The sequence below is a fragment of the Streptomyces sp. CB02400 genome, assembly GCF_001905725.1.
Lineage (GTDB): Bacteria > Actinomycetota > Actinomycetes > Streptomycetales > Streptomycetaceae > Streptomyces > Streptomyces atrovirens.
On record NZ_LIWB01000015.1, the window covers coordinates 78,548 to 136,218 of the forward strand.

The window sequence follows — 57,671 nt, forward strand, 5'->3', positions numbered from 1 at the left end:
GTCTCCGCCCACCGCGATCCACACGCCCCGCCGTACGCGCCTGCCCTCCACGATCGGCCACATGGCACCACCTTCCGCGGGCAGCCGCATGCCGCGCGATCCGCGGGCAGTCGTGCCGCTGGGGCGGCACGGGTGGGCGCGACGGCACCCCGTAAGCGCCGGGCTGCGCGAACACCCCCGGGCCACACCGACGCGGGGCACCCCGTAAGCGCCGGGCCGCGCAACCCCACCGCCGGTCCACAGCAACGCGGGGCACCCCACACGACACCGGACCACACAGCCCCGTACGGCGCCCCCTACTCCTCCCGTTCCCCCGGAACGACATCCGGCGGCGGCGGAGCCGTCGGCCTCAGCTTCAGCCAGAGGAGGAACAGCAGCCCCAGGACCAGCATCCCCAACCCCGTCCAGAGGTTGATGTTGACCCCCTCGGCCTTGTCGATGTCCGCGTCGGACGCGGTGAACCCCGCGATCGTGACGATCACGCCGTACACGACGAACAACCCACCGATGATCCGCCGGATGTCGAACAACCGCGCGGCCGTCGCGGACTTGGTCTCCAGCTCGGAGACCTCCTGCTGAAGATCACGCTCGGAAAAGTGCTCGGACATGTTCTCTCCATCCTCCCGCGATCAGAACGAGAACGGGATGTAGCAGGCGGCAGCCAGAATCACCGCACCCCAGCCCAGCAACGCCGGCTTCCGGTACCACGCGTCGTCGCCCTCCGCGGGCGGCTCCGCCATGCCCGGGGAGCGCGTCCCGTAGACCAGGCCCTGGAGTTCCTCCGTCGGCTTGGGCGCGGTGAAGAGCGACACGGCGACCATGACCACCGCGCCCGCGACGAAGCCGGCGATCGCGGAGACGAAGTTGGCGCCCTGGTCGGAGGGGATGTCGATGATGCCCTGCTTGTAGATGACGAAGTAGTTGACCATCGCGGCGGTGGTGCCGGCGATCAGGCCCCAGAAGCCGGACTTCATGGACGCCCGCTTCCAGAACATGCCGATGATGAAGACCACGAACATCGGCACGTTGAAGAAGGAGAACAGCGTCTGGAGGTAGCTCATGATGTTGGAGAAGGAGCTGGCCAGGAACGCTGTGCCGATGGAGGCGAGGACGCCGATCGCGGTGATCAGGCGGCCGAAGCGGACGTAGTACCCGTCCTCGCGGTGCTTCACCACGTACTTCGCCCAGATGTCGGTGGTGAAGACGGTGTTGAAGGAGGAGACGTTGGCCGCCATGCCGGCCATGAACGCGGCCAGCAGGCCGGTGACGGCGATGCCCAGGACGCCGTTGGGCAGGAGCTGCTGCATCAGGTACGGGATCGCGTCGTTGTACTGCAGGTCCGAGTCGCCCGTGCCGATCTGCGGGACCATCACGGCGGCGACCAGGCCCGGGATCATCACCAGGAACACGATGAAGATCTTCGGGAACGCGGCGATGAGCGGGGTGCGCTGGGCCGCCGAGAGGTTCTTGGCGGACAGGGCGCGCTGCACCTCGGCGAAGTTCGTCGTCCAGTAGCCGAAGGAGAGGACGAAGCCGAGGCCGAGGACGATGGTCAGCCAGTTGGCGCCGAGCGGGTTGTCGCTGCCGATGCCGGTGCCGCCCCACGCGGTCATGAAGTCGCCGCCGCGTGACTCGGTCAGGGAGTCGGACAGGCCGTCCCAGCCGCCGACGCTCTTCAGGCCGAGCACGGTGATGGGGATGAGCGCGGCGAGGATGACGAAGAACTGCAGGACCTCGTTGTAGATCGCCGAGGACAGGCCGCCGAGGGTGATGTAGGCCAGGACGAAGAAGCCGGCGACGACGATGGCCACCCACTGCGGCCAGCCGAGGAGGGCCTCGACGACGATCGCGAGGGCGTAGAGGTTGACGCCGGCGATCAGGATGGCCGCCGCCGCGAAGAGGATCGCGCTGAGCAGGTGGGCCGCCTTGTCGAAGCGCAGCAGCAGGAACTCGGGGACCGAGCGGACCTTGCTGCCGTAGTAGAACGGCATCATCACCAGGCCCAGGAAGACCATCGCGGGGATGGCGCCGATCCAGTACCAGTGGGTCGTGTAGACGCCGTACTGGGCGCTGTTGGCCGCCATGCCGAGGATCTCGGTGGCGCCGAGGTTGGCCGCGATGAAGGCCAGGCCGGTGACCCAGGCGGGCAGGGAGCGGCCGGAGAGGAAGAAGTCGAGGCTGGTCTTGACCGAACGGCGGGCGGCGAGGCCGATGCCCAGCACGACGACGAAGTAGATCCCGAGGATCGTGTAGTCCAGCCAGTTGGTGGGGAGTCGAAGCTCTGCGGCTAGGTATGTGGGGGTTTGCATACACACTCGCTTCGGTCGCGAACTGATCCGGTGCGGAACCCATGCCTCCGTGTTCAGTGAATGAACACTTCCTGTGGCGTTCTTTGTTTGATTGTGATGAGTGGGGTTCGCTGGTGGGTTGTGATGTGTTATGTTTGATTGTGTTGAGTGATTGACGGGTGCAGAGGAGTGCGGCAGTGAAGAAGACCTCGACCCGGCTGGCCGACGGCCGCGAGCTCGTCTACTACGACCTGGCCGACGACACCGTCCGCGATGCTGTCGACCGCCGTCCGCTGGACGCCACCGTCACCACGTCCGAGATCCGCCGCGACCCGCTGCTGGGCGACTCCGTCGCCGTCGCCTCCCACCGCCAGGGGCGTACGTACCACCCGCCGGCCGACGAGTGCCCGCTGTGCCCCTCCGAGGGCGACCGGCTGAGCGAGATCCCGGACTCGTCGTACGACGTGGTCGTCTTCGAGAACCGTTTCCCCTCGCTGGCCGGGGACTCGGGCCGGTGCGAGGTCGTCTGCTTCACCTCCGACCACCACTCGTCCTTCGCCGGTCTGAGCGAGCGGCAGGCGCGCCTGGTGCTCGACGCCTGGACCGACCGGACCTCCGAGCTGTCGCATCTGCCCTCCGTCGAACAGGTCTTCTGCTTCGAGAACCGGGGGGCCGAGATCGGTGTCACCCTCCAGCACCCGCACGGGCAGATCTACGCCTACCCCTTCACCACCCCCCGCACCGCCCTGATGCTGCGCCAAGTGGCCGCACACAAGGAGGCGACGGGCGGCGAGAACCTGTTCGACGCCGTGCTGGAGCGGGAACGGGCCGACGAACGGATCGTCCTTGAGGGTGAACACTGGGTGGCCTTCGTGCCGTACGCGGCGCACTGGCCCTACGAGGTCCACCTCTACCCCAAGCGCCGGGTGCCCGACCTGCTCGCACTGGACGAGGCGGCGCGCACAGAGTTCCCCCAGGTGTATCTGGAACTCTTGAAGCGCTTCGACCGGATCTTCGGGGAGGGTGAGCCTCCGACGCCGTACATCGCGGCCTGGCACCAGGCCCCGTTCGGGCAGTTGGAGGACTTCGAAGGCGTCACGCGTGACGACTTCGCGCTCCACCTCGAGCTTTTCACCATCCGCCGTACGTCCGGCAAGCTGAAGTTCCTCGCGGGTTCCGAGTCCGGCATGAACGTGTTCATCAACGACGTGCCGCCGGAGCGCGCGGCCGAGCGACTGCGAGAGGTAGCGAGTTCATGAGCGGGAAGTACCTGGTGACGGGCGGGGCCGGTTACGTCGGCGGTGTCGTCGCCCAGCATCTGCTGGAGGCCGGCCACGAGGTCGTCGTCCTCGACAACCTCTCCACCGGCTTCCGGGAAGGCGTTCCCGCGGGCGCTTCGTTCATCGAGGGAGACATCCGCGACGCCGCGAAGTGGCTGGACGCGTCGTTCGACGGCGTACTGCACTTCGCCGCGTCCTCCCAGGTCGGCGAGTCGGTGGTGAAGCCGGAGAAGTACTGGGACAACAACGTCGGCGGCACCATGGCGCTGCTCGCCGCGATGCGCGAGGCGGGAGTGCGCCGGCTGGTGTTCTCCTCCACGGCCGCGACGTACGGCGAACCCGAGCAGGTCCCGATCGTCGAGACCGCGCCGACCAGCCCCACCAACCCGTACGGCGCCTCCAAGCTCGCCGTCGACCACATGATCACCGGCGAGGCGGCCGCCCACGGGCTGGGCGCGGTCTCCCTGCGCTACTTCAACGTGGCCGGCGCCTACGGGCAGTACGGCGAGCGGCACGACCCCGAGTCGCACCTCATCCCGCTCGTGCTCCAGGTGGCCCAGGGGCGGCGCGACGCGATCTCCGTCTACGGCGACGACTACCCGACGCCCGACGGCACCTGCGTGCGCGACTACATCCACGTCGCCGACCTGGCCGAGGCCCACCTGCTCGCGCTGAAGGCCGCCGCGCCCGGCGAGCACCTGATCTGCAACCTCGGCAACGGCAACGGCTTCTCCGTCCGCGAGGTCGTCGAGACGGTCCGTCAGGTCACCGGCCACCCGATCCCCGAGGTCGTGGCACCCCGCCGGGGCGGCGACCCGGCGGTCCTGGTGGCGTCGGCCGCCACCGCCCGCGAGAAGCTGGGCTGGAACCCGTCGCGCGCCGACCTCGCGGGGATCGTCGCGGACGCGTGGGAGTTCGCGCAGCAGCGCGCCGAGCAGGCCAAGTAGGCCGAGTAGGCCGAGTAGGCCGAGAAGAACGTCACGAAGGGTCAGGGGTCAGGGCATGAGCGAGTCCAGCGAGGCCGTCGCGGGGTCCGTCGCCGAGCGGTTCGAGGAGCTGTACGGGGCCGCGCCGGACGGGGTGTGGGCGGCACCGGGCCGGGTCAACCTCATCGGCGAGCACACCGACTACAACGACGGCTTCGTCATGCCGTTCGCCCTGCCGCACACCGCGGTCGCGGCGGTGTCCCGGCGCGACGACGGCGTACTGCGGCTGCACTCCGCCGACGTGGACGGGCCGGTGGCGGAGCTGACGGTGGACGGTCTCGTCCCCGAGTCCGACAAGCGGTGGACCGCCTACCCGGCGGGCGTGGTGTGGGCGCTGCGCGAGGCCGGACACACCGTCACCGGCGCCGACGTCCACCTCGCCTCCAGCGTCCCGGCGGGCGCGGGGCTGTCGTCCTCGGCGGCCCTGGAGGTCGTGGTCGCGCTCGCGCTGAACGACCTGTTCGGCCTCGGTCTGCGCGGCTGGCAGCTGGCCCGGCTGTGCCAGCGCGCCGAGAACGTCTACGTCGGCGCCCCCGTCGGCATCATGGACCAGACGGCCTCCGCCTGCTGCGAGATCGGCCACGCCCTGTTCCTCGACACCCGTGACCTCTCCCAGCGCCAGATCCCCTTCGACCTGGCCGCCGAGGGCATGCGCCTGCTCGTCGTCGACACCCAGGTCAAGCACAGCCACAGCGAGGGCGAGTACGGCAAGCGCCGCGCGGGCTGCGAGAAGGGCGCGGCCCTGCTGGGCGTCGACGCGCTGCGGGACGTGCCGTACGAGGAACTGGACGCGGCGCTCGAGCGGCTCGGCGACGAGGAGGAGGTCCGCCGGCTGGTCCGTCACGTGGTGACGGAGGACGAGCGGGTCGAACGGGTCGTCTCCCTGCTGGAGTCGGGCGACACCCGGGCCATCGGCCCCGTCCTGGTCGAGGGCCACGCCTCCCTGCGCGACGACTTCCGCGTCTCCTGCCCCGAACTCGACCTGGTGGTGGAGACCGCCGTCACCTCCGGCGCCCTCGGCGCCCGCATGACCGGCGGCGGCTTCGGCGGCTCGGCCATCGTCCTGGCGGAGGAGACCGACGTCCCGACGATCACCAAGGCGGTGGAGGAGGCCTTCGCGGCGGCAGGCTTCACGGCCCCCCGCGTCTTCGAGGCGGTCCCGGCGGCGGGGGCGCGGCGGGTGCGCTGAGTCTCAGCCCGGCAGTCTCAGCCCAGCCGCTTCGTCAGGGTGTACTCCGTGATCCCCGGCGGGTAGTCGGGGATCACGCACACCACCTCGTAGCCGTGCTTCCGGTAGAAGGCCGGGGCCTGGAAGTCCCAGGTCTCCACGCGGGAGGCCGTGCAGGCGCGTTCGGTGGCGAGGCGTTCCGCCTCCGTCAGCAGGCGGGAGCCCAGGCCCGCTTTCCGGTGGCGGGCGTCGACCCACAGGTAGGTCACGTGCAGCCAGGTGGTCCAGGTGTGGCCGACCAGACCGCCCGCGAGATCACCGTTCGCGTCCAATGCCCACACGTGCAAAGGCGCTTCACGTTCGTCCGGGGTTCCGCGCAGGGCGCGCAGGACCGGGGAGGCCGCGGTGTTCGTGTCCCGTAGCCGCCTGCGGAGCAGATCACGTCGGGCTCTGTCGACTTCTGTCTCAAGACGAAACATGCGGCTCACCATAAACGCGTAAGGCCGCCAGTTCTGCAAATAACCTTCCGCTCCCGGCCCCCGCCCGTACCCTGATGAACAGCGCCGGTGGGGGCCGGCGCCGTTCAGGGGGCGAGACAGTCGGGTACGGCGTCCGAGGTGGGGTGGCGGTTGTCGCACGGCGGCGGCCGTGCGGCTGCGGCGGCCCGTCCCACGTCCAGTGAGTGAAGTGACAGGGCCTCGGCGTCGTACCCGCGCCGGTGTCGTCCTCCGACGATGGGGTAATCCCCTGCTCTGAGGAGAGCTTGGGGAAGGGGGTTTCGTGGTTCGCATTCGAGTCCTGGTCGTCGACGACCATCGCATCTTCGCCGAGTCACTGGCCGCGGCCCTGGCCGCGGAGCCGGACGTCGACGTGTCCGCGGCGGGCAGCGGCCCGGCCGCGCTGCGCTGTCTGGAGCGGGCGGCCGCCGAGGGACGGCGGTTCGACGTGCTGCTCGTCGACGCCGACCTGGGCGGCAAGGTGCCGGGCGGCCGGCCGGCCGTGCCCGTGCAGGCCGGTGACGAGGACGGGCTCGTCGACGGGATATCACTGGTCACCGGGGTGCGTTCGGCGCAGCCGCAGGTACGGATCGTCGTCCTCGCCGAGAAGGACGACCCGGCCCGGGCCGCGCTCGCCCTCCAGGCGGGAGCCTCCGGGTGGGTGGCCAAGGACTGCTCGCTGAACCGGCTGCTCACCGTCATACGGGGGGTGCTGCGCGACGAGACGCATCTGCCGCCCGCGCTGCTGACCGGCGTACTGCGGGAGTTGACCGCCGCCCGGCGGCACCGCACGGAGAGCGAACGGCTCGTGGAGTCCCTGACCCCGCGCGAGCGGGAGGTGCTGCGGTGCATGGTCGCGGGGCTGGGGCGCAAGGCGGTCGCCGAGCGCCTGTATCTGTCCCCGCACACCGTACGGACCCATATGCAGAACGTCCTCGGGAAGTTGGGGGTGCACTCCACCCTCGCCGCGGTGGCCCTCGCCCGGCGGGCGGGTGTCGGCCCCGTCGACCTAACCGGGGATGTTGTCGAACGGGGCGGTCAACTGGCGTAGCAGCCCGGCCAGTTCGCTGCGCTGGGCGCGGGTGAGCTCCCCGAGGATCGCCCGCTCCTGCGTCAGCAGCCCGGCCAGTGCCTGGTCGGCGCGGTCGCGGCCCTCGTCCGTGAGCCGGACCAGGACACCGCGCCGGTCACTGGGGTCGGGCAGCCGCTCCACCAGGCCCTTCTTGGTGAGGCGGTCGATGCGGTTGGTCATCGTGCCCGACGTGACCAGCGTCTGCGTGAGGAGCTGGCCCGGCGAGAGCTGGTACGGGGTGCCCGCGCGGCGCAGCGCGGTCAGGACGTCGAACTCCCAGGACTCCAGGCCGTGCTCGGCGAAGGCGAGCCGGCGTGCCCGGTCCAGGTGCCGGGCCAGTCTGCTCACCCGGCTGAGCACCTCGAGCGGTTCCACGTCGAGGTCCGGGCGCTCCCGGCGCCACGCTGCGACCAGCCGATCGACCTCGTCCTCCATGACGATCAGTGTAGTGGTTGTGTCGATGTGAAGTCTCTTGACATCGAGTCTCTTGACGTCGAGATGAGTGGCGGGTGACGCTGGGTACCCGTCCGTCAGCCATCGGGAGGCCCCATGTCCGCAGCGACCCCTGTCTGGGACCCGGCCCAGTACCTGCGTCACGCCGGTCACCGCACCCGGCCCTTCACCGACCTGCTCGCCCGCGTCCCGGAGCTTCCGGGGGACCCGCCCCGCATCGCCGACCTCGGCTGCGGCGCCGGAAACGTCACCGCGCTCCTTGCCGGACGCTGGCCCGCCGCCCGCATCACCGGCTACGACAACTCGCCCGAGATGCTCGACAAGGCCCGCGCCGACCACGAGGGCGGCAGGCTCGGCTTCGCCCACGCCGACGTCCGTACCTGGGTGCCGGACGGGTCGTACGACCTGATCGTCAGCAACGCCACGCTGCAATGGGTTCCGGGGCATGCGGAGCGGTTCCGTGACTGGGTCGAAGGGCTCGCCCCCGGCGGCACCTTCGCCTTCCAGGTGCCCGGCAACTTCGACGCCCCCAGCCACACCCTGCTGCGCGAACTCGCCGCCTCCCCGCGCTGGCGGAGCCGTCTGGCCGGCGTCCTGCGCCACGACGACGCCGTACTCCGGCCGGAGGCCTACCTGGAGCACCTGACCGCCCTCGGCTGCACGACCGACGCCTGGGAGACGACGTACGTCCACCTGCTGACCGGGGAGGACCCGGTCCTCGACTGGGTCAAGGGAACGGGCCTGCGTCCCGTCCTGACGGCTCTGGCGGACGATCCCGAGGCCCGCGACGCGTTCGTCGACGCGTACCGGTCCGCCCTGCGGGCGGCCTATCCGACCGGCCCCCACGGCACCCCGTTCCCGTTCCGCCGCGTCTTCGCGGTCGCCGTCAGGGAGGCGTGATGCTCGCCGCCGTCGACCATGTGCAGCTCGCCGCCCCGCCCGGCTCCGAGGAGCGGCTGCGCGCGTACTACGCCGATGTCCTCGGCATGACCGAGGTGCCCAAGCCGCCGGCCCTGGCGGCGCGCGGCGGCTGCTGGTTCGAGGCCGGAGACGTACGCCTCCACCTGGGCATCGAGCACGACTTCCGGCCCGCGAGGAAAGCCCACCCCGGCCTGAGAGTGACCGGCATCGAGGCGTACGCCGCCCGCCTGGCAGCCCACGGCGCCCCGGTCACCTGGGACGAGAACCTCCCGGGCCACAGGCGCTTCTACTCAGAGGACCCGGTGGGCAACCGCCTGGAGTTCCTGGAGCCTTCGGCCGGAGCGCCCGCGCGACGTCAATGACCACCGGCGGCGGCCAAGGCGTTCTCCGGCTCCTCGATCACCCGGGGAGCGATGAGGAGGGCCACCACCCGGCCTTCATCCGTGAGGGCGATGGGCTCGCGGCTGCCGACCACCCGGCGGACCAGCTCCTCCGGCCGGGGGCGGCCTCGTCGATCGTCATCTCGATCGTGCGCGACCGTCCCACGCGGTCGGACGGTCGCGCAGCCTGTTCAGCCCGAATTCAGCTCTTCCGGTGACCTATCAGCCGAGGCTTCGGCTCCAGGCCGTCCAACCCGTGCCAGGCCAGGTTGACCAGGTGGGCCGCCACTTCCGCCTTCTTCGGCTTGCGGACGTCCAGCCACCACTGGCCCGTCAGCGCGACCATCCCGACCAGGGCCTGCGCGTACAGCGGGGCCAGCTTGGGGTCGAAGCCGCGGCTCTTGAACTCGCGGCCCAGGATGTCCTCCACCTGGGTGGCGATGTCCGAGATCAGCGAGGCGAAGGAGCCCGTCGACTGGGGGATGGGGGAGTCGCGGACCAGGATGCGGAAGCCGTCCGTGTACTCCTCGATGTAGTCGAGGAGCGCGAACGCCGCCTGCTCGCACAGTTCGCGGGGATGGCCGGCCGTCAGCGAGCCGGTCACCATGTCCAGCAGGCGCCGCATCTCGCGGTCCACCACCACCGCGTACAGGCCCTCCTTGCCGCCGAAGTGCTCGTACACCACCGGCTTGGAGACCCCGGCCTTCGCCGCGATCTCCTCCACCGACGTGGCCTCGAAGCCCTTCGCCGCGAACAGGGTGCGGCCGATCTCCAGCAGCTGCTGGCGGCGCTCCGCACCGGTCATCCGGGTGCGACGGGTGCGCCGCGGTTTCTCGTTGCTCGGGGTGCTGCTGGAGTCGGTCGCCACGGCGACCATCATGCCGCCTCGACGGGTTCCTTCCCGCGCCGGGCGCCGCCTTCCGAGGTGTTGCGGCGCGAATCGATACGCGAGCGTGACGGCCACCGCACGTCAGAGGCCCAGCCCAGCTGCTCGAACCAGCGGATCAGACGGGCGGAGGAATCGAGCTGCCCGCGCTCCACACCGTGCCGCGCGGACGTCGGGTCGGCGTGGTGCAGGTTGTGCCAGGACTCACCGCAGGACAGGACCGCCAGCCACCACACGTTGCCCGAACGGTCCCGCGACTTGAACGGACGCTTGCCGACCGCGTGGCAGATCGAGTTGATCGACCACGTCACATGGTGCAGCAGCGCCACCCGGACGAGCGACCCCCAGAAGAAGCCGGTGAACGCGCCCCACCAGGACATGGTGACCAGCCCGCCGATCAGCGCGGGCAGCGCCAGCGACAGCGCCGTCCAGAAAATGAACTGCCGGGAGATCGCCCGCAGGGTCTTGTCCTTGATCAGATCCGGCGCGTACTTGTCCTGCGGGGTTTGCTCCTCGTCGAACATCCAGCCGATGTGCGCCCACCACAGGCCCTTCATCAGTGCAGGGACCGTCTCCCCGTACCGCCACGGCGAATGCGGGTCGCCCTCGGCGTCGGAGAACTTGTGGTGCTTGCGGTGGTCGGCCACCCACCGCACCAGCGGGCCCTCCACCGCCATCGACCCGGCGATCGCCAGCGCGATCTTCAACGGCCGCTTCGCCTTGAACGAACCGTGCGTGAAGTGGCGGTGGAAGCCGATGGTGATGCCGTGGCAGCCGAGGTAGTAGAAGAAGACCAGCAGACCGAGGTCCAGCCAGCTCACCCCCCACCCCCACGCCAGCGGCACCGCCGCCACCAGCGCCAGGAAGGGGACGGTGATGAAGAGCAGCAGTGTGATCTGCTCGATGGAGCGCTTGCGCTCACCGCCCAGCGTGGCGGAGGGCGCGACGTCGTCGGACCCGGGTTGTTTCGGAGCTTCGTGCAGCACGTCGGAGCCTGAGGTCATGCGTGTCCCCTGTGGGGTATGTGGACTGAGGGTGGGTGCCGGGCCGCCGGAAACGCACTGCATTCCTACGCTTCCGTAACCTACGGCAACGTAAGTATGGCAGTGCGTAGCCCGTCGGCAAGAGCCCGTCGGCCTGCGCGTCCGGGTCGGCACCTATCCTTGAAGTCGGTCGGACAGCGCGGTCCGCTCTGATTTCTTCCCGGACGTCCGGCCCGAAGCGGCGCACGCCGCGCGAGACGCTGTCCGGGTTCCCTCCCAGACGAGCTTCAACACTGCAAGGAGCCGCACCTGTGAGCAGTGCCGACGACCAGACCACCACGACGAGCAGCGAGCTGCGCGCCGACATCCGCCGACTGGGTGATCTCCTGGGCGAGACCCTGGTACGGCAGGAGGGCCCGGAGCTGCTCGACCTCGTCGAGAAGGTGCGCCGACTCACCCGTGAGGACGGCGAGGCCGCCGCCGAGCTGCTTCGGGGCACCGAACTGCAGACCGCGGCCAAGCTGGTCCGCGCGTTCTCCACCTACTTCCACCTCGCCAACGTCACCGAGCAGGTGCACCGCGGCCGCGAACTGCGCGCCCGCCGCGCCGCCGAGGGCGGACTGCTCTCCCGCACCGCCGACCGCCTCAAGGACGCCGACCCCGAGCACCTGCGCGAAACGGTCCGCAACCTCAACATCCGGCCCGTCTTCACCGCCCACCCCACCGAGGCCGCCCGCCGCTCCGTCCTCAACAAGCTCCGCCGGATCGCCGCCCTCCTCGACACCCCGGTCATCGCCTCCGACCGGCGCCGCCTGGACACCCGGCTCGCCGAGAACATCGACCTCGTCTGGCAGACCGACGAACTGCGCGTGGTCCGCCCCGAACCCGCCGACGAGGCCCGCAACGCCATCTACTACCTCGACGAACTGCACGCCGGCGCCGTCGGCGACGTCCTGGAGGACCTCACGGCGGAGCTGGAGCGCGTCGGCGTCCATCTCCCCGACGACACCCGCCCTCTCACCTTCGGCACCTGGATCGGCGGCGACCGCGACGGCAACCCCAACGTCACCCCCCAGGTCACCTGGGACGTCCTCATCCTCCAGCACGAACACGGCATCAACGACGCCCTGGAGATGATCGACGAACTGCGCGGCTTCCTCTCCAACTCCATCCGCTACGCGGGCGCCACGGAGGAACTGCTCGCCTCCCTCCAGGCCGACCTCGACGCTCTCCCCGAGATCAGCCCCCGCTACAAGCGGCTCAACGCCGAGGAGCCCTACCGGCTCAAGGCCACCTGCATCCGGCAGAAGCTGGAGAACACCAAGCTCCGCCTCGCCAAGGGCACCCCCCACGAGACCGGCCGCGACTACCTCGGCACCGGCGAACTCCTCGCCGACCTGCGCATCATCCAGGCCTCCCTGCGCGAACACCGCGGCGGCCTCTTCGCCGACGGCCGCCTCGCCCGTACGATCCGCACGCTGGCCGCCTTCGGCCTCCAGCTCGCCACCATGGACGTACGCGAACACGCCGACGCCCACCACCACGCCCTCGGCCAGCTCTTCGACCGGCTCGGCGAGGAGTCGTGGCGCTACGCCGACATGCCCCGCGAGTACCGGACCAAGCTCCTCGCCAAGGAGCTCAGGTCACGCCGTCCGCTCGCCCCGACCCCGGCGCCCGTCGACGCCGCCGGTGAGAAGACCCTCGGCGTGTTCCAGACCGTCAAGCGGGCCCTGGAGGTCTTCGGACCCGAGGTCGTCGAGTCCTACATCATCTCCATGTGCCAGGGCGCCGACGACGTCTTCGCCGCCGCCGTCCTCGCCCGCGAGGCCGGACTCGTCGACCTGCACGCCGGCTGGGCGAAGATCGGCATCGTCCCGCTCCTTGAGACCACCGACGAGCTCAAGGCCGCCGACACCATCCTCGAGGACATGCTCGCCGACCCCTCCTACCGGCGCCTCGTCGCGCTCAGGGGCGACGTCCAGGAGGTCATGCTCGGCTACTCCGACTCCTCCAAGTTCGGCGGCATCACCACCAGCCAGTGGGAGATCCACCGCGCCCAGCGGCGCCTGCGCGACGTCGCCCACCGCTACGGCGTACGGCTCCGGCTCTTCCACGGCCGCGGCGGCACCGTCGGCCGCGGCGGCGGCCCCACCCACGACGCCATCCTCGCCCAGCCCTGGGGCACCCTCGAAGGCGAGATCAAGGTCACCGAACAGGGCGAGGTCATCTCCGACAAGTACCTCATCCCGGCCCTCGCCCGCGAGAACCTGGAACTGTCCGTCGCCGCCACCCTCCAGGCGTCCGCCCTGCACACCGCGCCCCGCCAGTCCGTCGAGGCCCTCGCCCGCTGGGACGCCGCCATGGACGTCGTCTCCGACGCCGCCCACACGGCCTACCGCAAGCTCGTCGAGGACCCCGACCTGCCGACGTACTTCCTGGCCTCCACGCCGGTCGACCAGCTCGCCGACCTGCACCTGGGCTCGCGGCCCTCCCGCCGCCCCGGCTCGGGCGTCTCGCTCGACGGACTGCGCGCCATCCCGTGGGTGTTCGGCTGGACCCAGTCCCGGCAGATCGTCCCCGGCTGGTACGGCGTCGGCTCCGGCCTCAAGGCCCTGCGCGAGGCCGGACTCGACACCGTGCTCGACGAGATGCACCAGCAGTGGCACTTCTTCCGCAACTTCATCTCCAACGTCGAGATGACCCTCGCCAAGACCGACCTGCGCATCGCCCAGCACTACGTCGACACCCTCGTCCCCGACGAGCTCAAGCACGTCTTCGACGCCATCAAGGCCGAACACGAGCTCACCGTCGCCGAGGTCCTGCGCGTCACCGGCGAACAGGAACTCCTGGACGCCGACCCCGTCCTCAAGCAGACCTTCACCATCCGCGACGCCTACCTGGACCCGATCTCCTACCTCCAGGTGGCCCTCCTCAAGCGCCAGCGCGACGCCGCCGGCGCCGGCGAACAACCCGACCCGCTGCTCTCCCGCGCCCTGCTGCTCACCGTCAACGGTGTCGCGGCCGGCCTGCGCAACACCGGCTGACCCGCCGGAAAGAAGGGGTGCCCCCGGCCTCGTACGGCCGGGGGCACCCCTTCGTCCTGTACGGTTTCGTCCCGCGGGCTTCGTCCCGTACGGCTCCGTCCTACACGGCGAGGAAAGCCGCCGTCAGCAGCGCCGTCCCCGACAGCACCAGCAGCCACGCCGCCCGCGTCCGCAGCAGACCGCCCGCCACGACGACCGACGCCAGCAGCAGCGCGCCGCCCAGCGGGACCCACGCGTAGAGAATCCCGGCGGGACCCGCACGGACGGCGTCCGTACCGCCCGGCTTCAGCACCACCGTGTACGTCCGCCCCTTCTCCACGGCCACCGAGTTCTCCAGCACGACCTCCGCACGCGGCTGCGACCCCTGCGACAACGGCGTGTACGGCCCCGTACACGTCTTCGCGCCGCACCGCGTCACTTCCACCGTGCCGCGCTCACGCCCCTTCGTCAGCATCGCGTGCTGCGCCGTACCCCACGACGCCCACACACCCGCGATCAGGATCAGCGCGGCGACCGTGCTCATCGCCGCGAACCGGCCGAACCGCAGGGCGGAGGAGCCACGGAAGGAGCGGGCAGCGGGAGACATGGCCGAGATCCTTGGCCATGACCTTGCGGTCGGTCAACTCCGGGCGGGCTCCGGCGGACTCCAGCAGGCCCCGAAGGGGGGAGACAAGTCCACCGACATACCCATCAGCACATCACGAGTTGTACGTGCTCTGCGCCCGCTCCAGCCCCTCGATCACCAGACACTCCACCGCGTCCGCCGCCCGGTCCACGAAGTAGTCCAGCTCCTTGCGCTCCGCCGACGAGAAGTCCTTCAGCACGAAATCCGCCACCTGCATCCGCCCCGGCGGCCGCCCGATCCCGAACCGCGCCCGGTGGTACTCCCGCCCGAACGCCTTCGTCAGCGACTTCAGCCCGTTGTGGCCGTTGTCCCCGCCACCCAGCTTCAGCCGCAGCGTCCCGTAATCGATGTCCAGCTCGTCATGGACCGCCACCACCCGCTCCGCCGGCACCTTGTAGAACTCCCGCAGCGCGTTCACCGGCCCGCCGGACAGATTCATGTACGACATCGGCTTCGCCAGGATCACCCGGCGGTTCGCCGGCCCCGGCGGACCGATCCGGCCCTCCACGACCTGCGCCTGAGCCTTGCCGGCCCGCTTGAACCGGCCCCCCATCCGCTCCGCCAGCAGATCCGCCACCATGAACCCCACGTTGTGGCGGTTCATCGCGTACTCCGGCCCCGGATTGCCCAGCCCCACGACCAGCCAGGGACCTGCCGCACCCGCCGCATCCGTCGTCACGCCCGTGTCTCCCTCATACGCGTCGGCCGCTGCCCCGCACGGGAACAGCGGCCGACTAAACGACTCCGAAAGAGGATCAGGCCTCGGCGGCCTCTTCACCCTCGCCCTCGGCACCCTCGGCGGACGCCTCCTCGGCCTGCGCGGCCAGCACCTGGAGGACCACCGCGTCCTCCTCGACGGCCAGCGTCACGCCGTTCGGGAGCTTGACGTCCTTGGCCAGGACGGAGGCACCGGCCTCCAGACCCTCGACGGAGACGCTCACGCTCTCCGGGATGTGCGTGGCCTCGGCCTCGACCGGCAGCGCGGACAGCACGTGCTCCAGCAGGTAGCCACCCGGGGCCAGCTCACCCTCGGTCTGCACCGGGATCTCGACCTGGACCTTCTCGCCGCGCTTCACCAGCAGCAGGTCCACGTGCTCCAGGAAGCCCTTCAGCGGGTCACGCTGCACGGCCTTCGGGATCGCCAGCTCGTTCGACGTGCCGTCGATGTCCAGCGCGATCAGCACGTTCGGCGTACGCAGCGCGAGCAGCAGCTCGTGGCCCGGAAGGGTCAGGTGCAGCGGGTCCGAACCGTGCCCGTACAGCACACCCGGAACCTTGTTGTCACGGCGGATACGGCGCGCGGCACCCTTGCCGAACTCGGTGCGCGTCGCGGCGGAGATCTTCACCTCGGACATGGTCACTCCTCGAAAGTCAGAAACGGACGTGGTCACCCGGCCACGAACGGCCTGCTACGAAGAGCGCGTCGATAACGGACCACCGAACCCGCCTCGTGAAAAGCGGAACGGCCTCCCTCGCCGAGCAACTTGGACAGTCTACTCGGACCAGGAGGCCGCACCCAAAACGATCACCGGGAGAGCCGGTGCAGAACCCTTACTGCACCGGCTCTCACAGCTTTACTGCTCGTCGAACAGGCTCGTCACCGAGCCGTCCCGGAACACCTCACGCGCCGCACGCGCGATCGTCGGCGCGATCGACAACACCTTGATCTTGTCGAGGGACTCGCTCAGCTCACTCGGCGTCGGCAGCGTGTTCGTGAACACGAACTCACTCACCCGCGAGTTCTTCAGCCGGTCCGCCGCCGGACCCGACAGCACACCGTGCGTCGCCGTCACGATCACGTCCTCCGCACCGTGCGCGAACAGCGCGTCCGCCGCGGCGCAGATCGTGCCACCCGTGTCGATCATGTCGTCGACGAGGACGCAGATACGGCCCTTCACGTCACCCACGACCTCGTGCACCGTGACCTGGTTCGCCACGTCCTTGTCCCGGCGCTTGTGCACGATCGCCAGCGGCGCACCCAGCCGGTCGCACCAGCGGTCCGCCACCCGCACACGGCCCGCGTCCGGAGACACCACCGTCAGCTTCTCCCGGTCCACCTTCGCGCCCACGTAGTCCGCGAGGAGCGGCAGCGCGAACAGGTGGTCCACCGGGCCGTCGAAGAAACCCTGGATCTGATCCGTGTGCAGATCCACGGCCAGCAGCCGGTCCGCACCCGCCGTCTTCATCAGGTCCGCGATCAGACGCGCCGAAATCGGTTCACGACCCCGGTGCTTCTTGTCCTGCCGCGCGTAACCGTAGAACGGCACGATCACCGTGATGGACCTGGCCGACGCACGCTTCAACGCGTCGATCATGATCAACTGCTCCATGATCCACTTGTTGATCGGAGCGGTGTGGCTCTGGATCAGGAAACAGTCGGCACCACGAGCCGACTCCTGATACCGCACATAGATCTCACCATTGGCGAAATCGAAGGCCTTCGTCGGGACGACCCCCACATCCAGCTGTTGGGCGACCTCCTCGGCAAGCTCGGGGTGGGCGCGGCCGGAGAAGAACATCATCTTCTTCTCGCCGGTCGTCTTGATCCCGGTCACAGCACAATCTCCTCAGAGGTGTCGCAGCTGATGGCGGTGCGGAAGTGCACTTATCACGGTACGCCCTGTTCGAGAGGGCCGAATCCGGTCAGTCCTCAGCGGCCGGCTCCCGCGAAGCCGCCTCCGCCGCCTTCGCGGCAGCACTCCCCGGACGCTTACGAGCCACCCAACCCTCGATATTCCGCTGCTGGCCGCGGGCCACAGCCAGCGAACCCGGCGGCACGTCCTTCGTGATCACCGACCCGGCAGCCGTGTAAGCACCGTCCCCGATCGTGACAGGCGCCACAAACATGTTGTCCGAACCCGTCTTGCAGTGCGACCCGACCGTCGTGTGATGTTTGTCCTGCCCGTCGTAATTGACGAACACGCTCGCCGCACCGATGTTCGAAAACTCGCCGATCGTCGCATCCCCCACGTACGACAGATGCGGAACCTTCGTCCCCTCACCGATCGACGCGTTCTTCGTCTCCACGTACGTACCGATCTTCGCCCTGCGCGCCAGCCGCGACCCCGGACGCAGATACGCGTACGGCCCCACACTCGCCTCGGGACCCACCTCGGAACCCACCGCCACCGTGTTGTCCACCCGCGCCCCCGCACCCACACGGGTGTCGGTCAGCCGCGAGTTCGGCCCGACCTCACACCCCTCGGCGAGATGCGTGCCCCCGTGCAACTGCGTCCCCGGGTGGACCACCACGTCCTGCTCGAACGTCACGGTGACATCGACCCACGTCGTCGCAGGGTCGACCACGGTGACCCCGGACAGCATGGCGGCGGTCAGCAACCGGTCGTTGAGGATCCGCCGCGCCTCCGAAAGCTGCACCCGGTTGTTGATCCCCGCGATCTCACGGTGATCCCCCGCCACCGACGCACCCACCCGATGCCCCGCCCCACGCAGGATCCCGAGCACGTCCGTCAGATACTCCTCACCCTGACTGTTGTCCGTCCGCACCTTCTTCAACGCATCCGCCAACAACGCCCCGTCGAACGCGAACACACCCGAGTTGATCTCCCGGATCGCCCGCTGCGCGGCGGACGCGTCCTTGTGCTCCACGATCGCCGTGACCGCACCACTGTCGTCCCGCACGATCCGCCCGTAACCGGTCGCGTCCGGCACCTCGGCCGTCAACACCGTCACCGCGTTGCCGTCGGCGGTGTGCGTGGCCGACAACCGCCGCAGCGTCTCACCCGTCAACAACGGGGTGTCACCACACACGACGACCACGGTCCCGTCCACGGAGCCCCCCAGCTCCTCCAACCCCATCCGCACGGCATGCCCCGTACCGTTCTGCTCCGCCTGCACGGCGGTACGCACCTCGGGGGCGACCTCGGCGAGATGCGCGGTCACCTGCTCACGGGCGTGACCCACGACGACGACCAGATTCTCCGGCTGGAGCTCACCGGCCGCGGCGAGCACATGGCCCACCAGGGAACGGCCACAGATGTCGTGCAGGACCTTCGGTGTGGCCGACTTCATACGGGTGCCCTCACCCGCTGCGAGAACGACGACGGCTGCCGGGCGACTGGTGCTCACGGGATGCCCTTCGGCTGTGATGGGGGTGGGGGTGACATCCGCAGGATACCGGGGTGGTTTTGGGAGGACATGAGAGCGGGCCCTGACGGAAATGTCAGGGCCCGGGCACGGCAGCTCCCCCATCAGGATTTGAACCTGAACTTAAGGGACCAAAACCCTCAGTGCTGCCTGATTACACCATGGGGGATGAAACTCGACTAAACCGGACATTCGGTTAGGTCGCCGAGTCGGCACCCAACACTATGCCGTACCAAGAGCCTTCGATGCGACGGTACAGGTCGGCACCCTTCAAGACTTTGATCACCAAGCAGCCTCGGTACGAGTCACCCACGTTCTTCCTCGCTGTCTTGGGGTTGTGTCGCTTGAGTGTGGTCTTGTTGAACGCACTGCGGTCGGCGTGGACGAGTTCGGCCCAGTACTGCTCCGCGCCTGCCACGTCGGCGTTCTCGTGGATCATGACCGTGAATCGGAGACGCTTGCGTTCGACTCCAAGCAGATCGAGCCAAGCCAGAAAGACCTTGATCATGCCGGGATCACTGTTGACGAAGGTGACGTTCTCGCGACGGTCGTACGGCTTGTCCTTGCTGCCTTCCGCCCAGTACAGACCGACGCCCACCAGGAACAGTTCACGTGCCGACAGGCCGCCGATCGCCTGCCTGGCCGCTTCCTTGGTGCGTTGCCGTTCCTCGTCCCGGATGCGCAGCTTCGCCTCCCAGCCTCGACGTGCGATGGCAGCGGCTTCCTCGGGAGTGCGCTTGCGTTCTGGCTTCGGCAGGTCCCGTACCCGCAGCGACACCGAACTCCTGGAGCAGCCCAGCTCGGCCTCGATCTGGTCGTACGTCCAGCCCTGGAGGCGCGGCTCCCGTGCCTTCTCCCGGAGGTCGTCCTTGGCGTTGGGGCGTTTCGTCCAGGCCGGCGGAGGTTCTCCCTTCACCAGCTGGTTGAGGATGTCGTTGTTGTAGATCTTCAGTTCGTCGCGGATCTGGCGGAGGCTGTGGCCTGCCCGTCGCAGCGCCACCGCCTGTTCCCGCAAGCTCTCGAAGTCGGCGTATTTGCCGGGTGCATGTGTCACACGCATACCGTCCGGGCGGAATGGCCGATTCCTGTCTCGAACGATGTCCGATTCAGCAGTTCGAGGGATTTCGGTCCGTATCGCGGCTGATCAGTCACCCTGTGTGGTCTGGCCCGGTCGTGGAAACTCGCCGGAAAAGCGGTCTCGGCCGCCCGTAGGCTGGACGCATGACCACGACGGGGGAAGAGCTGGTGACGGCCCGGGGAGGGCCGTGGTGGTGGGACAGGCGGCGCAGTGCCGTGTTCGATGCGGGCCTCGCGGTGGTGTCCGCGCTGGAGTGCGGGCTGGAGGGGATCTCGTTCGCGCGGGAGGCGGGGGTTCCGGCGGCCGTGGGGGTCGTGTTCGGCGTGCTGGCCGGTTCCGTGCTGCTGGTGCGGAGGCGGTGGCCGATCGCGGTGGTGCTGGTGGCGATCGCGGTGACGCCGGCCGCGATGGGTTTCCTGATGGGCGTCGTCGGTCTGTATTCGCTGGCCGCGTCCGAGGTGCCGCGGCGGATCATCGCGTCGCTGGCCGGGATGCAGTCGGTGGGTGTGCTCATCGTGATGTTCGTGCGGATGCGGCAGAACCTGGCGCGGGGGGACCTGGACGTCGGGGACTGGATCGTGCCGTTCGCGTCGATCACGACGGCGATCGGGGTGACGGCGCCGCCGTTGTTGCTGGGGCTGTACGTGGGGGCGCGGCGGCGGTTGATGGAGAGTCTGCGGGAGCGGGCGGACAGTCTGGAGCGGGAGCTTCAGTTGCTCGCTGAGCGGGCCGAGGAGCGGGCGGAGTGGGCGCGGGGCGAGGAGCGGACGCGGATCGCGCGTGAGATGCACGACGTGGTGGCGCACCGGGTGAGTCTGATGGTGGTGCATGCGGCGGCGTTGCAGGCGGTGGCGCGGAAGGATCCGGAGAAGGCCGTGAAGAACGCCGCTCTGGTGGGGGACATGGGGCGGCAGGCGTTGACGGAGTTGCGGGAGATGCTCGGGGTGCTGCGTTCGGGTGGGGACGGGGGGCAGCGGCGGGAGCGGGCGTCGGTGCCGTTGGCGGCGGTGGGGGTGGCTGCGGCGGCTGCCGCGTCTCGGGCGGTGGACGAGGGGGAGGGGCCGTGTCTGTCGGAGATCGAGGAGTTGGTGGGGCAGTCGGCTGCTGCGGGGATGGTGGTCGATCTGTCGGTGGTGGGGGAGTCGCGGTCGTGTGCGCGGGAGGTGGAGTCGACGGCGTACCGGGTGGTGCAGGAGGCGTTGACGAACGTGCACAAGCATGCGGCGGGTGCGAAGACGTATGTGCGTCTGGCGTACCGGGTGTCGGAGATCGCGATGCAGGTGGAGAACGAGCCGCCGCCGGAGGCGGGGGCGTCGGCGGGGTTGCCGTCGGGCGGTAATGGTCTGGTGGGGATGAAGGAGCGGGTGTCGGCGTTGGGCGGGGTGTTCGTGTCGGGGCCGACGGATGCGGGGGGTTTTCGGGTGTCGGCGGTGATTCCGGCGTCGTAGGCCGGTGGTTTTCCGTGGTCAGCCGGCGGTGAGGCGTGTGGGGCGGATGCCGGAGACGAGGGTGGCGAGGGCGTGGTCGATGTCGGGGCCGAGGTACCAGTCGCCGGTGTGGTCGAGGGCGTAGGTGCGGCCTTGGGTGTCGATGGCGAGGAGTGCCTGGGTGTCGGTTTCGGTGCCGAGGGGGCAGACCTCGGTGTCGAGGGCGCGGCCGAGGTCGCCGAGGGTGCGGGCGAGGTGGAGGCCGTGGAGGGGGTCGAGGTGGAGGGTCGCGGGGGCGACCTGGCGGCCGGGCCCCGTGGGGTTGATGTGGAGTCCGCCGAATTCGGCCCAGGCCTCGACGGCGGCGGGGAAGACGGTGTGGCGGTGTCCGGCCGGTGAGGTGTGGTCGCGGAGGATGTCGGCCCAGATTTCCGCCTGCTTGATGTCCCAGCGTCCGGGTTGCCAGCCGGCGGCGCGTAGTGCGGCGTCGACGGGTACGGCGAAGCGGGTGGTGGAGGTGCGGTCGGTGTGCATCTGCCTTTTGTTCGTCGGGGTCGTGGGTGGTGCGGGGGGCTGGGGTCAGCCGTTGGTGGCGGGGTCGACCATGCGGACGCCGAAGTGGGCGGTGAGGGCGGTGCAGGCGCGGCAGGGGGTGGCGTAGGCGCCGTGGAGGGGGTCGCCGTCCTCGCGGATGCGGCGGGTGGTGAGTTTGGCCTGCTTGAGGGTTTTGCGGGCTTCGCCGTTGGTCATGGGTCTGCGTGCGGCGCGTTTGCTGCGTGCGGCGTCGGCGGTGGTGAGGTGCCGGGAGATGAGGATGGTCTCGGCGCAGCGGCCGGTGAAGCGGTCGCGTTGGTCGCTGGTGAGGGTGTCGAGGAAGTCCTGGACGAGGGGGTGCAGGGCGGGGGGTGTGTCGCCGCGTGCGGCGGTGCCGGTGAGGGTGGTGCCGCGGACGGAGAGGGCGGCGGCGATGGTGGGGAGGATGCCGTCGCGGCGGTGGTGGAGGGTGGGGGTGTGGGGGGTGTCGGTGGTGCTCCAGCCGATGCGGGGGTCGCCGGAGCGAGGGTCGCCGGATGGGCCGGTGTGCGGCCCCGTCTGCGTCACGTTCATGATCATCATCCCCTCCCGAGCATCCCCCCGGAGGTCACAGAGTGCCAAATGGCGTGGCTGATGTGGAAGCTGGGTCGGGGTGACACGCCCGGGTTTGGGCGGGCTGTCACGGGAGGGTGACGGCTGGTCACGGAAGCGGAAGGGCTGATGACCGGTGCCGGTGACCGGTGGAGTCGTACCGCATAGGCTGTCGGCACCGCGATCCATGCGGTGTTCCGCGCGGTGGTGTGTGCGGGCGCCGTGGGGGTCGTGGCGGTAAGTAGTCGAGACAACAGACGTGAGAGTCGAATACGTTCCGTAGTGGTCCGAAGGTGGGCGGTGCGGGGCGTACAGAGTGCCGCAGGGGGCAACCGCCATGACGACAGGTCGGCTCGGGCAGGAAGCCGTGCCGCCGAACGCGGCCTATGCCGGGCAGGTCGTGCACTTCCCGGATCCGGTGCGGGCGGCCCGTCACCCGAGAGGGGTGCGGGTGGACGAGCGTGGTTACCCCGATTTCTCGCCCTACGCGCGTGCGGCCGCGGAGGTGGCGGAGCCGCCGGAGGGTTTCGGCGTGGACGAGTTGCGGCTGACGGATTACGTGTCGGCGAACGCGGCGCTGGCGGCGAGCGGCCATGAGTTGTGGGACACGGTGCCGGCGGTGGCGACGCCGCACGGCTGGACGTGGCACCACGTGGTGGGGTCGCGGCGGCTGGAGCTGGTGCCGGTCGAGGTGAAGGCGCTGCTGCGGCATCACGGTGGGGTGGTGACGTCGGCGGTGGACCATGACAAGCGGGGTACGCGGCCGTTGCAGGAGACGCGTCCGGCGCATTTCGGGCTGCCGAAGTCGGGTGTGGCGGTGACGGAGTCGCAGGTGCTGGGGGTCGAGGAGGATCTCGGGTACCGGCTGCCGGGTGCGTACCGGTCGTTCCTGAAGGCGGCGGGTGGTTGCGCGCCGGTGGGGACGGCGTTGGACGCGGGGCTGGGGCTGCTGGTGGACCAGCCGTTCTTCACGGTGCGGGACGAGGCGGCGGTCAATGACCTCGTGTACGTCAACAAGTGTCTGCGGGATCATCTGACCAAGGACTATCTGTGCGTCGGTTTCGTGCAGGGTGGTCTGCTGGCCGTGAAGGTGCGGGGTGAGCGGCAGGGTTCGGTGTGGTTCTGCGCGTACGACGACGCGCGGGACGTGGACCCGTCGTGGTCGCCGGCCGAGCGGGTGGAGCGGCTGCTGTTGTCGTGCGGGGACGACTTCGACGTGTTCCTGTCCCGGCTGGCGGGGTCTCCGCCGGAGCTGGATACGGTGGCGAATCTGATGGTGGACGGCGGGTTCGCGCGTGCCGTTCCGGTTTCTTCCGCGGGGGAGTGAGCTTCGGCGATGGTGACGTTCGCGCAGGCGCAGGAGCGCGCGGAGGAGTGGGTCAACGGGGATGTGCCGTCGTATCAGCATCGTGAGGTGCGGGTGCGGGAGTTCGGCCTCGGGTTCGTGGTGTGGGCGGAGGACCGTGCGGACGGGCCCCGTTCGGACGGTGGTGCGCAGCGGCTGGTGATCGCCCGCGACAGTGGTGAGGCGACGCTGTGGCCGGCGCTGCCGGTGGGTGAGGTGATCCGCCGGTACGAGGAGGAGTACGGCCGTGACGATTCGGCGCCCGAGCCGGTGCCGGCGCCTGCGGCGCGGGTGGATCTGAACCAGACGTCGTTCTTGCTGAGTCCGCCGGAGTGGTTGCAGGAGGCGGCGGACCGGCTGGGGATTCCGGATCGGCGGGGGGAGGGGTCGGGGTCGCCCGCGGGGTCGGCTTCGGGTTCGTCCGTGGGGTCGGCTTCGGGTCCGGGTGCGGACTCGTCCGCGGGTCCGGCACCGGGCTCGGTTCCGGGTTCCGGTTCGTCCGCGGTTTCGGATTCGGTCTCCGCTTCGGGGTCGTCTGCGGCTCCGGATGCGAGTTGGGCTTCGGGCGCCGGTGGTGCGGCTTCGGCCTCGTCCGCGGGTTCCGCTCCGGGTCCGGCGGGCGCGGCTGCCGGTCCTTCGGGAGCGGGTTCCGGCGCGGGGGATTCGGTGCCGGGTGCGGCTGCCGGTGCGGGGGATTCCGTGCCGGGTGCGGCTGCCGGTGCGGGGAGCGGTGCCGCGTGGCCCGCCGCCGGGGGGAGCGCGGGGTCCGGTGGGCCGGTCGGGGCGACTCCGTGGGCCGGTACGGACACCAACGCCGATGCCGGTGAGGACCGTTCCGTTCCGCTGCCGGAGACCGTGTTCGCGCCGCAGTTGAGCGAGTCCGGTGACGGCACTCCGCCCGCGACCCCGCCGGAGGCGATGACGGCGCTGATGTCGGGCGGCAGCGGGCTTCCGCCGACGGCCGTCGCGCCGGCGATCCAGGATCCCGGTGCGCCGCAGGGGGTGCCGGGTACGCCGCCGCCCGCGCAGGGTGGTGCGCCGTACGGCTCTCCGCAGGGGCCCGGCGGTGTGCCCACGCCTCCGTCGGCCGGTGTGCCCACGCCTCCGTCGGCCGGTCCGGGTGCGCCGGAGCGTCCGCTCGCGCCGAACGCCGGGGACATCGCGGACGCCGCGACCAGCAAGGCGGCTCCGCCTCCGCGGCGCGGCCCGGGTGTGACGACCCCGCCTCCGCCGGGTGCCCCGGGGACTCCGGGTGCGCGTCCGGGCGGTACGCCCACGCCGCCGTCCGCTCCGGCGGGCGGGTACGTACCGACGCAGATGGTGTCGTCGCTCGGCCTCGACGGGCCGGGGACGCCGGGTGGTTCGACCCCGCCGCCGGGGACGCCGGCCCCGCCTCCGCCGCCCGGTGGTGCCCACCATGCGGCGACGATGCTCGCCGGTCCGGGAGGCCCCGGTGCGCCCCAGCCTCCCGGCCCGCCCGGCCCGCCCGGCGCGCCCGGTGCTCCTGGTGCGCCCCAGCCTCCCGGCCCTCCTGCCGCTCCGGGTGCTCCCGGCGCTCCGCAGCCTCCGGGTCCGCCCGGTACTGCCGGGGGCGGGCGCGGGACCGTGCATCACGCGGAGACCGTGCTGGCCGCGCCGCCGGTGGCGGGGCCCGGTGCGCCGCCGCCCCCGGCGCCCCCGGCGCCCCCGGGGATGCCCGGCGGTGCTCCGCCGATGCCGCCCGGCGGGATGCCGCCCGCCGGGATGCCTCCCGGTACGCCGCCGCCCGGTGTTCCGGTGCCGGGGCGGCCGCCGGCGTACGGCTATCCGCAGCCGCCCGCCGGTCAGCCGACCGTCGGCCCCGGCTACCAGGCCGTGCTGCGCTACCGCGCGCAGGACGGCAGCGAGCAGCAGCTGATCCGGCGTTCGGCGCCGGGTACGCCGCACCCGGAGTGGCAGATCTTCCACGAGCTGCGTGCCATGAACGTGCCGCCGGACCAGGTGCTGGAGCTGCACACCGAGCTGGAGTCGTGCGAGCTGCCGGGCGCGTACTGCGCGCGGATGATCCGTGAGCAGTGGCCGCAGGCGCGGATCACGTCCATCGCCCCGTACGGCACGGATCATGCGAGCCGGCAGCAGGGCATGGGGCAACTACTGGCCCATCAGGGTGAGTTGCATCAGGTAGCGGACGGTCCGGCGCGTCCCGCGCCGGTGCGTGCGCCGATTCCGCCGGTGCAGCCGGCGCCGCCGGTTCCGCCGGAGGCCGTCGCGCAGGAGCTGGCGGGGGCGTTCGGGCCGGGGTTGTTCCGGTTCGAGCAGGCGGCGGTGTCCCGGCAGGGTGTGCCGCCGGTCGTGGCGCACACCCTGGTGGTGGCGGGGCTGCCGCTGGACATGGGTCCGTTCTTCTGGGCGCAGGCGCAGCCGGGCCGTCCGGTGCCGACGCTGGCGGAGCTGGCGGCGGAGCGGGGTGTGCAGCCGGCTTCGGACGCGGGCTCGTACCTGGTGATGGGCAGTGACTTCGGCAAGGCGATCTGTGTGCAGTACGGCACGGCGAACATCGTCGCGGTGCCGGTGGAGTCCGGGCCGGGCGGTGCGCCGGTTCCGCCGCAGTTCGTGAACACCGGTCTGCCGGAGTTCGCGCGCTGTCTGGCGCTGCTGGGCCGGATGTGGCGGCTGCGGTTCGGGCTGAACCAGGAGCAGGCGGGCCGCTGGACGGTGGACTTCCAGGCGCAGTTGGCCGCGCTGGACCCGGCGGCGCTGGGTTCGCCGGAGAGCTGGTGGTCGGTGCTGCTGGAGCAGATGTGGGACGGGTTGTTGTGATCCGTCACGGTTGAACCCCGTGTGACGCGAGGAGCCGGGCCCGGTCGTCAGGACGACCGGGCCCGGCTTTTGCGTGCCCTCCTCGCGGAGTGTCGCGTTATGAACACTTCCGTGTCATCCACCAAGATGTGCGCGATTCATACCATTTCGTGCTCGGTCTTTCGTGCTGGGTTTCGGGTCCGTCGGTGGAGAGGGGTTCCAGGGTGAGCAGCGCATCGGTGTCGTCGCAGGGCTTCGAGGTCGTACGGGGGCGTGGCTACCGTCCTTTGCAGGTGATCGCGTACGTCGAGGGCCTCTCGGATCATCGTGACGCCGCCTGGGAGCGAGCCGCGCGGCTCACCGTCCTGGCCCGGGAGATGGAGGAGGAGCTGGGGCTGCTGCGGGTGCGGGTGGCGGGGCTGGCGCCGCAGACGTACGAGTCGCTGGGGGAGAGCGCGCGGCGGCTGTTCGGGCTGGCAGGGGAGGAGGCGGCGGCAGTGCGGGAGTCGGCGCGGCAGTACGCGCGGGACGTGACGGACCTGGCGGAGGACGACGCGACCGGCGTGCGGGAGGCCGCGCGGGCGCACGCCGAGACCGTACGCGCCGAGGCCGACGAGTACGCCGGGGAGGTGCTGCTGGCGGCCCGCGCGGAGGCCGACCGGGTCCGGACCGAGGCCCGGCTGGAGGTGAAGGAGCGGCGCGCGGAGACGTTGGCGGTGCTGCGGGAGATGCGGGAGCGCACCTCCGGGATGCTCGCCGAGGCGGCCGGGGAGCAGGCGGAGCGGCTGGACGCGGTGGAGCGTGAGGAGGGGGCGCGGGTGGCCGCGCTGGAGGCCCGGCACGCCGAGGCGGAGGAGCGTGCCGAGCGTGCGCTGGCCGAGGCGCGGCAGGTCTTCGCCGACGCGGAGGAGTCGGCGCGGCGCCGCGCGGAGGAGGCGCGGGAGCGGGCGGCGGAGCTGCTCGCCGGGGCGCGCGTCCGCGCGGAGGGCGTCGCGCGGGAGACCGAGCGGGTGCTGCGCGAGCACGCCGGCAGGCGGGAGGACGTACAGGCGCAGCTCGACCAGGTGTGCGCCGGTCTCAGCGCGCTGACGGGCCGGGCGGTGGAGTGAGCCGGCGCCGGGGTCTTCCGCGCGGCCGGTGCGGGAGGGGGTGTTCTCAGTCCTTGAGCACCGGGAACGTGCGGGGTGCGAGGAGCAGCAGGACCAGGAACGCAAGTGCCGCCGCGCACGCCGCGCCGAGGTAGACGGCGTGCACGGCGTCCGCGATGGCCCGGCGGGTCGTCTCGGGGACGGTGCCCGCGTCCAGGGCGCGGGTGACGGAGTCCAGGTCGTTCGCGCCGCCCAGGCGTGCGGCCAGGACGCTGTTGGCGACCGCGCCGAAGAGGGCCGCGCCGACGGTCTGGCCGGTCTGCCGGCAGAAGAGGATCGACCCGGTCGCCGTGCCGCGTTCCTCCCACCCCACCGACGACTGCACCCCGATGATCAGGGGCAGCTGGAACAGGCCGAGAGCCGCGCCCAGCAGCAGCATCAGCAGGGTCGGCTGCCACGCCCGGCCGGGGTAGGGCAGGAAGGGGAACGCGAAGAGGACGAGCGCGGCCGTGCCGATGCCGAGCATCGCGGTGCTGCGGAAGCCGATGCGGCGGTACACGTGCTGGCTGAGGGCGGCCGACACCGGCCAGGTCAGCGTCCATACGGAGAGGACGAATCCGGCGGCGACCGGGGTGAGGCCGAGGACGGACTGGGCGTAAGTGGGCAGGAAGACCGTGGGGGCCACCATCAGCAGGCCCAGGGCGCCGAGGGCCAGGTTGACGGCGGCGATCGTACGGCGGCGCCACACCCAGCCGGGAATGATCGGCTCCGCCGCGCGGTGTTCCACCACGACCACGACCGCCAGGAGGGCGGCTCCCGCCGCGAACAGGGCGAGCGACGGGGCGGACAGCCACGGCCAGGCGACGCCGCCCTGCACGAGCGCGGTGAGGAGGACGCCACCGCAGGCGAAGATCGCGACCGCGCCCGCCCGGTCCACGCGCGCGTGGCGGCCGTTCTCCCGCCGTGGTTCGTGGAGGTGACGGACGATCAGCCACAACGCCACCGTGCCGACGGGCAGGTTGACGAGGAAGATCCAGCGCCAGTCGGCGTAGGAGGCGAGCAGTCCGCCGAGGCCGGGGCCGGCCACCGCGGAGACCGCCCACACGGTGGAGAGGCGGGCCTGGATCTTCGGGCGTTCCTCCAGCGGGTACAGGTCGGCGGCGAGGGTCTGCACCGTGCCCTGGAGCGCGCCGCCGCCCAGGCCCTGCACGATGCGGAACGCGATGAGCGCGGCCATGTTCCAGGCCGCGGCGCACAGCAGCGAGCCCAGCAGGAACAGCGCGGCGCCCGCGACGAGGACCGGTTTGCGGCCGAAGGTGTCGGAGAGCTTGCCGTAGACGGGGAGGGTGACCGTCACGGCCAGCAGGTAGCCGGAGAAGAGCCAGGAGAAGTAGGAGAAGCCGCCCAGGTCGCCGACGATCTGCGGGACGGCCGTGGCCACGATGGTGGAGTCGAGTGCCGCCAGGGCCATCGCGAGCATCAGCGCGGCGACGACGGCTCCGCGCCGCCCGGTCGCGGCGGGCCGCCCGCTGTCGCGTGTCACCGGTCTGGTGCCGTCCACCCGGAATTCCTCCCTCACGGTTGATTGCCCCTTGCACCTGTCCGCCGCCGCACAGCTTCGCACTTGACCCTCACGTCGCGGGAGGGCGGAGGCTGTATGAGCCTGCGGGCGGAGCCGACCCTGAGACGGTGTCCACCCGCCGGAGGAGAGCCCTTAGGGGTACCTCCGTACTACGGGTCGGGGAGGGTTCGTACCGACGGAGGACGAGACGGGGCGGGGGACGTCCTTAACCTGGCTTTACGCCGCTGGGGGGTGGCGCACCGCACCGGCGGGGGTGGGGTTTTCCTCAGTACAAGACTGCGCTGAACACCAGGGCGCGGGGCCCCTGCCGGCCGCCAGACTGAATCACGTCGCACGAACACGCACGAAGCGGCCGCCGGACACGACGGGCGGGCGCCGGAACACCGCTTTCATCTGCTGACCGACATAGGAGACTTACCGTGACATCGGCTGTGACCATTCCCAGGCACGGGGGCACTGGAGGGCGTACGGCCGTTGCCGCGCGGGCGCGGCAGGTCGTGAAGGCGTACGGGTCGGGGGAGACCCGTGTCGTCGCCCTCGACCACGTCGACGTGGACATCGCCCGCGGCCAGTTCACCGCGATCATGGGCCCCTCGGGGTCCGGCAAGTCCACGCTGATGCACTGCCTCGCCGGGCTCGACACCGTGACGTCCGGGCAGATCTACCTGGACGAGACCGAGATCACCGGCCTGAAGGACAAGAAGCTCACGCGGCTGCGCCGGGACCGGATCGGTTTCATCTTCCAGGCGTTCAACCTGCTGCCGACGCTGAACGCGATCGAGAACATCACGCTGCCCATGGACATCGCCGGCCGCAAGCCCGACCAGGGGTGGCTGGACCGGGTGGTGGAGACCGTCGGGCTCGCGGAGCGGCTCAAGCACCGGCCGACGCAGCTCTCCGGCGGCCAGCAGCAGCGGGTCGCGGTGGCGCGGGCGCTGGCGGCCCGGCCGGAGATCATCTTCGGTGACGAGCCGACCGGGAACCTCGACTCCCGCGCCGGCGCCGAGGTGCTCGGCTTCCTGCGCCGCTCGGTGGACGAGCTGGGCCAGACCATCGTGATGGTCACCCACGATCCCGTGGCCGCCTCCTACGCGGACCGGGTGCTGTACCTCGCCGACGGCCGCATCGTCGACGAGATGCACCAGCCGACGGCCGATCAGGTCCTGGACCGCATGAAGGACTTCGACGCCCGGGGGCGTACGTCATGACCGTCCTGAAGACCTCCATGCGCAACTTCTTCGCGCACAAGGGGCGGATGGCGCTGTCCGCGGTGGCGGTGCTGCTGTCCGTGGCGTTCGTGTGCGGCACGCTGGTGTTCACGGACACCATGAACACGACGTTCGACAAGCTGTTCGCGGCCACCTCCTCGGACGTCACGGTGAGCGCCAAGGGCGCCTCCGACAGCGGTGAGACGACCGCGGACAACGGCAAGCCGCCGGTGATACCGGCCTCCGTGGTCGACGAGGTCAAGGGCGCGGACGGCGTGAAGTCGGCCGAGGGCACGGTGTTCTCCACCTCGGTGACCGTCGTCGACGGCGACAAGGACAACCTCTCGCCGACCAGCGGCGGCCCGACCATCGTCGGAAGCTGGAACGGCAACGACGCCCGCACCATGGAGATCACCGAGGGTGCGGCGCCCAAGGGCGCGGACCAGATCATGGTCGACGCCGACACCGCCGACAAGCACGACCTGAAGCTCGGCGACGAGATCGGCGTGATCAGCGTGGTCGGCACGCTCACCGCGAAGGTCTCCGGCATCGCCGACTTCACGGTCACCAACCCCGGTGCGGCGATCTTCTACCTGGACACGAAGACCGCGCAGCAGGCCCTGGTCGGCGAGAGCGGCGTCTACACCAACGTCAACGTGACCGCCGCGTCCGGCGTCAGCGACGCGCAGCTGAAGAAGAACGTCGCGGCCGAGCTCGGCGGCGCCTACAAGGTGCAGACCGCCGAGGAGACCGCGGAGGCCAACCAGAAGGACGTCGAGGGCTTCATGAACGTCATGAAGTACGCGATGCTCGGCTTCGCCGGGATCGCCTTCCTCGTCGGCATCTTCCTGATCATCAACACCTTCTCCATGCTGGTCGCCCAGCGCACCCGGGAGATCGGCCTGATGCGGGCGATCGGCTCGTCCCGCAAGCAGGTCAACCGTTCGGTGCTGGTCGAGGCGCTGCTGCTCGGCGTCTTCGGTTCGGTCCTCGGGGTCGGCGCGGGCGTCGGACTCGCGGTCGGGCTGATGAAGCTCATGGGCATGATGGGCATGGAGCTGTCCACGGACGACCTCACGGTGGCCTGGACGACCCCCGCGCTCGGACTGCTCCTCGGCGTGGTCGTCACGGTCCTCGCCGCCTACCTGCCCGCCCGGCGGGCCGGGAAGATCTCCCCGATGGCCGCGCTGCGCGACGCCGGCACCCCGGCGGACGCCAGGGCCGGCTGGATACGCGGCGGGATCGGCCTGGTCCTCACCGGCACCGGCGGCTTCGCCCTGTACCTGGCGGGCAGTGCGGACAAGGCGACGGACGGCTCGATGTGGCTGGGCCTGGGCGTGGTGCTGTCCCTGATCGGCTTCGTCGTCATCGGTCCGGTGCTGGCGAGCGGTGTGGTGCGGGTCCTCGGCGCGATCCTGCTGCGGGCCTTCGGCCCCGTGGGCCGCATGGCCGAGCGCAACGCCCTGCGCAACCCGCGCCGTACCGGTGCGACGGGCGCCGCGCTGATGATCGGTCTCGCGCTGGTGGCGTGCCTGTCCGTGGTCGGCTCCTCCATGGTGGCGTCCGCCACCGACGAGCTCGACAAGGCCGTCGGCACGGACTTCATCATCCAGTCAGACAACGGCCAGTTGATCACCCCGCAGGCCGTCGAGGCCGTGAAGGCGTCACCCGAGGTGGACCGGGTCACCGAGTACAAGTGGACCGAGGCCGACTTCACCACGCCCGACGGCAAGACGCTGAAGGACACGGCGATCACGGCGGCCGACCCGACGTACGCGACCGACCTGCGGATCGAGACGGTCGCCGGGGAGCTCGGCGACGCCTACCGGCCCGACTCGATGTCCGTCCACGAGGACTTCGCGAAGGACCACGGCATCAAGCTCGGCTCGGAGATCGAGATCGCGTTCAAGGACGGCGAGACGGGCACGCTGACGGTCCGGGCGATCACCAGCAGTGAGGCCGTCATCGACGCGGGCGCGATGTACACGTCCATCGACACCCTCGCCACGTACGTGCCGGCCGACAAGATGCCGCTGGACATGCTGCTCTTCGCCTCGGCGAAGGACGGGCAGACCGACGCCGCGTACACGGCGCTGAAGGACGCGCTGCACGACTACCCGCAGTACACGGTGCGTGACCAGACCGACTACAAGGAGGCGCTGAAGGACCAGATCGGCCAGCTGCTGAACATGATCTACGGTCTGCTGGCCCTGGCGATCGTCGTCGCGGTCCTCGGTGTGGTGAACACCCTCGCCCTGTCGGTGGTGGAGCGCACCCGGGAGATCGGCCTGATGCGGGCCATCGGCCTCTCGCGCCGGCAGCTGCGCCGCATGATCCGCATGGAGTCGGTCGTGATCGCCCTCTTCGGTGCCCTGCTGGGCCTGGGCCTGGGCATGGGCTGGGGCGCCACCGCGCAGCAGCTCCTCGCCCTGGAGGGCCTGAAGGTCCTCGACATCCCGTGGCCGACGATCATCGGCGTGTTCATCGGCTCGGCCTTCGTGGGCCTGTTCGCCGCCCTGGTCCCGGCCTTCCGCGCCGGCCGCATGAACGTCCTGAACGCCATCGCCACCGACTAGCCACCGCATACGGGGGTTGCGGGGGAAACACCCGGCGCCGGAAAGTCCTTGGGGGACTTTCCGGCGCCGGGCGCGTCCGACCAGCCCGTCTGGGGGAGTTTGAGGACGAGGCCCGTCCAGGGCCGAACGGGGGTCCAGGGGGCGGGAGCCCCCTGGAGGCCGGGCACCGACACCGCCCACCGGTCAGCGGACGTTGTCCACAGCCCAGGCACCGGGGTTGTCCAGCGACGTACGCTGGACAACCCCGGCCCGCCGCGCGCGTCGGGCCCGACGTGTTGCACACCCCCGGACGGAAAGCGCCCCGAATGAGCCTGCACGGTCTGCTCGACGCCGTAGTCAAGGACACCGCCCTCGCGGAAGCGATCGCGGCCGCCGCGGACGGCAACCGCATGCACGTCGACCTGGTCGGCCCGCCCGCGGCCCGCCCCTTCACCGTCGCCGCCCTGGCCCGCGACACCGGCCGCCCCGTACTGGCGGTGACGGCCACGGGACGCGAGGCGGAGGACCTGGCCGCGGCCCTGCGCTCCCTGCTCCCGCCCGAGGGCGTCGTGGAGTACCCGTCGTGGGAGACGCTGCCGCACGAGCGGCTCAGCCCCCGCAGCGACACCGTCGGCCGCCGCCTCGCCGTACTGCGCCGCCTGGCCCACCCCCGCCCCGACGACCCCGAGACCGGCCCGGTCTCCGTCGTCGTCGCGCCCGTACGCTCCGTGCTCCAGCCGCAGGTCAAGGGCCTGGGCGACCTGGAGCCGGTGTCTTTGCGGACCGGTCAGAGCGCCGACCTGAACGAGACCGTCGAAGCCCTCGCCGCCGCCGCGTACGCGCGCGTGGAACTGGTCGAGAAGCGCGGCGAGTTCGCCGTACGGGGCGGCATCCTCGACGTGTTCCCGCCCACCGAGGAACACCCCCTGCGGGTGGAGTTCTGGGGTGACGACGTCGAGGAGATCCGCTACTTCAAGGTCGCCGACCAGCGCTCCCTGGAGGTCGCCGAGCACGGCCTGTGGGCCTCGCCCTGCCGCGAGCTGCTGCTCACCGAGGACGTGCGGGAGCGTGCGCGGGTCCTCGCCGAGCAGCATCCGGAGCTGGGGGAGCTGCTCGGGAAGATCGCCGAGGGGATCGCGGTGGAGGGCATGGAGTCCCTCGCCCCCGTCCTCGTCGACGACATGGAGCTGCTGCTGGACGTGCTGCCCAAGGGCGCCATGGCCGTCGTCTGCGACCCGGAGCGGGTGCGGACCCGGGCCGCCGACCTGGTGGCCACGAGTCAGGAGTTCCTGCAGGCGTCCTGGGCGGCCACCGCCGGTGGCGGCGAGGCCCCCATCGACGTCGGCGCCGCCTCCCTGTGGTCCATCGCGGACATCCGCGACCGGGCCCGCGAGCTGGACATGATGTGGTGGTCGGTGTCGCCGTTCGCCGCGGACGAGGAGCTGACGGAGACATATGCCGCTGACGCGGCGGGGGACACGCTCAAGCTCGGCATGCACGCCCCCGAGACCTACCGCGGCGACACCGCGCGGGCGCTGGCCGACACCAAGGGCTGGCTCGCCGACGGCTGGCGCACGGTGTTCGTCACCGAGGGCCACGGTCCGGCCGCCCGCACGGTCGAGGTGCTCGGCGGCGAGGGCATCGCCGCCCGCCTCGACACGGACCTCGGCGAGATCACCCCGTCCGTCGTGCACGTCGCCTGCGGCTGCATCGACCACGGCTTCGTCGACCCGGCGCTCGGACTCGCCGTGCTCACCGAGACCGACCTGACCGGCCAGAAGGCATCCGGCCGCGAGGGCGCCCGGATGCCGGCCCGGCGCCGCAAGACCATCGACCCGCTCACCCTGGAGCCGGGTGACCACATCGTCCACGAGCAGCACGGCGTGGGCCGCTACATCGAGATGGTGCAGCGCACCGTGCAGGGCGCCACCCGCGAGTACCTGGTCGTGGAGTACGCCCCCGCCAAGCGCGGCCAGCCCGGCGACCGGCTCTACATCCCCACCGACCAGCTGGAGCAGATCACCAAGTACGTCGGCGGCGAGGCCCCCACCCTGCACCGCCTGGGCGGCGCGGACTGGACCAAGACCAAGGCGCGCGCCAAGAAGGCGGTCAAGGAGATCGCCGCCGACCTGATCAAGCTCTACAGCGCCCGCATGGCCGCCCCCGGCCACGCCTTCGGCGCCGACTCGCCCTGGCAGCGCGAGCTGGAGGACGCCTTCCCGTACGCGGAGACCCCCGACCAGCTCACCACCATCGCCGAGGTCAAGGAGGACATGGAGAAGTCGGTCCCCATGGACCGCCTGATCTGCGGCGACGTCGGCTATGGCAAGACCGAGATCGCGGTCCGGGCCGCGTTCAAGGCCGTACAGGACGGCAAGCAGGTCGCCGTGCTCGTCCCCACCACGCTGCTGGTGCAGCAGCACTTCGGGACGTTCAGCGAGCGGTACGCGCAGTTCCCGGTGAACGTGCGGGCGCTGTCCCGCTTCCAGACCGACACCGAGTCGAAGGCGACCATGGAGGGCCTGCGGGAGGGCTCGGTGGACGTCGTCATCGGCACCCACCGGCTGTTCTCCTCCGAGACCAGGTTCAAGGACCTCGGCCTGGTCATCGTCGACGAGGAACAGCGCTTCGGCGTCGAGCACAAGGAGCAGCTGAAGAAGCTGCGCGCCAACGTCGACGTGCTGACCATGTCCGCCACGCCGATCCCGCGCACCCTGGAGATGGCGGTCACCGGCATCCGCGAGATGTCGACGATCACCACCCCGCCGGAGGAGCGGCACCCGGTGCTGACGTTCGTCGGCCCGTACGAGCAGAAGCAGATCGGCGCCGCGATCCGCCGCGAGCTGCTGCGCGAGGGCCAGGTCTTCTACATCCACAACCGGGTCGAGTCCATCGACCGCGCGGCGGCCCGGCTGCGCGAGATCGTGCCCGAGGCGCGCATCGCCACCGCCCACGGCCAGATGTCGGAGTCGGCGCTGGAGCAGGTCGTCGTCGATTTCTGGGAGAAGAAGTTCGACGTGCTGGTGTCGACGACGATCGTCGAGTCCGGCATCGACATCTCCAACGCCAACACCCTGATCGTCGAGCGCGGCGACAACTTCGGCCTCAGCCAGCTCCACCAGCTGCGCGGCCGGGTGGGACGAGGACGGGAGCGCGGGTACGCCTACTTCCTGTACCCGCCGGAGAAGCCGCTGACGGAGACCGCGCACGAGCGGCTCGCGACGATCGCCCAGCACACCGAGATGGGTGCGGGCATGTACGTGGCGATGAAGGACCTGGAGATCCGCGGCGCCGGCAACCTGCTCGGCGGCGAGCAGTCCGGGCACATCGCGGGCGTCGGCTTCGACCTGTACGTGCGGATGGTCGGCGAGGCGGTCGCGGACTACCGGCGGCAGCTGGAGACCGGCGAGATCGAGGAGGAGCCGCCGCTCGAGGTGAAGATCGAGCTGCCCGTCGACGCGCACGTCCCGCACGACTACGCGCCCGGCGAGCGGCTGCGCCTCCAGGCGTACCGGGCGATCGCCTCCGCGAACTCGGAGGACGACATCAAGGCCGTGCGCGAGGAACTCGTCGACCGCTACGGCAAGCTGCCGGAGCCGGTGGAGAACCTGCTGCTGGTGGCGGGGCTGCGGATGCTGGCCCGTGCGTGCGGCGTCGGCGAGATCGTGCTCCAGGGCAACAACATCCGCTTCGCGCCGGTGGAGTTGCGCGAGTCCCAGGAACTGCGCCTGAAGCGCCTGTACCCCGGCACGGTCATCAAGGCGGCCGCGCACCAGGTGCTGGTCCCGCGCCCGAAGACCGCGAAGGTGGGCGGCAAGCCGCTGGTCGGGCGGGACCTGCTGGGCTGGGTCGGGGAGTTCCTGACGTCGGTCCTGGGGTCCTGACGCCGGGCCCGGGTTTCCGACGGGTCAGCGGCGCGGACGGGGAGCCGTCCACGGCGTGAGGTCGCCGTGGACGGCCCTGACGGGTGCGCGAGGCCTTACGGCTGGTCGGGACGGTCGCGGTCCATGCCGAGCCGGCGTTCGGCCTGCTGCTGCCCGGTGTCGATCTGCTGCTCGTACTTGCCGCCGGTCCTCTCGTTCATCTTCCGTTCCGCGGTGTCCGAGGCCTGCTTGGCCTTGTCGCGTGCCGCCTTGTTGCTCTTGAACTTGTCGAGGATGCCCATGCGGGAGCTCCTTCCGGAGGGGACTCAGAACCGACGATACGCGCGCTTTGCGACGAATGCCCGTGTAACGCCGGATTGGTCTGGACCTCTCACCCGTTACGGTGAGATCCGGCACGATCCGCCCCCGTCAGGGCAGGAGTCAGATGAGCGAAGGAGGGGCGCGGTGACGCGGAACGAGGGATGGGGCATACGGGCCCGGAGCGCGGGCCCGGCGGTGATCGCCGCGGTGGCTCTCCTCGCCGGCTGCGAGGGAATCCAGGACGTGGAACCCCCGGCCGGTGACGGAAGCGGGAGCGCCGCCTCCGACGGACGCGCCGTCAGTCCGCTGGACAACCCCGAGGGCACCGGACCGGGCCTCGCGCCCGTGACCGGCGAGTCGGACCGGGCCGAGGCCGTCGACCTCATCGCGAAGGTGACGACCAAGGGCCGCGGACCGAAGACGGGCTACGACCGCGACGAGTTCGGCTACGCCTGGATGGACACGGCGGACGGAGTGCCGCTCGCGAGGAACGGCTGCGACACCCGCAACGACCTGCTGCGACGCGACGGCCAGGACGTGCGTTTCCGCTCCGGGTCCGACTGCGTGGTGGTCGCCATGACCCTGGCCGACCCGTACACCGGCACGACCATCGAGTGGCGCAAGCAGGAGGCCGCCGAGGTCCAGATCGACCACGTGGTGCCGCTGTCCTACAGCTGGCAGATGGGTTCGTCGCGCTGGTCGGAGAGCAAGCGCGAGCAACTCGCCAACGACCCGCTCAACCTGATCCCGGTCGACGGCGGCGCCAACTCGGCCAAGAGCGATTCCGGGCCCGCGACCTGGCTGCCGCCCGACAAGCGGGTCCGGTGCGCGTACGCGGTCCGCTTCGCCCAGGTCGCCGTCGAGTACGAGATGCCGGTGACGCCGGCCGACAAGCGCATGATGCTCGAGCAGTGCGGCGGCTGAGCGGTCCGGGCGTCGCCGCCGGGCGGGTCAGCTCAGGGAGTCGATGTCCAGGACGTCGCCGGCGGGCTTCTCCACCGGGACCGGCTCGTCGTAGTCGCTGAAGGAGAGGGAGCCCGGGTCGGTGGGGGACGTACTGTCGAGCCGCAGCAGGTAGGGCTCGCCCTCGGTGGCGACGTACAGCGTGAAGCGGTCGTCGCCGTCCTGCGCCTCCAGCGTGATCGCGGGCGTGCCGTCGACCGTCGTCGTCCTGCCGCGCGTCGCCCTCCCGTCGCCGTCCTCCGCGCCGCCGAGGGCCTGGTCGAGGTCGCAGAAGCCCGTGAGGTCCCCCGCGTCGGAGCCCTCGGCGGACGTCTTCATCCACTTCCCGGCCAGCAGCGCCACGGCCGCGTCCACGTCCTCCTCGGGTTCCTCCTTGCTCTGGGCCCGCAGGAACTTCTCGTCATACTTCATGTAGACGGTGTCGCCGGCCTTGATCAGCTCGGCCTCGCCCTGGCCGTCCAGCCCCATCGTGCCGGCGCAGTCGCCCCGCTTGTTCAGGGCCATGTCGATGTGGACGGTGCCGCCACCGCTGTCATCGGGGACGTCACCCGTCATCCGCAGGGACGAGGCCCCGGCCGTGGCCTTGAAGGCCTTCTCGGCGATCTCGCCGCCGGTCAGTCCGGCGAAGGGCTCCTCCTTCGGTTCCTGGGAGCGCTTCTCCTTCTCCGCCGTCTTCCGCTCGGCCGAATCGCGTGATGTGCCGGTGTCCGCCTTGTCCTCTCCGCCGCAGCCGGTGAGACCGGCGGCGGCCACGGCGGCCAGGCAGAGGGCGGCTAACGTGGTGCGACGCATGGTGGATTCCCTTCGGGAGTTCTAGAAGTTGCCGTTGCCGATGATCTCGCCGTCGGCGTCGTAGACGGTGACGAGGCCGTTGTCGCTCTGCTTCCAGTCGGCGAACGCGGAGGCGATGAGCTTGGCGGGGCCCGTGCCCTCGCCCATGATCCCGCCGGTGAAGTCGGTGTAGACGTCGGCGGCGTCGAGGATGTCGTTCTGCTCGTCCGCGCCCTGGACCTTGGTGATGTGCGAGACGGCGTCCTTCTCCTGCGGCGTCCCGTTCTTCTGCACGAACGCCTTGAACTGCTCGGCCTGGGACGCCTTCTCGGTGCCCTTGTCCTCGGCGGGCTTCGCGTCCGACTTGCCGTCCGACTTCGTACCGCCGGACTGCTGCTCCGCGGACGCCGAGGTGCCCTTGTCGCCGGAACCGCCGTCCGAGTCACCGGAGTTCGCCGAGGCGACACCGATGACGACGATCCCCACGACGGCGCCCAGCGCGATCTTGCTCTTCATGCCCATGACTGTGTCCCTCCCGACGTGGCCACCGCCGCCTGCCGACGGTCGCTCGTTCGCGGGGTCAATAAGAACAGATGCTGTGAACCGAGTCAACAACGTTCACGGTGACGAATGCGTATACGCATGTGAAACATGAATCTTGCGCGCGTCGGTATGCTCGTCGCCACACACGGAGCAGAGGGAAACAGGGCGGGGTGCCGGGCATGCAGGACAACGCGACAGAAGTGACCGCCGCCGGGATCGCGCGACTGGCCGGTGTCGGCCGCGCCGCCGTCAGCAACTGGCGCCGGCGGCACACCGACTTCCCCCGGCCCGTCGGCGGCACCGAGACCAGCCCCTCGTTCGCGCTGGCCGAGGTCGAGGGCTGGCTGCGCAGTCACAGCAAGCTCGCCGAGGTCCCGCTGCGGGAACGCGTCTGGCAGCAGCTCGCCGGCCACCCCGCCGGACCGGTCACCGCCCTCACCCACGCGGGCTGCGTCCTGCTGCTGATCCACGACCGCTCCCCGGTCTGGCTCGAGGTGAGCTCCGGCTCCGACGAGCGACTCGTCGCGCTGCTGCCCGAAGCGCTGGAGCAGGTGCTCACACCACGGCTCGGCGACGCGAACGGCTCACGTGTGAACACCGCGGGCACTGTTCACAACCCCGCCACTCCCGCCGCCTCGGCCGCCCGGAATGCCCTCGAACCCCCCATCGCCCCACACCTGCTCCCCTCCGCCCCCCTCCTCCGCGCCGTCGCCGAACTCGCCGCCGAACTCGGCGCCCGGCACACCTTCGAGTTCCTGCTCGGCCGGTACCTCGACGCCAACCCGCGCCAGTACACGCCCACCCCCGCCGACCTCGCCGCTCTCATGGCCGGCCTGGCCGGCACCGCCCGCACCGTCCTCGACCCGGCCTGCGGCACCGGCGCCCTGCTGCGCTCCGCCGGCAGCGGTCCCGGCCGGCGGCTGTACGGCCAGGACAGCGCCCCCGAACTCGCCGCCCTCACCGCGCTCCGCCTCGCCCTGCACACCCGCGCCCCCGCGCACGCCGCCGCCGGCGACACCCTGCGCGCCGACGCCCACCCCGGGCTGCGGGCCGACGCCGTCCTGTGCCACCCGCCGTTCAACGAGCGCAACTGGGGGCACGACGAACTCGCCTACGACCCGCGCTGGGAGTACGGCTTCCCGGCCCGCACCGAGTCCGAGCTGGCCTGGGTGCAGCACGCGCTCGCCCGGCTGCGGGACGGCGGCATCGCGGTGCTGCTGATGCCGCCCGCCGCCGCGTCCCGCCGCTCCGGGCGCCGGATCAGGGCCGACCTGCTGCGCCGGGGCGCGCTGCGCGCCGTCGTCGCACTCCCTGCCGGCGCCGCGCCCCCGTACAACATCCCGCTGCACCTGTGGGTGCTGCGACGGCCCGAACAGGCGCCGACGCGTCCTGAGGTGCTGCTCGCCGACGCCGGGCGGTTCGCCGGCGAGGGGCGCGGCGGGCCCGACTGGCCGGGGGTGCGGGAGACGGTCCTCGACGCCTGGCACGCCTTCGACCGGACCGGCCGGCTCGACGAACGGCCCGGACTGGCCCGCTCCGTACCCGTCATCGAACTCCTCGACGACGACGTCGACCTCGCCCCGGCCCGCCACCTCCCGCCCCCGGCCGCCACGGACGGCGCCGGCCGGCTCACCGACGTACGCGAACGGTTCGGCGAGACGCTGCGCCTGGCCGCGGGCCTCGCCCCGCCGCCCGTCGACCCCGCGCCGCCCGCCACCGGGCGCCCGCCCCTGACCACCGTCGGCGAACTCGCGCGCGGGGGCGCCCTGGTGATGCGTACGGGCGGAAACGGCGGTCACGCGCGCGTGCCCGTCCTCACCGACCACGACGTACTCTCCGGAACCGGCCCCTCCGGCACACTCCCGGAGAGCGACGAGGAGGCGGTGCTCACCGAACCCGGCGACGTCGTCGTGCCCGTGCTCGGCGGGGGCGCCGTCGCGCGGGTGGTCGACGACGCGACCGCCGGGGCCGCCCTGGGCCGCAACCTCGTGCTGCTGCGCCCCGATCCGGAGGTGCTCGACGCGTGGTTCCTCGCCGGGTTCCTGCGCGGCACCGCCAACCACCGCCAGGCCAGCAGCTACGCGTCCACCGCCACCCGGCTCGACGTGCGCCGGCTGCAACTGCCCCGGCTCGCACCGGCCGAGCAGCGGCGCTACGGCGCCCGCTTCCGGGCCCTGGACGAGTTCGAGCGGGCGCTCAGACAGGCGGGCCGGCTCGGCGAGCAGCTCGTCCGCGGGATGTACGACGGCCTGACCGACGGGACGATCGCCCCCGACTGAACCCCTGGTCGGACCCCGGCCGAGCCCCGACCGGGACATCGGCGCGCTTCCGGAACGCCCCGGTACGACAACGGTTCGGTACATCCCGGGACCGGTTGTCGCCGTCGGCCTATACGCTCGGACTCCGAGTTCCATCGGCTACACCTGTCCAGGAGCAGTCATGTACGGCCACGGCGTGGCGCCGCCCCCACCCAGCGCGGCAATGGTCATCACGCAGCGCGTGCTGTACGCCGCCGCCGGCGTCCTGTGCTGCGGACTGCTGGCGTGCGTTCCGCTGTTCCGGGTCGCGTTCCTGCGGGGACGGCCGCTCGACTGGGCGGCGGCCTGGGTGAGCATCCCGCTGTCGATAGCCTGCCTGGCGGTGGTCGGTTCGCTGCCGGAGACGGATTACCGGACCGACGTGGCCCTGGCCGCCGTCCTGATCCTCGGCGCGATCTCGGCCGCGTACTACCTGACCGTGGACATCCGCCTGCACCGGCGGCCGCACCCGTACGCGGGTCAGATGCCGCCGTCGCCCCACGCCACGACGGTGCACGGCCCGGCAGGTGTCCACACCCCCTACGGCTACCCGCAGCAGGGCTCGCCGTACGCGCCCACGCCGGTGCCGCAGCCCCAGGCCCCCCACACCCCGATACCGCACACCCCGGCGCCCCCCACCCCCGTACCGCCGCCGCAGTCGTCGCAGCCGCCGCAGCACCCCGCACCGCCGGCCCGGATCGACCAGGTCCGCGCGGAGCTGGACGAACTCAGCGACTACCTGCGCCGCCAGGACGGCAATCCCGGACAGCACGGCAACCACGAGGGCGGAAGGTGAGCGTGACGACGGGACGTGTCGTCGCCGGCCGTTACGAACTGTCCACGCTCATCGGACAGGGCGGCATGGGACAGGTCTGGACGGCCTACGACAAACGGCTGGACCGGCGCGTGGCGGTGAAGCTGCTGCGCCCGGACAAGGTGGCCGGGCAGGAGGCCGACGAACTGCGCCGCCGCTTCGTGCGCGAGTGCCGGGTGACCGCACAGGTCGACCACCCCGGCCTGGTCACCGTGCACGACGCGGGCAGCGAGGGCGAGGAGCTGTTCCTCGTCATGCAGTACGTCGACGGCGCCGACCTCGGCGACCACCTCGCCGAACACGACCCGTACCCGTGGCAGTGGACGGTCGCGGTGGCCGCGCAGCTGTGCGCCGTGCTGAGCGCCGTGCACGCCGTGCCGATCGTCCACCGCGACCTCAAGCCGCGCAACGTGATGGTGAAGCAGGACGGCACCGTCACCGTGCTCGACCTCGGTGTCGCCTCCGTCATGGACAGCGACACCACGCGCCTGACGCACACCGGTTCGCCCATCGGCTCGCCCGCCTACATGGCGCCCGAGCAGGCGATGGGCGGCGCGGTCGGCCCGTACACGGACCTGTACGCGCTCGGGGTGCTGATGCACGAGCTGCTCAGCGGCGACGTGCCGTTCGCGGGCTCCACGGCGCTCGGGGTGCTGCACCGGCACCTGTACGAGCCGCCGGTGCCCGTGCGCCGGATCCGCCCGGAGGTCCCCGAGGCCCTGGAGACCCTGGTGCTGCGGCTGCTCGCCAAGGATCCGCAGCACCGCCCGGACTCCGCGCAGGAGGTCTACGAACACCTGGCGCAGCTCCTCCCCGCGCGGGGAACGCCCACCGGCGCGCCCCTGGACCCCACCCGCCCCTTCCTGCGCCCGCACGCCCCCTGGCCGGACCGCGCCCGCACCCCCGCGCCCCAGCCGGCCCCCGCCGCGCCGCCCGCGCCCGCGGCGGAGAAGGCCGACGTCGCCGCCGCCGTGGACGAGGTGAAACGGCTGCTCGGCGAGGGCCGCATCACCCAGGCCGTCGACATCCTCGGCTCGATCCTGCCCATCGCCGCCGACCAGCACGGTGAGCACTCCCCGGTCGTACGCACCCTGCGCAAGCAGTACGCGGCCACGCTCCTGGACGACGGCCAGTACCGGCGCGCCCTGCCCGAACTGCGCCGCCTCGCCGACGAACGCGCCGCCGAGGCCGGCCAGGCCGACCCGCAGTCCCTGCGCTACCGCTACGAGGCCGCCCAGTGCCTGGAGCAGCTCGGCGAACCCGCGGCGGCGCTCGCCGAGTACCGGGCGCTGCTGGCGTACTACGAGAACCAGTACGTGGCCGCCGGCGACCCGCAGCTCGCCCACGACGTCCGCCGCCGCATCGGCCATCTGCTGCTCGCCCTGGGCGACCGGGCCGCCGCGCACGACACCCTGGTGCGGCTGCTGCACGACGTGGAGCGCGTGCAGGGACCGGGGCACCCGCTGGCCGCCGACATCCGGCGGACGCTGCAGTGGCTGGGACAGGTGCGCGGATAGCGGGACAGTGGCCGCCGGGACGGCGGGACGGCGGGCCGCTGCGCCGTACGGGGCGGGCGCCGGTGCCGGAAGTCCTCGTGAATCGTTGGTCGAATGGGTTGGCCAGAGCTTGGCCGATGCCTACCATCGATCACCGCAAGACTTTGTGCACCGCCGCACAAGCTCTCCTCAGGAGGTCTCCTTGCACCGCCGCCGTCGCACCGCGCTCCTCCTCACCGCCGCGATCGCCGCAGCGGCGCCCCTGCTCACCGCCTGCGGGAACGACGCGCACCCCGGTGCGGCAGCCGTCGTCGGCGGCGAGCGGATCACCGTGTCGCAGCTGGAGAACCGGGTCGACGAGGTCCGCGCGGCCCAGCGGGCGGCCGTACCGGACGACGCCCAGTACCAGCAGGCCATCGCCCGCACCGGCAGCCTCACCCGCGACACCCTGCACGGCATGGTCCTGGACCGGGTGCTGGAGCGCGCCGCACAGGACGCCGGCGTGACGGTCACGGGCCGCGAGGTCCAGCGGATGCGGTCCGATCTGGAGCAGCAGGCCGGCGGCGCCGAGGCGCTGGAGGCGGCCTGGCTGCAGCAGTACGGCATCCCGCCGCAGCGCCTCGACGCCAACCTCCGCCTCCAGATCCAGGCGCAGAAGCTCGCCCAGCAGCTCGGCACCGACACCAGCCGGCCCGAGTTCTGGCAGGCGCTGTCCGAGGCGGGCGAGAAGCTCGACGTCGACCTCAACCCGCGCTACGGCGACTGGGACGTCGAGAAGAGCAGCCGGGTCGACGCCAGGACGCCGTGGGTACGGGACGTCACGGCGACCGGGATGCCGCAGACGCTCTGACCCGCCGCCTGTGGACAACCGGCCTGTGGACGACTCGGGGGCTGTCGGCGGGGTGGGCTAGTTTCGCAGTGTGAACGCAATCAGCCCCGCACCGGACTCCGGGACCGCCCCCGGCCGAGTCGTCCTGCTCACCACCAGCCACCGTGTCGCGCCCGGCCTGCTGTCCTGGCCGGCCTGGCAGGCCCTGCACGCGGCCGACAGGGTGCTGTGCGCGGACGGCGCCCACCCGCAGCTGCCGTATCTGCGGGAGGCGGGGATACCGGTCGAGGAGGCGGCGCCGACCGCCGAGGAGATCGTCGACGCCTGTGCCGGCGGGCGGACGGTGGTGGTCGTCGCCATCGGCGAGGGCGAGCCCGCCCTGACCGACGGACTGGCCCGGCTGGCCGGGACCGGCAGGGTGCGGATGCCCGAGCTGGAGCTGCTGCCCGCCTCCTACGACCTGCCGGGCGCCCGGCTGCTCGACCTCGTGCAGGTCATGGACCGCATCCGCGCGGAGTGCCCGTGGTCGTCGCGGCAGACCCACAAGGGCCTGGCGAAGTACGGCATCGAGGAGGCGTACGAACTCGTCGAGGCCATCGAGGAGGGCGACCGGGACGAGCTGCGCGAGGAGCTGGGGGACGTGCTGCTCCAGGTCGTCTTCCACGCGCGGATAGCGGAGGAGGACCCGGACGCCCCCTTCTCGGTCGACGACGTGGCCGGCGGGATCGTCGCCAAGCTCATCCACCGCCACCCGCACGTCTTCGGCGACGAGACGGCCGAGACCCCCGAGGACGTCAAGGAACACTGGCTGCGCACGAAGGCGATCGAGAAGCGGCGCGAGTCCGTGACCGACGGCATCCCCCTCGGCCAGCCCGCCCTCGCCCTCACCGCGAAGCTGGCGTCCCGCGTCCGCACCGCCGACCTCTCCGTCCCCCTCCCCACGGGCGAGGGCATCGGCTATGAACTGCTCACCCTGGCGGTCCGCGCGGAGGCGGCGGGAGTGGATCCGGAGGCGGCACTGAGAGTCGCCGCCCGGGCCTACCGGGCTGCTGTACGTGCGACTGAGGGGCTCGGCGGTTAGTACCGTTGTCCCCACGGGCGGTGCGAGACGCGGGGGGCTTGCGTGGAGCAGGAGTTGGAGCGGCTGATCGAGAAGTTCCTGAGGATGCCGGTCGCCCGACGAGAATCCCTGCTGCCCGGGTACTGGAGGGAACCCGACTCCGTGCGCAGCCATCTGCGCGCCCTGCAGAAGGACAACCCCGACGTGTACCGGGAGATCGCCGCCCAGGTACGGGCGTCCTCCATGCGGGCCTGGAGGACCAGCCGCAAGTTCGAGTCCGAACCGCCCCCCTTGTTGGCGCCTTCACCCACGCGTGCGCCTGTGCGTCCACCCGCACGCGCTCCTCTGCCCCGGCCCGCACCCGCACCCCAACCCCCGCCCCCGCCCCCGGCCGTCGTCCGAACGGCCGGGGACCACGTCGACTTCCGCGAGGCCACCTTCCACGACCGCGTCATCGGCGTGCAGCACAACCACTACGGACCCGCCCCCACCTCGGCCGAATGGCGGCCCGTCCGCCACGTGGATCCGCTGGAGTTCGGTGTACGCCCCACCCGCCACGCGGGCGGACTGCCGGACGTGCCGCCGTACGTTCCGCGTGACTGCGACGACGACCTGCGCTCCGAGCTCGCCCGCAGCGGCCTGGTGCTGGTCCTGGGGGAGCGGTACGTGGGCAAGTCGTACACGGCGTGGCGGGGAGTGCGGTCGTTGCCAGGTCACCGGCTCTACGCCCCGGCCCTCCGTGAGGACTTACGTCCTCTGCTCGCCGCGCTGCAGGGACGACCCGGCGACTACGTCCTCTGGCTGGACGAGCTGACCGACCACCTCGGCGCGGGTTCCGGCGGTCTCGACCCGCAGCTGCTGGGACGGCTCACCGCGCTCGGTGTGGTCGTGCTCGGCACGATGAGCCCGGACGAGTACTACCGGCGCCGGGCCGGCACCGCCCCCTGCGACCGGGTCGTCGCCGTGGCCCGCACGGTGGAGCTGGCCCGCGAATGGAGCGAGGCCGAACTGGAACGGCTCGCGGGGCTCGACGACCCGCGCGCGTACTCCGCCTACCTGTGGAGCGGGCGGGAAGGCGCGGCCTCGTACTTCGCGATCGGACACCTGCTGTTCGACGAGTGGCGGCGCGCCGGCACGCGACTGGAGCATCCGCGGGGCCGGTTGCTGGTGCGTGCGGCGGTGGACCTCGCCCGGTGCGGGGTCAGGGGCCCGGTGCCGGCCGGGCTGCTGAGGTCGGTCCAGGAACAGTACGGGGCGGAGGACCGCGAGTCGTTCGAGGACGCGCTCGCCTGGGCGACGACCCCGTTGTTCGGAGTGTCGGGACTGCTGGTGCAGGGCGACGAGCCGGACACCTGGCGGGCGTACGGGGCTCTGGTCGCGGAGGCGCTGCGGTCGGGCGGCGACCTGGAGCCGGTGCCGGACGCGGTGTGGTGGACCTTGCTGGACGCGGCGGAGGGAGGGGCTCCCCTGGACCGGGGCGCCGTGCTCGACGCGGCACGCGTCGCGTTGCAGGCGCGCCTCGAAGCGGACGACGCGGACGTGCTGTACGCCTTCGCCGATCGCGTGGGCGGCCCCGAACGCGACGAACTGCTCCGCCGGGCGGCCGATGCCGGGCACCTGCGGGCGGCCGAGGAGTGGGCGGCGCACCTGCTGCACCACGAAGGGGACGAGAAGGGGGCGCTGCGGTACCTGGAGGCCGCGGCGGAGCGGGGCAGCGCCGACGCCGCCCGCGAGGCGGGCCGGCTGCACCTCGGCCGGGCGGAGAAGTGGCTGGAGCGGGCGAGGGGCGCGGAAGCGGCACACCTGCTCGGGGATCTGCTGCTCCTGCGGGGCGACTACGAGGCGGCGCACAACGCGTACCTGGACGCGGAGAAGGCGGGACACGCGGCGGTCGCCCGGAGCTCGGCCATGTATCACCTGCTGATGAACGCACCCGGCAAGGCGAGAGTGTGGCTGACCCGTGCGGTGACGGCGGGCGACGAGAGTGCCGGGGAACTCCTCAGCGGGCTGGAGTCGGAGGTGGACGACCTTGCGGACTACTTCGCTCCCAGCCCCGCCTTCCCGCTGGACTACGCCCACTACGGCACCCTGGCCGAAGCGCAGGGACGCAAGGACGAGGCCCGGAAGCTGTACGAGGAGGGCCACGCGGCCAAAGACCCCTACGCCGCCTACCGTCTGGGCGCCCTCCTCGACGGGCAGGGCCGGCCGGCCGAGGCGCGGGACTGGTACCGCAAGGCCGCCGAGCTGGGCCACCCGGCCGCCCGGAAGGCCCTCGGCGCCACCCCCGACCCGCCCGCTACCGTCGAGGAGTGACCAACCACCCCTCCCCCTCCACCCCCACTCCCGAACTCTTCACCTGGGAGTTCGCCGCCGATCCCTACCCCGCCTACGCCTGGCTGCGTGAGCATGAGCCCGTGCGCAGGACCCGGCTGCCCAGCGGGGTGGAGGCCTGGCTGGTCACGCGGTACGCCGATGCCAAGCAGACGCTCGCCGACAACCGGCTGTCCAAGAACCCCGCGCACCACGACGAGCCCGCGCACGCCAAGGGCAAGACCGGTATCCCCGGGGAGCGCCAGGCGGAGCTGATGACGCATCTGCTGAACATCGACCCGCCGGACCACACCCGGCTGCGCCGGCTGGTCAGCAAGGCGTTCACCCCGCGCCGGGTCGCCGAGTTCGCGCCCCGCGTGCAGGAGCTCACCGACGGGCTCATCGACCGGTTCGCGGACAGCGGCTCCGCCGACCTCATCCACGAGTTCGCCTTCCCCCTCCCCATCTACGCCATCTGCGACCTGCTCGGCGTCCCGCGCGAGGACCAGGACGACTTCCGGGACTGGGCGGGCATGATGATCCGACACGGCGGGGGCCCGCGCGGTGGGGTCGCCCGGTCCGTGAAGAAGATGCGCGGCTACCTCGCCGAGCTGATCCACCGCAAGCGCGAGGTGCTCCCCGCCGAACCCGCCCCCGGCGAGGACCTCATCTCCGGCCTCATCCGCGCCTCCGACCACGGTGAGCACCTCACCGAGAACGAGGCCGCCGCCATGGCGTTCATCCTGCTGTTCGCCGGTTTCGAGACCACCGTCAACCTGATCGGCAACGGCACCTACGCCCTGCTCACCCACCCCGACCAGCGTGAGCGCCTGCAGCGGGCCCTCGCCGCCGGGGAGCGCGGGCTGCTGGAGACCGGTGTCGAGGAGCTCCTGCGGTACGACGGTCCCGTGGAGCTCGCCACCTGGCGGTTCGCCACCGAGCCGGTCACCATCGGCGGGCAGCGCATCGCGGCCGGCGACCCCGTCCTCGTCGTGCTCGCCGCCGCGGACCGGGACCCGGAGCGGTTCGCCGACCCGGACGTGCTCGACCTCGGCCGGCGCGACAACCAGCATCTGGGATACGGCCACGGCATCCACTACTGCCTGGGCGCCCCGCTGGCCCGCCTGGAGGGCCAGACCGCGCTCGCCACCCTGCTGACGCGCCTGCCGGACCTGCGGCTCGCGGCGGAACCGGCCGAACTCCGCTGGCGGGGCGGGCTCATCATGCGCGGACTGCGCACGCTCCCGGTGGAGTTCACCCCTCCGCGGAAGTGACGGACCGGGTCGCCGTCCGCTGTGCCCCCGAGCGGACCAGCGCAAACATGACACGCGCTCAACTCTGTGATCTTCACGTGATCTGCGCGGCATGAACTTGTGACAAGTGATCGTCTGCGGATACGTTCACCCATCAAGTGCGGTGCATCGGTTCGGTTTCCGTTCGCCGCGCCGGTCATTGCTGTCTTGCGAAAGGTCTCCGCATGCTCTCCGGGAACGGTCGGCACCGCCGCCCCCGCCAGGCTCCGGCTCTCCTCGTCGCGGCCGGGGTGACCGGCTCCGCCATCGCGATCCCGCTCCTCGGGGCCGGCAGCGCCAGCGCGGCCGACGGCACGACCTGGGACCGGGTCGCCGAGTGCGAGTCCGGCGGCTCATGGAGCCAGAACACCGGCAACGGCTACTACGGCGGCCTGCAGTTGACCCAGGACGACTGGGAGAACTACGGCGGACTGGACTACGCGACCAGCCCCGACCAGGCCAGCCGCGGCCAGCAGATAGCCGTGGCCGAGAGAATCCTCGCCGACCAGGGGGTCGGCGCGTGGCGCACCTGCGGACTGACGGCGGGCCTGAACCAGGACTCGGCGTCGGCCGACATCGACACGGGCGTGGCGGAGGACTCGACCTCGGACACGTCCGGCTCCTCCAACTCTTCCAAATCATCCGACTCTTCCGATTCCACCGACTCTTCGGACTCGTCCGGATCGTCGGACTCCGGTGATTCGTCCGCTTCGTCCTCACCGTCGGCCACGTCCGACCCGTCGTCCGACGCGGAAGGGTCGGAGGACGACGAGGGAACAGCCGGTGAATCGGCCAAGTCCGACAAGTCGAGCGACTCGGACACGGATTCGGACACCGGCTCCGACGATGGATCCGGCACCTCCCCCTCCGCCTCGGCCACCCCCAAGAGCGACGAGTCGGACAAGTCCGGGCAGACCACCGGTTCTTCCGAAGTCACCGACACCGAAGGCACCGGCACCGGGCGCCACCGCGGCGCCACCGCCGAGGAGGGTGAGGCGGAGGACCGTACGTCGGAATCGTCCGGCCGGCATGCCTCGCGCGGCACCGACGCCTCGCGCGATGCCGCCGACGGCTCGTACACCGTGCGCACCGGCGACAGCCTCTCGTCCATCGCCGACTCCCTTGAGCTGGGCGGCGGATGGCGGTCGCTCTACGCCGAGAACGAGCAGGTCGTCGGCGTCGACCCGGACCTCATCCTGCCGGGTCAGGAGCTCGAGGTCGGGGTCGAACCGGACGAGAAGTGACGCCCGAAAAGGCCTGGACGAGGCGACAGTTGACGTCATGTTTCGCGGCGAATGTCCGATTTAAAGACTGTGAGAGATAGGTCTCAGAGGCCCTGATCGTCTTTGAAATTCCGCGGATCGCGTGTCTACGGTCGTGACCGCTCGCCACCGCGGGCCCCGGCTGCCGCCACGCCGAATCCTGCCAGTGGCAGCACGGGAACAGTCGTCGCGTCATGCGCCGTAGGCAGGAGCGGGGGACCCAAGGTAAGCGCCCCATCCGGTGGTTGACACCGGATCGGGCTTGGGGTGAAGCCGCGTCCCGTGAGGGGCGTGGCCGGGCAACTCAACCGGCCCGAACCCGACAGCTCACCTCGCAGGCGTCGGTGAGGGGATCCACCATGCTGTTTTCCGGCAAGGGCAAGCACCGTCGTCCGTCCAAGGCCACCCGCGCGATCGCCGTCGCCGGTGTCGCCTCCGCCGCCGTCGCCGCCCCGCTGATGGCGGCCGGCAGCGCCTCCGCCGCCACCGCCTCCGAGTGGGACACCGTCGCCCAGTGCGAGTCCGGCGGCAACTGGTCCATCAACACCGGCAACGGTTACTACGGCGGCCTGCAGTTCTCCGCCTCCACCTGGGCCGCGTACGGCGGCACGCAGTACGCCTCCACCGCCGACCAGGCCAGCAAGGCGCAGCAGATCGAGATCGCCGAGAAGGTCCTCGCGGGCCAGGGCAAGGGCGCCTGGCCGGTCTGCGGCACGGGCCTGTCCAACGCCGCCTACACCGGCTCCTCCGCGAACGACTCGGGCTCCTCGCAGGGCACCGGTTCCACCGAGACCCGTGAGACCGAGCAGAAGGCCTCCCGCTCCGCCGAGCGCCCGGCCGCCGAGCAGAAGGCCGAGAAGCAGGTCGAGCAGAAGACCGAGAAGAAGGCCGAGGAGAAGACCGTCACCACCCCGACCGGCGAGAAGGTCGAGAAGGGCGACGGCGAGTACAAGGTCGTCAAGGGCGACACCCTCAGCTCCATCGCCGCCGAGCACGACGTCGAGGGCGGCTGGGCCGAGCTGTTCGAGCTGAACGACGACATCGTCGACGACGCCGACCTCATCTACCCGGGCCAGCAGCTGCACCTCAAGTAAGCGGCTGCCCCCTGCTCCCCGCCCCGGTGCGTTTTCCCCCGTACGCGCCGGGGCGGGGTTTTTCACGGCCGGGTTTCCGGAAACCGCTTTGTTCCGTTCGGAAACAATTTACTCTCGGTTCTGTCCACGGGGCGGGCGACCGGCGGCCCGATCGCCCCGAGCCGGTTAGGCTCGGACTCGCAAGACCCTTCGGGGTCCTGCTCACCCGCGTCACATCCAAGAAGGAGATGCTCGTGCCGTCCATCGACGTCGTCGTAGCCCGGGAAATCCTGGACTCCCGAGGCAACCCCACGGTCGAGGTCGAGGTCGGCCTCGACGACGGCAGCACGGGTCGTGCCGCCGTCCCGTCCGGCGCCTCCACCGGCGCCTTCGAGGCCATCGAACTCCGTGACGGCGATGCCAACCGTTACCTGGGCAAGGGTGTCGAGAAGGCCGTCCTGGCCGTCATCGAGCAGATCGGCCCGGAGCTCGTCGGCTACGACGCCACCGAGCAGCGCCTGATCGACCAGGCGATGTTCGACCTGGACGCCACCGACAACAAGGGCTCGCTCGGCGCCAACGCCATCCTCGGCGTCTCGCTCGCCGTCGCCCACGCCGCCTCCGAGGCCAGCGACCTCCCGCTCTTCCGCTACCTGGGCGGCCCCAACGCGCACCTGCTGCCGGTGCCGATGATGAACATCCTGAACGGCGGCTCGCACGCCGACTCCAACGTGGACATCCAGGAGTTCATGATCGCCCCGATCGGCGCGGAGTCCTTCTCCGAGGCCCTGCGCTGGGGCACCGAGGTCTACCACACGCTCAAGAAGGTCCTGAAGAGCAAGGGCCTGGCCACCGGCCTCGGCGACGAGGGCGGCTTCGCCCCGAACCTCGGCTCCAACCGTGAGGCCCTCGACCTCATCCTCGAGGCCATCAAGGAGGCCGGCTACACCCCCGGCGAGCAGATCGCCCTCGCGCTCGACGTCGCCGCGTCCGAGTTCTACAAGGACGGCTCCTACACCTTCGAGGGCAAGACCCGCTCGGCCGCCGAGATGACCGAGTACTACGCCGAGCTCGTCGACGCTTACCCGCTGGTCTCCATCGAGGACCCGCTGTTCGAGGACGACTGGGAGGGCTGGAAGACCATCACCGCCAAGCTCGGTGACAAGGTCCAGCTCGTCGGCGACGACCTGTTCGTCACCAACCCCGAGCGCCTCGCCCGCGGCATCGAGGAGAGCGCCGCCAACGCCCTGCTGGTCAAGGTCAACCAGATCGGCTCGCTGACCGAGACCCTGGACGCCGTCGAGCTGGCCCAGCGCAACGGCTTCAAGTGCATGATGTCCCACCGCTCCGGCGAGACCGAGGACGTCACCATCGCCGACCTGGCCGTCGCCACCAACTGCGGCCAGATCAAGACCGGCGCCCCGGCCCGCTCCGAGCGCGTCGCCAAGTACAACCAGCTCCTGCGCATCGAGGAGATCCTCGACGACGCGGCGGTGTACGCCGGCCGCTCGGCCTTCCCCCGCTTCAAGGGCTGACCTGGCCCCGTAAGAGGCAGCGTCGTACGTACGTCCCCGTACCCGGTCCCGTACCGTGTGCGGGGACGTACGCGCGTATGACGGTGAACGAGAGGCGGGAACATGGCGGTCAAGGACCGGGACCGTTTCTCCACCGCGACCAGGATCCGGCTGATCGGTGAGCAGACCGCGGCCCGGGTCTACCGCTCGCAGACCAAACGCCAGGCCCGCCGCTCCCGGCTGACCGGCCGGGCCGCGCTGCTCGCCCTGGTGGTCTGCTCCCTGATCGTCGCCCTCGCCTATCCCATGCGGCAGTACGTCTCCCAGCGCGCGGACATCGCCGACCTCCAGCAGGAGCAGGACGAGGCCCGCCAGCGGGTCGAACGGCTGCGCGACATGAAGGCCCGCTGGCAGGACGACGCGTACGCCGAGCAGGAGATCCGCAGGCGGCTGCATTACGTCCTGCCCGGCGAGACCGGCTACATCGTCATCGACCCGGGTACGGCGAAGCAGTCCCGTACGGATCTCGAAGCCGCCGACCGCCCCTGGTACGCGAACGTCTGGGACGGCGTCGACAAGGCCGACGCCGCCGCAGACCAGTGACCCTTTGCAGAAAGCCGTAGAAGGACAGTATGGAAACGCCCCCGCCCACGACCCCGCGCACCGAGCCCACCGACGCGGACGTCGAGGCCTTCAAGCAGCAGCTCGGGCGGCCCCCGCGCGGGCTGCGCGCCATCGCGCACCGCTGCCCCTGCGGACAGCCGGACGTCGTGGAGACCGCGCCGAGGCTGCCCGACGGCACCCCCTTCCCGACGCTCTACTACCTCACCTGCCCGAAGGCGAACTCCGCGATCGGGACGCTGGAGGCGAACGGCGTGATGAAGGAGATGACGGAGCGGCTGGCCACCGACCCGGTGCTGGCGGCCGCGTACCGCGCGGCGCACGAGGACTACATCCGGCGCCGCGACGAGATCGAGGAGCTCAAGAACTTCCCCAGCGCGGGCGGCATGCCGGACCGGGTGAAGTGCCTGCACGTGCTGGTCGCCCACTCGCTGGCCGCGGGCCCCGGCGTCAACCCGCTGGGCGACGAGGCGCTGGCGATGCTGCCTCAGTGGTGGCGCAAGGGCGCCTGCGTGACGCTCCCCGCGAAGGAGGACGGCCAGTGACCCGGGTCGCCGCCATCGACTGCGGTACGAACTCCATCCGGCTGCTGGTGGCCGACGCGACCGTGTCCGATAGCGCCTCCGGCGCGGGGGCGGCGGCCGAACTGACGGACCTGGACCGCCGTATGACGATCGTACGGCTCGGCCAGGGCGTCGACCGTACGGGCCGGCTGGCGCCCGAGGCGCTGGAGCGGACGTTCGCCGCCTGCCGCGAGTACGCGGAGATCATCAAGGAGCACGGGGCGGAGCACCTGCGCTTCGTCGCCACCTCCGCCTCCCGCGACGCCGAGAACCGCGACGCGTTCGTGCGCGGGGTGGTGGACATCCTGGGCGTGGAGCCCGAGGTCATCACCGGTGACCAGGAGGCCGAGTTCTCCTTCACCGGGGCCACCAGGGAGCTGACGGGCCGGACCGATCTGCGCCGCCCCTTCCTGGTCGTGGACATCGGCGGCGGCTCGACCGAGTTCGTCGTGGGCGACGACCACGTGCGCGCCGCCCGCTCCGTGGACGTCGGCTGCGTACGGATGACCGAGCGGCACCTGGTGCGGGACGGGGTCGTGACGGACCCGCCGACCGAGGAGCAGATCGCGGCCATACGGGCCGACATCGAGGCCGCCCTCGACCGTGCCGAGGAGACGGTCCCGCTGCGCGAGGCGCACACCCTGGTCGGCCTGGCCGGCTCGGTCACGACCGTGTCGGCGATCGCCCAGGACCTTCCCGAGTACGACTCCGAGGCCATCCACCACTCCCGCGTCTCCCGCGACCGCGTCCGCGAGATCACCGAGTGGCTGCTGCGCTCCACCCACGCCGAGCGCGCGGCGGTGCCCTCCATGCACCCGGGCCGGGTCGACGTGATCGGCGCCGGGGCCCTGGTCCTCCTGGCGGTCATGGAGCGGATCGGTGCGGAGGAGGTCGTGGTGTCGGAGCACGACATCCTCGACGGCATCGCCTGGTCCGTGGCCTAGCTCTCCTTCGCTACTGATCAGTAGCACTCCGCTGAGCAGTCGGGATAGCGTTTGAGCGGCGCTCGGGGGGCTCTTTCGGGCCCCTCGGCGAGGCCCCGCCGGGAAAGTTCGTGAAGTTCTTCACAAGGAATTGGCCCCGGGAGAACGAAGAACTGATCCCGGTTGACCCATTCGGGCCCTCAACACCCCTTTGAACACGTTCAGAAGGTGAGGGCGGGTGTCCCGTCAGGGGTCATCGTACGGGCTCGGCGGCCGGCCTCACAGCGCCGCCCGGTCGGCAGAGAGGCAGCTCACGCGGCATTGACAACGTCCCGTGCGGGGTGCTGGTTCCGGCTTCGCGCTGTGATTTGGATCAAGAAGTGCGGGATGGTAACACAGGCCCTGTCGAAGCTTGTGAAGGGGCGCACGAGGTACCCCCCTGAGGCGGGTGGATACTCGATGGCATGAGCACCACGGAGCGTCCCAGGATCCTCGTAGTAGGCGGTGGGTACGTAGGCCTGTACGCAGCTCGGCGCATCCAGAAGAAGATGCGTTACGGCGAGGCGACCGTCACCGTCGTCGACCCGCGGTCGTACATGACCTACCAGCCCTTCCTCCCCGAAGCCGCCGCCGGCAGCATCTCCCCCCGGCACGTCGTCGTCCCGCTGCGACGCGTGCTTCCCAAGGCGGAGGTCCTCACCGGCCGGGTCACCACCATCGACCAGGACCGCAAGGTCGCCACGATCGCCCCGCTGGTCGGCGAGGCGTACGAGCTGCCCTTCGACTACCTGGTGATCGCGCTCGGCGCGGTCTCCCGCACCTTCCCGATCCCCGGCCTCGCCGAGCAGGGCATCGGCATGAAGGGCATCGAGGAGGCCATCGGCCTGCGCAACCACGTCCTCGAGCAGCTCGACAAGGCCGACTCCACCACGGACGAGGAGATCCGGCGCAAGGCGCTCACCTTCGTCTTCGTGGGCGGCGGCTTCGCCGGCGCGGAGACCATCGGCGAGGTCGAGGACATGGCCCGCGACGCCGCCAAGTACTACAAGAACGTGTCCCGTGAGGACATGCGCTTCGTCCTCGTCGACGCCGCCGACAAGATCCTCCCCGAGGTGGGTCCCAAGCTCGGCAAGTACGGCAAGGAGCACCTCGAGGGCCGCGGCGTCGAGGTCTACCTGTCCACGTCGATGGACTCCTGCGTCGACGGCCACGTCGTGCTGAAGAACGGCCTCGAGGTCGACTCCAACACGATCGTGTGGACGGCGGGCGTCAAGCCGAACCCGGCGCTGTCCCGCTTCGGCCTGCCGCTGGGTCCGCGCGGCCACGTCGACACCGAGCCGACGCTCCAGGTCAAGGGCACCGACTACATCTGGGCCGCGGGCGACAACGCCCAGGTTCCGGACCTCGTGGGCCGCAAGGCCGGCAACGAGAACGCCTGGTGCCCGCCGAACGCCCAGCACGCGCTGCGCCAGGCCAAGGTCCTCGGCGACAACGTGGTCTCCGGCATGCGGGGCTTCCCGCAGAAGGAGTACAGCCACGCCAACAAGGGCGCGGTGGCGGGTCTCGGCCTGCACAAGGGCGTGGCGATGATCGTCATGGGCAAGATGAAGATCAAGCTCAAGGGCCGGCTCGCCTGGTACATGCACCGTGGCTACCACGGCATGGCGATGCCGACCTGGAACCGCAAGATCCGCGTCTTCGCCGACTGGACCCTCGGCATGTTCCTCAAGCGTGAGGTCGTGTCCCTGGGCGCGATCGAGTCGCCGCGCGACGAGTTCTACGAGGCCGCGAAGCCGGCGCCGGCGGCCGCCAAGCAGGAACCGAAGAAGACCGAGGCCAAGGCTTCCTGACCTCCGGTCACTGAATTGCCCGAAGGGGCCGCCTGCCATCCGTGGTGCGGGCGGCCCCTTCGGCGTTCCCGAGGGGCCGACGGGGCCCGCCCGTCCGACTCGGTGGGTTGAAAGGTCACCCTCTGGGGTTTCGCCCCAGGCCCCGGTTCCGGCCCGCCCGCCCGTCCGACTCGGTGGGTTGAAAAGCGCCCCTGGGGCTCCGCCCCAGACCCCGGTTCCGGCCCGCCCGACTCGGTAGGCGAAAGCTTGCCCCAGGACCCTGCTCCCGGCCCCACCCGGGGCTTCGCCCCAGACCTCACCGGGGCCCCGCCCCGGCCCCACGGGCCCCGCCCGGGTCCCAGGGAGCAACCCCGTCGGGGTGCGTTCTCGGCTCCCGAGTCGGGTGGTGGGTGGGCGAAGGGCGAAGGGCGGGGGTCCAGGGGGCGGAGTC

47 protein-coding genes and 1 riboswitch are annotated in these 57,671 nt (G+C 71.1%); of the genes, 29 read left to right on the plus strand and 18 right to left on the minus strand.

The annotated features are described in order from the left end of the window. Positions 1-296: 296 nt before the first annotated feature. Both AMK33_RS29645 and AMK33_RS29650 read right to left on the minus strand, forming a co-directional pair. Positions 297-608, minus strand: a complete 312-nt coding sequence (locus tag AMK33_RS29645; protein ID WP_073936057.1) for a hypothetical protein — start codon at positions 606-608, stop codon at positions 297-299. Between the two features lie 21 nt (positions 609-629). Then, positions 630-2,309, minus strand: coding sequence for a sodium:solute symporter family protein (locus AMK33_RS29650; RefSeq protein WP_073936058.1), 1,680 nt, complete (start codon positions 2,307-2,309; stop codon positions 630-632). A gap of 176 nt (positions 2,310-2,485) precedes the next feature. Here AMK33_RS29650 and galT point away from each other — a divergent pair, with 176 nt between their 5' ends. The 3 genes from galT to galK are packed head-to-tail and all read left to right on the plus strand — an operon-like array spanning position 2,486 to position 5,743. Then, the gene (galT, locus tag AMK33_RS29655) at positions 2,486-3,547 is read left to right on the plus strand and encodes a galactose-1-phosphate uridylyltransferase (RefSeq protein ID WP_073936059.1); all 1,062 of its coding nucleotides are present in this window, start codon (positions 2,486-2,488) and stop codon (positions 3,545-3,547) included. Then, entirely contained in the window at positions 3,544-4,515 is a 972-nt protein-coding gene (gene galE / locus AMK33_RS29660) for a UDP-glucose 4-epimerase GalE (RefSeq protein WP_073936060.1), read from the plus strand. The genes galT and galE overlap by 4 nt, the downstream gene beginning before the upstream one ends. A gap of 55 nt (positions 4,516-4,570) precedes the next feature. After that, positions 4,571-5,743: a galactokinase gene (gene galK, locus AMK33_RS29665; protein ID WP_073936061.1), complete on the plus strand. Its 1,173-nt coding sequence runs from the start codon at positions 4,571-4,573 to the stop codon at positions 5,741-5,743. Between the two features lie 17 nt (positions 5,744-5,760). Here the strand turns inward: galK and AMK33_RS29670 are convergent, their stop codons facing one another. After that, positions 5,761-6,201, minus strand: coding sequence for a GNAT family N-acetyltransferase (locus tag AMK33_RS29670; protein WP_073936168.1), 441 nt, complete (start codon positions 6,199-6,201; stop codon positions 5,761-5,763). Positions 6,202-6,502: 301 nt separating this feature from the next. Here AMK33_RS29670 and AMK33_RS29675 point away from each other — a divergent pair, with 301 nt between their 5' ends. Next, positions 6,503-7,270, plus strand: coding sequence for a LuxR C-terminal-related transcriptional regulator (locus AMK33_RS29675; protein ID WP_073936062.1), 768 nt, complete (start codon positions 6,503-6,505; stop codon positions 7,268-7,270). Here the strand turns inward: AMK33_RS29675 and tamR are convergent. Continuing rightward, positions 7,229-7,726, minus strand: a complete 498-nt coding sequence (gene tamR, locus AMK33_RS29680) for a MarR family transcriptional regulator TamR (RefSeq protein WP_073936063.1) — start codon at positions 7,724-7,726, stop codon at positions 7,229-7,231. The two genes, AMK33_RS29675 and tamR, sit on opposite strands and share 42 nt — an antisense overlap. Before the next feature lie 114 nt (positions 7,727-7,840). Here tamR and AMK33_RS29685 point away from each other — a divergent pair, with 114 nt between their 5' ends. Together AMK33_RS29685 and AMK33_RS29690 are read left to right on the plus strand one after the other, a co-directional pair. Further along, positions 7,841-8,644 carry a trans-aconitate 2-methyltransferase gene (locus tag AMK33_RS29685; protein WP_073936064.1) on the plus strand — a complete coding sequence of 268 codons (804 nt, stop codon included), beginning with the start codon at positions 7,841-7,843 and terminating at the stop codon, positions 8,642-8,644. After that, a complete protein-coding gene (locus tag AMK33_RS29690) occupies positions 8,644-9,027 on the plus strand; it encodes a VOC family protein (RefSeq protein ID WP_073936065.1) in 384 nt (127 codons plus the stop codon). The genes AMK33_RS29685 and AMK33_RS29690 overlap by 1 nt, the downstream gene beginning before the upstream one ends. A 220-nt stretch (positions 9,028-9,247) precedes the next feature. Here AMK33_RS29690 and AMK33_RS29700 read toward each other — a convergent pair whose 3' ends face one another. Further along, positions 9,248-9,925, minus strand: coding sequence for a TetR/AcrR family transcriptional regulator (locus AMK33_RS29700; RefSeq protein WP_073936067.1), 678 nt, complete (start codon positions 9,923-9,925; stop codon positions 9,248-9,250). Next, positions 9,922-10,935, minus strand: coding sequence for an acyl-CoA desaturase (locus AMK33_RS29705; RefSeq protein ID WP_073936068.1), 1,014 nt, complete (start codon positions 10,933-10,935; stop codon positions 9,922-9,924). The genes AMK33_RS29700 and AMK33_RS29705 overlap by 4 nt, the downstream gene beginning before the upstream one ends. Positions 10,936-11,225: 290 nt before the next feature. Between AMK33_RS29705 and ppc the strand changes: the two genes are divergently transcribed. Beyond that, positions 11,226-13,958, plus strand: a complete 2,733-nt coding sequence (gene ppc / locus AMK33_RS29710) for a phosphoenolpyruvate carboxylase (protein WP_073936069.1) — start codon at positions 11,226-11,228, stop codon at positions 13,956-13,958. 100 nt (positions 13,959-14,058) lie between these two features. On the opposite strand, the gene AMK33_RS29715 is transcribed toward ppc, so the two are convergent. The 6 genes from AMK33_RS29715 to AMK33_RS29740 form a co-directional block, all read right to left on the minus strand. Further along, positions 14,059-14,544, minus strand: a complete 486-nt coding sequence (locus tag AMK33_RS29715) for a hypothetical protein (RefSeq protein ID WP_107425247.1) — start codon at positions 14,542-14,544, stop codon at positions 14,059-14,061. 112 nt (positions 14,545-14,656) lie between these two features. Next, the gene (pth, locus tag AMK33_RS29720) at positions 14,657-15,262 is read right to left on the minus strand and encodes an aminoacyl-tRNA hydrolase (RefSeq protein ID WP_073936071.1); all 606 of its coding nucleotides are present in this window, start codon (positions 15,260-15,262) and stop codon (positions 14,657-14,659) included. Positions 15,263-15,338: 76 nt separating this feature from the next. Next, positions 15,339-15,938: a 50S ribosomal protein L25/general stress protein Ctc gene (locus AMK33_RS29725; RefSeq protein WP_073936072.1), complete on the minus strand. Its 600-nt coding sequence runs from the start codon at positions 15,936-15,938 to the stop codon at positions 15,339-15,341. 219 nt (positions 15,939-16,157) lie between these two features. After that, positions 16,158-17,138: a ribose-phosphate diphosphokinase gene (locus AMK33_RS29730; protein ID WP_073936073.1), complete on the minus strand. Its 981-nt coding sequence runs from the start codon at positions 17,136-17,138 to the stop codon at positions 16,158-16,160. Between the two features lie 88 nt (positions 17,139-17,226). Then, a complete protein-coding gene (gene glmU, locus AMK33_RS29735) occupies positions 17,227-18,672 on the minus strand; it encodes a bifunctional UDP-N-acetylglucosamine diphosphorylase/glucosamine-1-phosphate N-acetyltransferase GlmU (RefSeq protein ID WP_073936074.1) in 1,446 nt (481 codons plus the stop codon). A gap of 214 nt (positions 18,673-18,886) precedes the next feature. After that, entirely contained in the window at positions 18,887-19,744 is an 858-nt protein-coding gene (locus tag AMK33_RS29740) for a hypothetical protein (RefSeq protein ID WP_073936169.1), read from the minus strand. A 167-nt stretch (positions 19,745-19,911) separates the two neighbouring features. Between AMK33_RS29740 and AMK33_RS29745 the strand changes: the two genes are divergently transcribed. Continuing rightward, positions 19,912-21,216 carry a sensor histidine kinase gene (locus AMK33_RS29745; RefSeq protein WP_073936075.1) on the plus strand — a complete coding sequence of 435 codons (1,305 nt, stop codon included), beginning with the start codon at positions 19,912-19,914 and terminating at the stop codon, positions 21,214-21,216. 18 nt (positions 21,217-21,234) lie between these two features. Here the strand turns inward: AMK33_RS29745 and AMK33_RS29750 are convergent, their stop codons facing one another. Together AMK33_RS29750 and AMK33_RS29755 are read right to left on the minus strand one after the other, a co-directional pair. Beyond that, positions 21,235-21,729 carry an SUKH-3 domain-containing protein gene (locus AMK33_RS29750; protein ID WP_073936076.1) on the minus strand — a complete coding sequence of 165 codons (495 nt, stop codon included), beginning with the start codon at positions 21,727-21,729 and terminating at the stop codon, positions 21,235-21,237. A 45-nt stretch (positions 21,730-21,774) separates the two neighbouring features. Further along, the gene (locus tag AMK33_RS29755) at positions 21,775-22,302 is read right to left on the minus strand and encodes a YwqJ-related putative deaminase (protein ID WP_073936170.1); all 528 of its coding nucleotides are present in this window, start codon (positions 22,300-22,302) and stop codon (positions 21,775-21,777) included. Positions 22,303-22,657: 355 nt separating this feature from the next. Here AMK33_RS29755 and AMK33_RS29760 point away from each other — a divergent pair, with 355 nt between their 5' ends. The 3 genes from AMK33_RS29760 (at position 22,658) to AMK33_RS29770 (ending at position 27,552) form a co-directional block, all read left to right on the plus strand. Continuing rightward, positions 22,658-23,647, plus strand: coding sequence for an SMI1/KNR4 family protein (locus AMK33_RS29760; RefSeq protein WP_073936171.1), 990 nt, complete (start codon positions 22,658-22,660; stop codon positions 23,645-23,647). A gap of 9 nt (positions 23,648-23,656) precedes the next feature. Further along, positions 23,657-26,464: an SUKH-4 family immunity protein gene (locus AMK33_RS29765; protein WP_073936077.1), complete on the plus strand. Its 2,808-nt coding sequence runs from the start codon at positions 23,657-23,659 to the stop codon at positions 26,462-26,464. 203 nt (positions 26,465-26,667) lie between these two features. After that, on the plus strand, positions 26,668-27,552 hold the full coding sequence (locus AMK33_RS29770; RefSeq protein WP_073936078.1) for a cellulose-binding protein: 885 nt from the start codon (positions 26,668-26,670) through the stop codon (positions 27,550-27,552). 46 nt (positions 27,553-27,598) lie between these two features. Here the strand turns inward: AMK33_RS29770 and AMK33_RS29775 are convergent, their stop codons facing one another. After that, positions 27,599-29,092, minus strand: coding sequence for an MFS transporter (locus AMK33_RS29775; protein ID WP_073936079.1), 1,494 nt, complete (start codon positions 29,090-29,092; stop codon positions 27,599-27,601). 440 nt (positions 29,093-29,532) lie between these two features. Here AMK33_RS29775 and AMK33_RS29780 point away from each other — a divergent pair, with 440 nt between their 5' ends. The 3 genes from AMK33_RS29780 to mfd all read left to right on the plus strand — a co-directional run bounded on the left by AMK33_RS29780 (position 29,533) and on the right by mfd (position 36,760). After that, positions 29,533-30,321: an ABC transporter ATP-binding protein gene (locus AMK33_RS29780; protein WP_073936080.1), complete on the plus strand. Its 789-nt coding sequence runs from the start codon at positions 29,533-29,535 to the stop codon at positions 30,319-30,321. Then, on the plus strand, positions 30,318-32,897 hold the full coding sequence (locus tag AMK33_RS29785) for an ABC transporter permease (RefSeq protein ID WP_073936081.1): 2,580 nt from the start codon (positions 30,318-30,320) through the stop codon (positions 32,895-32,897). The genes AMK33_RS29780 and AMK33_RS29785 overlap by 4 nt, the downstream gene beginning before the upstream one ends. 305 nt (positions 32,898-33,202) lie before the next feature. After that, entirely contained in the window at positions 33,203-36,760 is a 3,558-nt protein-coding gene (mfd, locus tag AMK33_RS29790; RefSeq protein ID WP_073936082.1) for a transcription-repair coupling factor, read from the plus strand. A gap of 95 nt (positions 36,761-36,855) precedes the next feature. Here mfd and AMK33_RS29795 read toward each other — a convergent pair whose 3' ends face one another. Beyond that, complete coding sequence (locus AMK33_RS29795; protein ID WP_073936083.1) at positions 36,856-37,041, minus strand: antitoxin; 186 nt, start codon at positions 37,039-37,041, stop codon at positions 36,856-36,858. Positions 37,042-37,204: 163 nt separating this feature from the next. Here AMK33_RS29795 and AMK33_RS29800 point away from each other — a divergent pair, with 163 nt between their 5' ends. After that, positions 37,205-37,984, plus strand: coding sequence for an HNH endonuclease family protein (locus tag AMK33_RS29800; protein WP_073936084.1), 780 nt, complete (start codon positions 37,205-37,207; stop codon positions 37,982-37,984). Between the two features lie 27 nt (positions 37,985-38,011). Here AMK33_RS29800 and AMK33_RS29805 read toward each other — a convergent pair whose 3' ends face one another. Then, positions 38,012-38,815: a hypothetical protein gene (locus AMK33_RS29805; RefSeq protein WP_073936085.1), complete on the minus strand. Its 804-nt coding sequence runs from the start codon at positions 38,813-38,815 to the stop codon at positions 38,012-38,014. 21 nt (positions 38,816-38,836) lie between these two features. Then, entirely contained in the window at positions 38,837-39,316 is a 480-nt protein-coding gene (locus AMK33_RS29810) for a hypothetical protein (RefSeq protein ID WP_073936086.1), read from the minus strand. 200 nt (positions 39,317-39,516) lie between these two features. Here AMK33_RS29810 and AMK33_RS29815 point away from each other — a divergent pair, with 200 nt between their 5' ends. The 14 genes from AMK33_RS29815 (at position 39,517) to AMK33_RS29880 (ending at position 57,241) form a co-directional block, all read left to right on the plus strand. Beyond that, complete coding sequence (locus AMK33_RS29815; RefSeq protein ID WP_073936172.1) at positions 39,517-41,616, plus strand: N-6 DNA methylase; 2,100 nt, start codon at positions 39,517-39,519, stop codon at positions 41,614-41,616. Positions 41,617-41,776: 160 nt separating this feature from the next. Further along, positions 41,777-42,430, plus strand: a complete 654-nt coding sequence (locus AMK33_RS29820; RefSeq protein WP_073936087.1) for a hypothetical protein — start codon at positions 41,777-41,779, stop codon at positions 42,428-42,430. 38 nt (positions 42,431-42,468) lie between these two features. After that, a complete protein-coding gene (locus tag AMK33_RS29825; protein WP_268817388.1) occupies positions 42,469-43,965 on the plus strand; it encodes a serine/threonine-protein kinase in 1,497 nt (498 codons plus the stop codon). A 181-nt stretch (positions 43,966-44,146) separates the two neighbouring features. Then, positions 44,147-44,794, plus strand: a complete 648-nt coding sequence (locus AMK33_RS29830) for a SurA N-terminal domain-containing protein (protein ID WP_073936089.1) — start codon at positions 44,147-44,149, stop codon at positions 44,792-44,794. 70 nt (positions 44,795-44,864) lie between these two features. Next, positions 44,865-45,854 (plus strand): nucleoside triphosphate pyrophosphohydrolase, encoded by a 990-nt coding sequence (locus AMK33_RS29835; protein ID WP_073936090.1) that lies wholly within the window; start codon positions 44,865-44,867, stop codon positions 45,852-45,854. A gap of 42 nt (positions 45,855-45,896) precedes the next feature. Next, entirely contained in the window at positions 45,897-48,146 is a 2,250-nt protein-coding gene (locus tag AMK33_RS29840) for a sel1 repeat family protein (protein WP_143203874.1), read from the plus strand. Continuing rightward, a complete protein-coding gene (locus AMK33_RS29845) occupies positions 48,143-49,417 on the plus strand; it encodes a cytochrome P450 family protein (protein ID WP_073936092.1) in 1,275 nt (424 codons plus the stop codon). The genes AMK33_RS29840 and AMK33_RS29845 overlap by 4 nt, the downstream gene beginning before the upstream one ends. 203 nt (positions 49,418-49,620) lie before the next feature. Then, a complete protein-coding gene (locus tag AMK33_RS29850; protein ID WP_073936093.1) occupies positions 49,621-50,679 on the plus strand; it encodes a LysM peptidoglycan-binding domain-containing protein in 1,059 nt (352 codons plus the stop codon). A 205-nt stretch (positions 50,680-50,884) separates the two neighbouring features. Continuing rightward, a riboswitch (cyclic di-AMP (ydaO/yuaA leader) is annotated at positions 50,885-51,053 on the plus strand. 3 nt (positions 51,054-51,056) lie between these two features. Beyond that, positions 51,057-51,791, plus strand: a complete 735-nt coding sequence (locus AMK33_RS29855) for a transglycosylase family protein (RefSeq protein WP_073936094.1) — start codon at positions 51,057-51,059, stop codon at positions 51,789-51,791. Positions 51,792-52,024: 233 nt separating this feature from the next. Further along, a complete protein-coding gene (gene eno / locus AMK33_RS29860; protein WP_107425254.1) occupies positions 52,025-53,305 on the plus strand; it encodes a phosphopyruvate hydratase in 1,281 nt (426 codons plus the stop codon). Between the two features lie 102 nt (positions 53,306-53,407). Further along, positions 53,408-53,887: an FtsB family cell division protein gene (locus tag AMK33_RS29865; protein WP_073936096.1), complete on the plus strand. Its 480-nt coding sequence runs from the start codon at positions 53,408-53,410 to the stop codon at positions 53,885-53,887. A 29-nt stretch (positions 53,888-53,916) separates the two neighbouring features. Further along, a complete protein-coding gene (locus tag AMK33_RS29870; RefSeq protein ID WP_073936097.1) occupies positions 53,917-54,450 on the plus strand; it encodes a DUF501 domain-containing protein in 534 nt (177 codons plus the stop codon). Next, positions 54,447-55,412, plus strand: coding sequence for a Ppx/GppA phosphatase family protein (locus AMK33_RS29875; protein ID WP_073936098.1), 966 nt, complete (start codon positions 54,447-54,449; stop codon positions 55,410-55,412). Before AMK33_RS29870 ends, AMK33_RS29875 begins: the two co-directional genes overlap by 4 nt. 443 nt (positions 55,413-55,855) lie before the next feature. Beyond that, entirely contained in the window at positions 55,856-57,241 is a 1,386-nt protein-coding gene (locus tag AMK33_RS29880) for an NAD(P)/FAD-dependent oxidoreductase (RefSeq protein WP_073936099.1), read from the plus strand. Positions 57,242-57,671: the final 430 nt, after the last annotated feature.

Coding starts and splice junctions, on each gene's coding strand:
- AMK33_RS29645 (WP_073936057.1), bottom strand. CDS start 608: ATGTCCGAGCACTTTTCCGAGCGTGATCTTCAGCAGGAGGTCTCCGAG.
- AMK33_RS29650 (WP_073936058.1), bottom strand. CDS start 2,309: ATGCAAACCCCCACATACCTAGCCGCAGAGCTTCGACTCCCCACCAAC.
- galE (WP_073936060.1), top strand. CDS start 3,544: ATGAGCGGGAAGTACCTGGTGACGGGCGGGGCCGGTTACGTCGGCGGT.
- galK (WP_073936061.1), top strand. CDS start 4,571: ATGAGCGAGTCCAGCGAGGCCGTCGCGGGGTCCGTCGCCGAGCGGTTC.
- AMK33_RS29670 (WP_073936168.1), bottom strand. CDS start 6,201: ATGTTTCGTCTTGAGACAGAAGTCGACAGAGCCCGACGTGATCTGCTC.
- tamR (WP_073936063.1), bottom strand. CDS start 7,726: ATGGAGGACGAGGTCGATCGGCTGGTCGCAGCGTGGCGCCGGGAGCGC.
- AMK33_RS29685 (WP_073936064.1), top strand. CDS start 7,841: ATGTCCGCAGCGACCCCTGTCTGGGACCCGGCCCAGTACCTGCGTCAC.
- AMK33_RS29690 (WP_073936065.1), top strand. CDS start 8,644: ATGCTCGCCGCCGTCGACCATGTGCAGCTCGCCGCCCCGCCCGGCTCC.
- AMK33_RS29700 (WP_073936067.1), bottom strand. CDS start 9,925: ATGATGGTCGCCGTGGCGACCGACTCCAGCAGCACCCCGAGCAACGAG.
- AMK33_RS29705 (WP_073936068.1), bottom strand. CDS start 10,935: ATGACCTCAGGCTCCGACGTGCTGCACGAAGCTCCGAAACAACCCGGG.
- AMK33_RS29715 (WP_107425247.1), bottom strand. CDS start 14,544: ATGTCTCCCGCTGCCCGCTCCTTCCGTGGCTCCTCCGCCCTGCGGTTC.
- AMK33_RS29725 (WP_073936072.1), bottom strand. CDS start 15,938: ATGTCCGAGGTGAAGATCTCCGCCGCGACGCGCACCGAGTTCGGCAAG.
- AMK33_RS29745 (WP_073936075.1), top strand. CDS start 19,912: ATGACCACGACGGGGGAAGAGCTGGTGACGGCCCGGGGAGGGCCGTGG.
- AMK33_RS29750 (WP_073936076.1), bottom strand. CDS start 21,729: ATGCACACCGACCGCACCTCCACCACCCGCTTCGCCGTACCCGTCGAC.
- AMK33_RS29755 (WP_073936170.1), bottom strand. CDS start 22,302: ATGAACGTGACGCAGACGGGGCCGCACACCGGCCCATCCGGCGACCCT.
- AMK33_RS29760 (WP_073936171.1), top strand. CDS start 22,658: ATGACGACAGGTCGGCTCGGGCAGGAAGCCGTGCCGCCGAACGCGGCC.
- AMK33_RS29765 (WP_073936077.1), top strand. CDS start 23,657: ATGGTGACGTTCGCGCAGGCGCAGGAGCGCGCGGAGGAGTGGGTCAAC.
- AMK33_RS29785 (WP_073936081.1), top strand. CDS start 30,318: ATGACCGTCCTGAAGACCTCCATGCGCAACTTCTTCGCGCACAAGGGG.
- mfd (WP_073936082.1), top strand. CDS start 33,203: ATGAGCCTGCACGGTCTGCTCGACGCCGTAGTCAAGGACACCGCCCTC.
- AMK33_RS29795 (WP_073936083.1), bottom strand. CDS start 37,041: ATGGGCATCCTCGACAAGTTCAAGAGCAACAAGGCGGCACGCGACAAG.
- AMK33_RS29805 (WP_073936085.1), bottom strand. CDS start 38,815: ATGCGTCGCACCACGTTAGCCGCCCTCTGCCTGGCCGCCGTGGCCGCC.
- AMK33_RS29810 (WP_073936086.1), bottom strand. CDS start 39,316: ATGGGCATGAAGAGCAAGATCGCGCTGGGCGCCGTCGTGGGGATCGTC.
- AMK33_RS29815 (WP_073936172.1), top strand. CDS start 39,517: ATGCAGGACAACGCGACAGAAGTGACCGCCGCCGGGATCGCGCGACTG.
- AMK33_RS29820 (WP_073936087.1), top strand. CDS start 41,777: ATGTACGGCCACGGCGTGGCGCCGCCCCCACCCAGCGCGGCAATGGTC.
- AMK33_RS29850 (WP_073936093.1), top strand. CDS start 49,621: ATGCTCTCCGGGAACGGTCGGCACCGCCGCCCCCGCCAGGCTCCGGCT.
- AMK33_RS29855 (WP_073936094.1), top strand. CDS start 51,057: ATGCTGTTTTCCGGCAAGGGCAAGCACCGTCGTCCGTCCAAGGCCACC.
- AMK33_RS29865 (WP_073936096.1), top strand. CDS start 53,408: ATGGCGGTCAAGGACCGGGACCGTTTCTCCACCGCGACCAGGATCCGG.
- AMK33_RS29870 (WP_073936097.1), top strand. CDS start 53,917: ATGGAAACGCCCCCGCCCACGACCCCGCGCACCGAGCCCACCGACGCG.
- AMK33_RS29880 (WP_073936099.1), top strand. CDS start 55,856: ATGAGCACCACGGAGCGTCCCAGGATCCTCGTAGTAGGCGGTGGGTAC.